General features: G+C 38.7%; 50 protein-coding genes, 1 tRNA gene and 1 riboswitch (1 of these 52 running past the window's edge). Of the genes, 14 read left to right on the top strand and 37 right to left on the bottom strand.

The window, feature by feature from the left end:
* The 5 genes in view from pepV to FF105_RS04705 are tightly spaced (at most 37 nt apart) and all read right to left on the bottom strand, a layout consistent with a single transcriptional unit that may run on beyond the window.
* A protein-coding gene (gene pepV / locus FF105_RS04725; protein WP_290046375.1) for a dipeptidase PepV crosses the window boundary here: on the bottom strand, nt 1-911 show its 5' portion. It extends 535 nt beyond the left edge of the window; only the first 911 of its 1,446 coding nucleotides appear in the window; the start codon lies at nt 909-911; the stop codon falls past the left edge of the window.
* Nucleotides 893-1,720, bottom strand: coding sequence for an energy-coupling factor transporter transmembrane component T family protein (locus tag FF105_RS04720; RefSeq protein WP_010278733.1), 828 nt, complete (start codon nt 1,718-1,720; stop codon nt 893-895). The genes pepV and FF105_RS04720 overlap by 19 nt, the downstream gene beginning before the upstream one ends.
* A 1-nt stretch (nt 1,721) precedes the next feature.
* Nucleotides 1,722-3,398 (bottom strand): ABC transporter ATP-binding protein, encoded by a 1,677-nt coding sequence (locus FF105_RS04715; RefSeq protein ID WP_010278737.1) that lies wholly within the window; start codon nt 3,396-3,398, stop codon nt 1,722-1,724.
* A 37-nt stretch (nt 3,399-3,435) separates the two neighbouring features.
* Nucleotides 3,436-3,999, bottom strand: a complete 564-nt coding sequence (locus FF105_RS04710) for an ECF-type riboflavin transporter substrate-binding protein (protein ID WP_004911153.1) — start codon at nt 3,997-3,999, stop codon at nt 3,436-3,438.
* Between the two features lie 26 nt (nt 4,000-4,025).
* Entirely contained in the window at nt 4,026-4,889 is an 864-nt protein-coding gene (locus FF105_RS04705) for an SAM hydrolase/SAM-dependent halogenase family protein (protein WP_010278740.1), read from the bottom strand.
* A gap of 464 nt (nt 4,890-5,353) precedes the next feature.
* Between FF105_RS04705 and FF105_RS04700 the strand changes: the two genes are divergently transcribed.
* Nucleotides 5,354-8,938 carry a BspA family leucine-rich repeat surface protein gene (locus FF105_RS04700; RefSeq protein ID WP_290046374.1) on the top strand — a complete coding sequence of 1,195 codons (3,585 nt, stop codon included), beginning with the start codon at nt 5,354-5,356 and terminating at the stop codon, nt 8,936-8,938.
* A gap of 273 nt (nt 8,939-9,211) precedes the next feature.
* On the opposite strand, the gene FF105_RS04695 is transcribed toward FF105_RS04700, so the two are convergent.
* From FF105_RS04695 to FF105_RS04650, 10 genes are all read right to left on the bottom strand, one after another.
* The gene (locus FF105_RS04695; RefSeq protein ID WP_228935023.1) at nt 9,212-9,493 is read right to left on the bottom strand and encodes a transposase; all 282 of its coding nucleotides are present in this window, start codon (nt 9,491-9,493) and stop codon (nt 9,212-9,214) included.
* A 389-nt stretch (nt 9,494-9,882) separates the two neighbouring features.
* On the bottom strand, nt 9,883-10,971 hold the full coding sequence (locus tag FF105_RS04690) for a hypothetical protein (protein ID WP_010278751.1): 1,089 nt from the start codon (nt 10,969-10,971) through the stop codon (nt 9,883-9,885).
* A complete protein-coding gene (locus tag FF105_RS04685) occupies nt 10,968-11,363 on the bottom strand; it encodes a hypothetical protein (protein ID WP_010278754.1) in 396 nt (131 codons plus the stop codon). Before FF105_RS04685 ends, FF105_RS04690 begins: the two co-directional genes overlap by 4 nt.
* 239 nt (nt 11,364-11,602) lie before the next feature.
* A complete protein-coding gene (locus FF105_RS04680) occupies nt 11,603-12,472 on the bottom strand; it encodes an Rgg/GadR/MutR family transcriptional regulator (protein WP_010278759.1) in 870 nt (289 codons plus the stop codon).
* 1,301 nt (nt 12,473-13,773) lie between these two features.
* Complete coding sequence (gene recQ, locus FF105_RS04675; RefSeq protein WP_031941008.1) at nt 13,774-15,582, bottom strand: DNA helicase RecQ; 1,809 nt, start codon at nt 15,580-15,582, stop codon at nt 13,774-13,776.
* A 26-nt stretch (nt 15,583-15,608) separates the two neighbouring features.
* Nucleotides 15,609-16,055, bottom strand: a complete 447-nt coding sequence (locus tag FF105_RS04670) for a hypothetical protein (RefSeq protein ID WP_010278767.1) — start codon at nt 16,053-16,055, stop codon at nt 15,609-15,611.
* A gap of 34 nt (nt 16,056-16,089) precedes the next feature.
* Entirely contained in the window at nt 16,090-17,445 is a 1,356-nt protein-coding gene (locus tag FF105_RS04665) for a Na+/H+ antiporter NhaC family protein (protein ID WP_010278771.1), read from the bottom strand.
* Nucleotides 17,446-17,756: 311 nt separating this feature from the next.
* Complete coding sequence (locus tag FF105_RS04660) at nt 17,757-18,899, bottom strand: trans-sulfuration enzyme family protein (protein WP_290046373.1); 1,143 nt, start codon at nt 18,897-18,899, stop codon at nt 17,757-17,759.
* Nucleotides 18,900-19,012: 113 nt separating this feature from the next.
* The gene (locus FF105_RS04655) at nt 19,013-20,227 is read right to left on the bottom strand and encodes an MFS transporter (protein ID WP_010278779.1); all 1,215 of its coding nucleotides are present in this window, start codon (nt 20,225-20,227) and stop codon (nt 19,013-19,015) included.
* A 93-nt stretch (nt 20,228-20,320) separates the two neighbouring features.
* Nucleotides 20,321-20,467, bottom strand: coding sequence for a hypothetical protein (locus tag FF105_RS04650; protein WP_010278782.1), 147 nt, complete (start codon nt 20,465-20,467; stop codon nt 20,321-20,323).
* Between the two features lie 186 nt (nt 20,468-20,653).
* Here FF105_RS04650 and zwf point away from each other — a divergent pair, with 186 nt between their 5' ends.
* The gene (gene zwf / locus FF105_RS04645; protein WP_010278795.1) at nt 20,654-22,114 is read left to right on the top strand and encodes a glucose-6-phosphate dehydrogenase; all 1,461 of its coding nucleotides are present in this window, start codon (nt 20,654-20,656) and stop codon (nt 22,112-22,114) included.
* Between the two features lie 50 nt (nt 22,115-22,164).
* Here the strand turns inward: zwf and FF105_RS04640 are convergent, their stop codons facing one another.
* Nucleotides 22,165-23,094 (bottom strand): D-alanyl-D-alanine carboxypeptidase family protein, encoded by a 930-nt coding sequence (locus tag FF105_RS04640; protein WP_031941009.1) that lies wholly within the window; start codon nt 23,092-23,094, stop codon nt 22,165-22,167.
* A gap of 95 nt (nt 23,095-23,189) precedes the next feature.
* On the opposite strand from FF105_RS04640, the gene FF105_RS04635 reads away from it, so the two are divergent.
* Together FF105_RS04635 and FF105_RS04630 are read left to right on the top strand one after the other, a co-directional pair.
* Nucleotides 23,190-23,627, top strand: coding sequence for a MarR family winged helix-turn-helix transcriptional regulator (locus FF105_RS04635; RefSeq protein WP_010278803.1), 438 nt, complete (start codon nt 23,190-23,192; stop codon nt 23,625-23,627).
* On the top strand, nt 23,624-24,514 hold the full coding sequence (locus FF105_RS04630; protein WP_010278808.1) for a metal ABC transporter solute-binding protein: 891 nt from the start codon (nt 23,624-23,626) through the stop codon (nt 24,512-24,514). Before FF105_RS04635 ends, FF105_RS04630 begins: the two co-directional genes overlap by 4 nt.
* A gap of 36 nt (nt 24,515-24,550) precedes the next feature.
* On the opposite strand, the gene FF105_RS04625 is transcribed toward FF105_RS04630, so the two are convergent.
* Nucleotides 24,551-25,291 carry a helix-turn-helix domain-containing protein gene (locus FF105_RS04625; protein ID WP_228935025.1) on the bottom strand — a complete coding sequence of 247 codons (741 nt, stop codon included), beginning with the start codon at nt 25,289-25,291 and terminating at the stop codon, nt 24,551-24,553.
* 558 nt (nt 25,292-25,849) lie between these two features.
* On the opposite strand from FF105_RS04625, the gene FF105_RS04620 reads away from it, so the two are divergent.
* A complete protein-coding gene (locus FF105_RS04620) occupies nt 25,850-26,053 on the top strand; it encodes a hypothetical protein (protein WP_010278811.1) in 204 nt (67 codons plus the stop codon).
* A gap of 380 nt (nt 26,054-26,433) precedes the next feature.
* Here FF105_RS04620 and FF105_RS04615 read toward each other — a convergent pair whose 3' ends face one another.
* The 5 genes from FF105_RS04615 to FF105_RS04595 all read right to left on the bottom strand — a co-directional run bounded on the left by FF105_RS04615 (nt 26,434) and on the right by FF105_RS04595 (nt 35,383).
* Nucleotides 26,434-30,900 (bottom strand): glycoside hydrolase family 70 protein, encoded by a 4,467-nt coding sequence (locus FF105_RS04615; RefSeq protein ID WP_290046371.1) that lies wholly within the window; start codon nt 30,898-30,900, stop codon nt 26,434-26,436.
* A 406-nt stretch (nt 30,901-31,306) separates the two neighbouring features.
* Nucleotides 31,307-32,470: a DUF2075 domain-containing protein gene (locus tag FF105_RS04610; RefSeq protein WP_010278818.1), complete on the bottom strand. Its 1,164-nt coding sequence runs from the start codon at nt 32,468-32,470 to the stop codon at nt 31,307-31,309.
* Nucleotides 32,471-32,537: 67 nt separating this feature from the next.
* Nucleotides 32,538-33,248, bottom strand: a complete 711-nt coding sequence (gene ubiE / locus FF105_RS04605; protein WP_010278821.1) for a bifunctional demethylmenaquinone methyltransferase/2-methoxy-6-polyprenyl-1,4-benzoquinol methylase UbiE — start codon at nt 33,246-33,248, stop codon at nt 32,538-32,540.
* Entirely contained in the window at nt 33,245-34,690 is a 1,446-nt protein-coding gene (locus FF105_RS04600; protein ID WP_010278825.1) for an o-succinylbenzoate--CoA ligase, read from the bottom strand. The genes ubiE and FF105_RS04600 overlap by 4 nt, the downstream gene beginning before the upstream one ends.
* 48 nt (nt 34,691-34,738) lie before the next feature.
* Nucleotides 34,739-35,383, bottom strand: a complete 645-nt coding sequence (locus tag FF105_RS04595) for a GNAT family N-acetyltransferase (RefSeq protein ID WP_243282485.1) — start codon at nt 35,381-35,383, stop codon at nt 34,739-34,741.
* Between the two features lie 29 nt (nt 35,384-35,412).
* On the opposite strand from FF105_RS04595, the gene FF105_RS04590 reads away from it, so the two are divergent.
* Entirely contained in the window at nt 35,413-36,276 is an 864-nt protein-coding gene (locus tag FF105_RS04590; RefSeq protein ID WP_010278832.1) for an aldo/keto reductase, read from the top strand.
* A 121-nt stretch (nt 36,277-36,397) separates the two neighbouring features.
* Here the strand turns inward: FF105_RS04590 and FF105_RS04585 are convergent, their stop codons facing one another.
* Entirely contained in the window at nt 36,398-37,234 is an 837-nt protein-coding gene (locus FF105_RS04585; RefSeq protein WP_010278836.1) for a membrane protein, read from the bottom strand.
* Entirely contained in the window at nt 37,227-37,562 is a 336-nt protein-coding gene (locus tag FF105_RS04580) for a PadR family transcriptional regulator (RefSeq protein ID WP_290046369.1), read from the bottom strand. The genes FF105_RS04585 and FF105_RS04580 overlap by 8 nt, the downstream gene beginning before the upstream one ends.
* A gap of 326 nt (nt 37,563-37,888) precedes the next feature.
* Between FF105_RS04580 and abc-f the strand changes: the two genes are divergently transcribed.
* Complete coding sequence (gene abc-f, locus FF105_RS04575; protein ID WP_031941011.1) at nt 37,889-39,376, top strand: ribosomal protection-like ABC-F family protein; 1,488 nt, start codon at nt 37,889-37,891, stop codon at nt 39,374-39,376.
* Nucleotides 39,377-39,435: 59 nt separating this feature from the next.
* Here abc-f and FF105_RS04570 read toward each other — a convergent pair whose 3' ends face one another.
* The 5 genes from FF105_RS04570 to FF105_RS04550 are packed head-to-tail and all read right to left on the bottom strand — an operon-like array spanning nt 39,436 to nt 43,242.
* Complete coding sequence (locus FF105_RS04570) at nt 39,436-40,203, bottom strand: ABC transporter permease (protein ID WP_010278846.1); 768 nt, start codon at nt 40,201-40,203, stop codon at nt 39,436-39,438.
* A gap of 3 nt (nt 40,204-40,206) precedes the next feature.
* Nucleotides 40,207-41,112, bottom strand: a complete 906-nt coding sequence (locus FF105_RS04565) for an ABC transporter ATP-binding protein (protein ID WP_010278849.1) — start codon at nt 41,110-41,112, stop codon at nt 40,207-40,209.
* 38 nt (nt 41,113-41,150) lie between these two features.
* Nucleotides 41,151-41,978, bottom strand: a complete 828-nt coding sequence (locus FF105_RS04560) for a hypothetical protein (protein WP_010278853.1) — start codon at nt 41,976-41,978, stop codon at nt 41,151-41,153.
* Nucleotides 41,978-42,880, bottom strand: coding sequence for an ATP-binding cassette domain-containing protein (locus FF105_RS04555; protein WP_147651146.1), 903 nt, complete (start codon nt 42,878-42,880; stop codon nt 41,978-41,980). Before FF105_RS04555 ends, FF105_RS04560 begins: the two co-directional genes overlap by 1 nt.
* Entirely contained in the window at nt 42,877-43,242 is a 366-nt protein-coding gene (locus FF105_RS04550; protein WP_010278859.1) for a GntR family transcriptional regulator, read from the bottom strand. The genes FF105_RS04555 and FF105_RS04550 overlap by 4 nt, the downstream gene beginning before the upstream one ends.
* Nucleotides 43,243-43,429: 187 nt before the next feature.
* Between FF105_RS04550 and FF105_RS04545 the strand changes: the two genes are divergently transcribed.
* The 4 genes from FF105_RS04545 to FF105_RS04530 all read left to right on the top strand — a co-directional run bounded on the left by FF105_RS04545 (nt 43,430) and on the right by FF105_RS04530 (nt 47,587).
* Nucleotides 43,430-43,873 (top strand): CopY/TcrY family copper transport repressor, encoded by a 444-nt coding sequence (locus tag FF105_RS04545; protein WP_010278861.1) that lies wholly within the window; start codon nt 43,430-43,432, stop codon nt 43,871-43,873.
* Nucleotides 43,854-45,923 (top strand): copper-translocating P-type ATPase, encoded by a 2,070-nt coding sequence (locus FF105_RS04540; RefSeq protein ID WP_010278863.1) that lies wholly within the window; start codon nt 43,854-43,856, stop codon nt 45,921-45,923. The genes FF105_RS04545 and FF105_RS04540 overlap by 20 nt, the downstream gene beginning before the upstream one ends.
* A 113-nt stretch (nt 45,924-46,036) precedes the next feature.
* Entirely contained in the window at nt 46,037-46,765 is a 729-nt protein-coding gene (locus FF105_RS04535) for an MIP/aquaporin family protein (protein ID WP_010278865.1), read from the top strand.
* A 102-nt stretch (nt 46,766-46,867) separates the two neighbouring features.
* The gene (locus FF105_RS04530) at nt 46,868-47,587 is read left to right on the top strand and encodes an MIP/aquaporin family protein (protein ID WP_010278869.1); all 720 of its coding nucleotides are present in this window, start codon (nt 46,868-46,870) and stop codon (nt 47,585-47,587) included.
* A 38-nt stretch (nt 47,588-47,625) separates the two neighbouring features.
* Here FF105_RS04530 and FF105_RS04525 read toward each other — a convergent pair whose 3' ends face one another.
* The gene (locus FF105_RS04525; RefSeq protein WP_010278871.1) at nt 47,626-48,522 is read right to left on the bottom strand and encodes an RluA family pseudouridine synthase; all 897 of its coding nucleotides are present in this window, start codon (nt 48,520-48,522) and stop codon (nt 47,626-47,628) included.
* A 66-nt stretch (nt 48,523-48,588) separates the two neighbouring features.
* Nucleotides 48,589-48,677: riboswitch (TPP riboswitch) on the top strand.
* A gap of 68 nt (nt 48,678-48,745) precedes the next feature.
* Between FF105_RS04525 and thiT the strand changes: the two genes are divergently transcribed.
* A complete protein-coding gene (gene thiT, locus FF105_RS04520) occupies nt 48,746-49,300 on the top strand; it encodes an energy-coupled thiamine transporter ThiT (protein ID WP_010278874.1) in 555 nt (184 codons plus the stop codon).
* Between the two features lie 36 nt (nt 49,301-49,336).
* Here thiT and FF105_RS04515 read toward each other — a convergent pair whose 3' ends face one another.
* The 3 genes from FF105_RS04515 to FF105_RS04505 form a co-directional block, all read right to left on the bottom strand.
* On the bottom strand, nt 49,337-49,807 hold the full coding sequence (locus tag FF105_RS04515) for a MerR family transcriptional regulator (protein ID WP_010278877.1): 471 nt from the start codon (nt 49,805-49,807) through the stop codon (nt 49,337-49,339).
* A gap of 84 nt (nt 49,808-49,891) precedes the next feature.
* On the bottom strand, nt 49,892-50,953 hold the full coding sequence (locus FF105_RS04510; protein ID WP_031941012.1) for a glycosyltransferase: 1,062 nt from the start codon (nt 50,951-50,953) through the stop codon (nt 49,892-49,894).
* Nucleotides 50,954-50,972: 19 nt separating this feature from the next.
* Entirely contained in the window at nt 50,973-53,168 is a 2,196-nt protein-coding gene (locus tag FF105_RS04505; protein ID WP_031941013.1) for an LTA synthase family protein, read from the bottom strand.
* Between the two features lie 49 nt (nt 53,169-53,217).
* Here FF105_RS04505 and FF105_RS04500 point away from each other — a divergent pair, with 49 nt between their 5' ends.
* Nucleotides 53,218-53,661 (top strand): GNAT family N-acetyltransferase, encoded by a 444-nt coding sequence (locus FF105_RS04500; RefSeq protein WP_010278888.1) that lies wholly within the window; start codon nt 53,218-53,220, stop codon nt 53,659-53,661.
* A gap of 15 nt (nt 53,662-53,676) precedes the next feature.
* Here the strand turns inward: FF105_RS04500 and FF105_RS04495 are convergent, their stop codons facing one another.
* On the bottom strand, nt 53,677-54,468 hold the full coding sequence (locus FF105_RS04495) for a DUF6681 family protein (protein WP_139968053.1): 792 nt from the start codon (nt 54,466-54,468) through the stop codon (nt 53,677-53,679).
* Nucleotides 54,468-54,857 (bottom strand): hypothetical protein, encoded by a 390-nt coding sequence (locus FF105_RS04490; protein WP_031941014.1) that lies wholly within the window; start codon nt 54,855-54,857, stop codon nt 54,468-54,470. Before FF105_RS04490 ends, FF105_RS04495 begins: the two co-directional genes overlap by 1 nt.
* A gap of 270 nt (nt 54,858-55,127) precedes the next feature.
* Here FF105_RS04490 and FF105_RS04485 point away from each other — a divergent pair, with 270 nt between their 5' ends.
* On the top strand, nt 55,128-55,904 hold the full coding sequence (locus FF105_RS04485; RefSeq protein ID WP_290046367.1) for a TIGR01457 family HAD-type hydrolase: 777 nt from the start codon (nt 55,128-55,130) through the stop codon (nt 55,902-55,904).
* A gap of 42 nt (nt 55,905-55,946) precedes the next feature.
* On the opposite strand, the gene FF105_RS04480 is transcribed toward FF105_RS04485, so the two are convergent.
* Both FF105_RS04480 and FF105_RS04475 read right to left on the bottom strand, forming a co-directional pair.
* Nucleotides 55,947-57,152, bottom strand: coding sequence for an MFS transporter (locus FF105_RS04480; protein WP_010275995.1), 1,206 nt, complete (start codon nt 57,150-57,152; stop codon nt 55,947-55,949).
* Nucleotides 57,153-57,544: 392 nt separating this feature from the next.
* Nucleotides 57,545-57,618 (bottom strand) — tRNA-Ile (locus FF105_RS04475).
* Nucleotides 57,619-57,671: the final 53 nt, after the last annotated feature.

The raw sequence follows: 57,671 nt of genomic DNA, 5'->3' as shown, positions 1-57,671 counted from the left end.
AAACCATAATTAACCAAAAAATGGGCCAAGTACGTACCAGCATTCAATCCAGTTTCTGGATAAGCGCCATGCGCTGATTTTCCGTATAACGTTAGTAAGATATGCCCATCATCATATTGACCAACACCAGAAATTATTGGGGTGTCATTCAAATAACGTTCGTAGGCGCCCAAAAAACCATTGATATCAACATGACTTGGTAGCTCGATATCAGCTGTTGCCATGCCTGGTACGACATTATCACGTTCACCAGCATGAAAGTGATGCAATTGCCATGCGCTAGTGGTGACACCTTGAAATTTGATCGCCAAAGTCAGCACACCCTTTTCACCTGGTACGACTGGAAACGCCCCGTCGGGTGAAAATCCTAATGTCGGCTCCCCCACTTCCGTTAAGTAAGCCTGCATGTCACGCCAATCTGACTCTTCATCACTACCGAAAATCAATCTAATCTTTCGTTTTGGTTGAAATCCCATATCTTTGAGCTGTTTGACTGCATAATAGGCAGCTAATAGGTCGGCTTTCATATCGTGAGAACCACGCCCGTACAATCGATTGCCCTCAATTTTGGGACTAAATGGCAATGTTACCGTCCACGCATCCCCTGCGGGTACAACATCAACATGCGACAATACCCCAACAGTTTCCGACGCGTCTTCCGGACCATAGTCAACAACAACAATCATGTTATCAGCTACTCGATTGAATTTGAACCCGTCACGCTGCGCTATATCACTAATAAATTTAAGTGCCATATCAATGCCTGTGCCAAACGGGCGTTGGATATTAGCTGTTGTTGGATCAAGCACTGATGGAATAGCCAAAAATTGAAGCAAATCAGCCATTAAAGCTGGTTGATATTGTTGGGCATTTTCTTGCCACTGTGATGAAGTTAATTGAATGGATTCCACAAGCGCCCCCCATTTTGAAATACTAACAAAATACCAATCGCGACGATGATTAATGTACCAATTATCATGCCAAAGTCACGACCAGAAAATTTTTGATCTTGGTACCATGTACGTTTATTATAGCGACCAAAGCGTCGCAATTCCATTGCCTGACTAATTGTATCAATGCGATCTAAACTAGAAAAAACTAACGGCAAAATAATTTGCACGGCACCTTTCATACGTTTTGTTAAGGATGCTTTTTTAGAAATTTCATAGCCACGCGCCTGTTGCGCCAAACTAATTGTGTGGTAATCGCTTTGAACATCTGGGATATAGCGAAGCGTCAGGGCAACTGCATAAGACACTTTGTACGGCACCCCAATTTTGTTTAAGCCAGAGGCAAACTCACTTGGATTAGTCGTAAATAACAATACAATTGATAATGGAAATGAAAAAACATACTTTAATAGTAGATTTAATTCATAAAACAACTGCTCTTGTGTGATTGTCCAATAACCACTACCAAATAACACGTGTTTTGAACCATACAATTCTGCACCGTATTGTGGCGCTAAAACTGTAATCATAATTAAATTAAGGACCCCAATAAAAATCACTAATTTCAACAATAAGGCATATTCGCGATATTGAATGTGCGAAATTTTAATCAGTATAAAAGATAAAATAACCAGTGCCACCAGAAAACGCGTATCATAAGAAACCATACCAACTGTTGTCAACGCCAAAAAGCCAACTAGCTTAGCTGTGCCAGTTGTTTGGTTCATCCATGTGTCACGCGCTTTATATCCAAATAACGAATTGTTCATATTACTTCCTTATCGCAGCATTGAGTTTTTCCGGTTGCTTAATCGCCAAACGTTTCGCCAAACGATAGACACTCGTTGTCCGCAAGCTTGCTGCTGTGACCAGTTCTTCGTCAGCCAATAATTCAGCCGGTGTCGTATCTGCCAGTAACTGGCCGTCAACAATGACCAACACACGCTGGACAAAATTTGCCAGCAAATGCATGTCATGCGTGATGATAATTATTGTAGTCTGCTGTTGGGTGTTGATTTTCTGCAAGAAAGTCAATAATTGAACCGTATGCGTCGCATCTTGACCAGCTGTTGGTTCGTCCAAAATTAAAATTTCTGGTTGTAAGACCAAGACAGCAGCAATCGTCAATCGCTTCTTCTGACCAAAACTAAGTGCGGAAATTGGCCAGTGGCGCATGCCATCTAAATCAACTAACTTGAGCATATCACGCACACGTTTTTCAATGGTGTCAGTATCCACTTGGCGTAATATCAAACCACTGGCGACTTCATCATAAACTGTTGATTTCGTAATCATGTGGTTGGGATTTTGCAACACGTAGCCAATGTGGTCGGCGCGTTCTTTAATTGATTGTCTTAAGACAGACTCGCCATGCAATAAAACATCACCACTACTTGGTTGTAAAAATCCTGTTAGTAAATGTGATAACGTCGTTTTACCAGAACCATTTTTACCGACAATGCCGAGAATTTCACCGGTGTGGATTGTCGTTGACAACGCGTTGAACAATTGTTGTCCCGCACTGTAACCAAATGAAACATTTTGGATGATGAGTTGCGGATCGGCAAGTTTAGCTGGTATTACAGATTGACCAATAGCTGCGATTTGGTCGCGATATGGCGTCACATCAATTTGATTCAAATCAGACACATGTGGCAAATTGGTAATCGCCACACCAGCTTGGCGCAATAATTGCACATAAAGCGGCTCATCTAGCCCATTATCCAGTAATACGCCAGCTTGTACGATCTCGTCTGGTGTGCCATTCGCAACAATTTTACCGTCAGACATTACAATCACACGGTCAATATCTGCCCCCAACACTTCTTCAATGCGATGCTCAATAATGACTACCGTCAAATCACGTTCAGCCTGCAATTCAGCAATCATTTTCATAGCAGCATGTCCAGCAGCTGGGTCCAAACTCGCCAAAGGTTCGTCAAATAGTAACAACTTCCCGTCGTCAATTAACACACCAGCCATTGCAGTGCGTTGCTTTTGCCCACCTGATAAATCTTGTGGTGCCAAATTCAGGCGCTCACCTAAACCAAAACGTTGCGCCCACTTTGCAACTTTTTGTTTGATACTGTTCACCGGTTGTGTATCATTTTCCAATGCAAAAGCGATATCTTCAGCCACAGTCATGCCAACAAACTGCGCATCTGCATCCTGTAATACAGTTCCAGCTTGTAACGAAAGTTCAAATAGGGATTGATCCAAAATATTTTTGCCATTTAATAATAATTGACCAGTCACATCTCCCTGATAAGCTTGAGGAATCAAGCCATTAAGCAACCGTAACAATGTGGTTTTACCAGAGCCTGAGGCACCAGCAATCAAAACCTTTTCACCCGGATAAATCTGAAAACTCACGTCATGTAAGGTTGGTTCGGCTTGTGCATTGTATTTAAATGTGACATGTTGAAAATCAATTATCGGTTCCGGCATGATGACTCCTATGTACGCGACAATTGCCGCATGAGAACTATTCGCTACGCAACGAACTCTTTTTGGGACGTGACTTTACATAAGCCACAATTAAGATTGAGCCAATGATTGCCACTGACAAAATATTCACAATTGCTGCCACAATGCCTTGCAAAAAGACCTTGTTAGCTGGCTGCTTATAAATTAAAATATCGCCAATTGGCGCAATCACTACCCATGACACAACGTTGGCAACAATCTGCCAAACGTTGAATTGAATCAGCTTTTTAGCCGTTAAATCCCCACCTTGCAAATCTAAAAAGCGCTTGCTCAAACCAAGCAGTAGACCAAAAACGCCATCTGCCAACACCCATGACCACCAAGGCGCACCATAAGTGGCGTCAGTCAACGTATGCCCGATAATCCCTACTAAAAAGCCAACTACTGGTCCAAATAACCCAGCAATCAAAGCCAACCAACCTTCAGCCACGTTAACATTGGTGTTAGGAACACCTGTTGGAATCGCAATATACTTCATCAAAATAAAGAAAACTGCTGCACCGATTCCAGTTGCGACTACTGCCCGTACAGATAGTCCTGATTTTTTGCGTTGTTCACTCATCGTTTTTCTCCTAATTATTCTGTCATCTATTGTGCTTCTTTGGTAAGTACGACCGCCCAATTTTGACCAGCACCAACGTGATACGTCTGCTCAAAACTACCAGTGTGGACGCCAAAAGCAACTGTATACACCGAGTCAATATAAATCAATGGTTCTCCTGGATTAACATCTGTAAAGGTATGCACATAAGGCAAGACCTCATCAAACAAAACATGATCATGATGCGTTATTTGAACACGCAAAGTATCGCCATATACCAAGTTCAGCTTCTCAAACTCACTGATAGGAATGTTTGACCATAATGATCCGAAGTTAACATCAGTAATATCAATGTTACCAACAAGTTGTGGCTGTCCGTACTGCGTTTCTTGATAACGCCCCGGTGTAATTGGCAAACGAACTAAATCATCTACTGACACACTCTGACGATAATCCTCAAATCGTGTCTGCCCACTAGCTAATTTGGCCCCATTGAAAGCATAAATATCGCGCCCATGGAACGTCGCTGATTTTTCTGATCCCGGCAACCGCTGCGTTGTTTCGTCAATCACACGGGCACTTTCAATCAAGCCGTTAGTTAGTAAATGAGACAAGGTACCATTATCTGGTGTCACAATATAATGCCCTGTTGTTGTCTTAGCAATAATCGATAACCGATTGGACCCCACGCCGGGATCAACTACCGAAACAAATACCGTACCAGCTTGCCAATAGCGAAATGTCTGGAACAGCCGAAAGGATCCTTCAAATATATTAAAAGGCGTGATCCCATGGGTTAAGTCACTAACGACAATGTTATCAGCCACGCCGTAGGCAACGCCACGCATTGAGCTTACCGCACCATCTTGCAGGCCAAAGTCAGTCTGTAAAACGAGATGTCTACTAATCATTATACTTCTTCTTTCTTTTTTTAGTCGTTAAAAATGAAAAGTCCCTGTTAATCCTAAGATTAACAGGGACGTCAAAACGTGGTACCACCCAAATTCAGCACAATGTGCACTCATCACGATAACGGCGTTCAGCCGGACACACAGCTTGCACCATGCGACATCATCCACGTTCATCTTCAATAAATTGCGTCATACCGGCTTTCACTATCCCGACTCGCTATATTGCCACGCCTCATCTACTCTTCGCTTCATTGATTTATTAACTTATCATTATTTTAAGACAAATCTTATTTATTGTCAATAATTTTGTTAGTATCGACACTTTTATAAGTAAAATAACATTATCATGTTGATTATATAGACATATATTTGTCTCAAATTATCACACTTTCTTCAAGAAATTGTCACGTGGTCTTCCACCCCCCTAGTAGAATGAGGGTCTAGGCTACTAATGGAGAAAAATCATGCGTTTGAACAAGCAATTCTACTTACCAATATTAATTACCTTATTAACCGTCACAGGTCCAGTACAGGCCGTGACAGCTGATGACGTCAAAACAGATACAAAGCTACGTCTACCAAATGACGGTCGCTCTGACTTGCAAGAATTGATTCAGCGCGTCGTTACTGGTGATACGGGTGACGGTCAGCCAACAGAGCCGGAACCTGATGAACCCGAGACACCTGAAGTAGCTCAAGCGGAACAGCCAGAAGAAACAGACCCACCAGTTGAACAACCAACGGTGGCGAAAGCGGATAGCAAACCAGCTTCGTCTGCAAAGGCACCACGAGGAATAACGACAAACACGAACGGCACTAGTACTTGGACATTTGATTCGGATACTGGTTTGTTGGTTTTTGGGGCGGGGCAATTAGCACAGAGAATTGATCAGAATTTGGTAGCCGCTGATTTGGTGGCCACTCAAGTCAAGAAAATTCAATTTGAAGCTAATGTCACAGTAGACCCCAATGTGACTTATTTATTCGCTAATCTAGGGCAACTCAGTGAATTTATTGATTTACAAAATTTTGATACGAGTAATGTCACTTCAATGGCTTATTGGTTTTACAATAGTAAAGGCCTGACTAATCCTGATTTTAGTTTGTTGAATACCAGTAATGTGACGAATATGTCTTATATGTTTTATGGTACTCTCGCGACCAGTTTAGACTTGAGTGCGTGGAACGTCGATAAAGTAACAACGTTTGCCTATATGTTTTCTGGCGCGACGGCTTTGACCACTTTGAATTTATCAAGTTGGGGTGCGCATCGAACAGCAACAAATGTCAATATGAGTTATATGCTTGATGCCACGAGTGCTTTAACTAACTTAGTTTTGACAAACTTCAAAACAACGAATGTCATCAATATGTCTGTGATGTTTCGTTCGACTGGTTTGACTAATTTAGATTTAAGTGATTGGGACGTCACTAAAGTAACAAATTTTAGTAATATGTTTACGGGTGTAATGTCCAAGTTGGAAACACTTAATCTATCTGGCTGGGGACTCAATAGGACAGCAACAGACGTCAATATGAGTTACATGTTTTCCAACAATGGTGGTTTGACAAACTTAAATCTAACTAATTTTAAAACTACCAATGTCACTACTATGGCTTATATGTTTCAACTCTCAGCCCTGACTAGCTTAGACCTTAGTGATTGGGATGTTACAAAAGTTACATCATTTAATTACATGTTTCAAAGTGCTACCAAATTAACGACGCTACATTTATCAAATTGGGGTGTTAATCGAACAGCAAGAAATGTCAGTATGGACTATATGTTTGACGCTACTAGTGCTCTCACAAGTTTAACACTCGCAAATTTTAAAACCACTAACGTCATTAGTATGAACTATATGTTTCGTGGTATCGTCTTAACCAACTTGGCACTTAGTGATTGGGACGTCACACAGGTCACAATGTTTTCTCATATGTTTACGAATGCATCAAAGTTAACAGACTTGGATCTATCAAATTGGGGTGCTAATCGTACCGCATCGACTGTTGGCATGTCTTACATGTTTTCTGGTACATCTGCCTTGACCAACTTAACACTAACGAATTTTCAAACAACCAATGTCACTAATATGTCATACATGTTCCAATATACTGGCTTAACTGAATTGGATTTACACACTTGGAACGTCGCCAAAGTCACAACGTTTGCTAACATGTTCCAAAAGGCAAAGATCACGGCTTTGAACTTATCAAGTTGGCGAAATAATGATTCATCTGTCACTACAAGTATGGCCTACATGTTTGATGGTACCAGTACGTTAACCACTTTAAACCTAAGCAATTTTAAGACTGCTAGCGTCACTAATATGTCTTACACATTTCGAGCAACTGGATTAACTGAATTAGATTTAAGCAACTGGGATGTCAATAAAGTTACATCTTTTACTTATATGTTTTATGGGGCAGATAAATTAATAACTTTAGATGTATCTAATTGGGGTGATAATCGATCAGCTGCTTCGGTTGTAATGGATTATATGTTTGCCTACACCAGTGCGTTAACCAGTTTAAACCTGACCAACTTTAAAACTGATAATGTGACGACCATGGCTTATATGTTTAGTGCAACTGCTTTGACGACGCTTGATCTTCACAGTTGGAATGTTGATACAGTGCTGACGTTTCAAGGAATGTTCCTAAGTGCCAAATTTACCACCTTGGATCTATCTAATTGGGGTGAGAACCGTAGTGCTAATAACGTTATTATGAGCAGTATGTTTCAAAACACGCCCAATCTTAAAAACTTGACGTTGACAAACTTCAAAACAACCAACGTTATCAATATGACGCAAATGTTTTATGTCACCAGCTTAGAAAAACTTGATTTACACAATTGGGACGTCAATCAAGTCACGTCGTTTCAGGTTATGTTTTATGATGCTTCACAACTAACTGATTTGGACTTGTCAGGCTGGGGATCCGAAAGAAGTGCAACCGATGTCAAAATGAACGGCATGTTCAATAGGACTTCTAAACTAAATAATCTGACTTTAGTAGATTTTAAAACAACTAACGTCATTGATATGGCAGAAATGTTTTCAAACACTCACTTAACGGATCTGAATATCAATAAATGGGACGTCAGCCAAGTCACTACGTTTAGGCACATGTTTTATAATGCTGGTCAATTGACAAATCTGAATCTTTCAGGTTGGGGACAGGAGAGAAATGCTACAAATGTATCCATGGAAAGTATGTTTCAAAATACTGCAAGTTTAAAATCAGTAAATTTTGCTAATTTTAATACAAGCAATGTGTCAACTATGAAAAACATGTTTGCATACAGTGGTGTAGTAACTTTGGATTTAAGTAGTTGGCAAACAAACTCATTGCAATCTTGTGAAACGATGTTTAGTAACACTAACCACCTTTGGAAAATAACACTGGGTAAAAATACTATGTTCCTCGCTGACCCTTCATTCCGCGTAGCACCAGCCACCAAAACTATTTTTAGTGATAACGGACAAAACTACAAAACAACTGCCGCAAGCTGGCAGGAAGTGGGATCCGGAACTGTTCACAATCCTAAGGGGACACTTGTATCAACTACTGATATGTGGAATAGTGAAGCCACTCGTCCTGTCACCTACGTCTGGGCGCAAGCACCGACAATTGATGCTGCGTCAAACATTGTTTTTGGTACACTAAATGCGAGCGACTTTGGTGGCGGAAAGTTACCGATAGCAACTAATATGTCAACAGGAAAGCTTGATCTCATCAACTTAGAAGCAGCTATCACCTATGACATCACAGTTGCGCAAACTAGCGACTGGGAGGCAAATGGCACAACTGACAAGATAACGCGTCATGATCTCAAACTCATGTATGGCGATGATGAGTTATCGGATCATGCAACCACTTTTTGGCAAGGTCAATCAGAAAACAGCCAGAAAAGTGTTAGTTTGAACCACAATCCTGATAAAAGTTTCCGTCTTTCACTCAATCCAGCAACGATCATTAAGTCCTCATTATTGGATAAACAACTGCAATCAACGCTTACTTGGTCATTCAATGACACGCCATGATACAACCTTAGTGACGTTACTACCGTTTGTTTTTCTCGGTTCGTTGAGCCACTAAGGCTTTTAATTTTTTGTACGCGTTGCCTACCACAATAAGATCGCCACTTTCATCTTGAGTTGATAATTCTCTTGCCTTAAGTCAGCGAGTTCTTGTTGTTCTGGTGTGAGTGGATGAATGCGTTTGCGTCCCATAGTCGGTTGTCTGCCTTTCGGTTTAGGTTTTAACCCATTGCCGTACCTACTTAGTAACCGAATTTGCGGTAGGTGCTCAACCAATTAGCGACTGTTTGTACTAGGGAAGAGCACAAAATGACGTGACACCTCAGAATATGAGTGTCTTGAAAGATAATCATTAATGACCTGCATTTTGAATTCAGGCGTATAGGTTTTGTAGCTTGCCGAACCAATGGAACCTGTAATTTGATGCTTGTTACACCATTCGCGGATTATGTGATCACTACCGATGCCATATTTTGGGATTAATTCAGTGGAACTCTTAGCACCCGAGATCCATGTTTTAACAATCATGATTTTTAATTCATTTGAATATTTAGACATAAAAAACCAATAACTTTCTGAACAGATTTTTATTCTGTCCAAGTTATCGGGTTCACTTCAGTCGGGACGCTTTTTCTGTAATTGTCATTTGTAAATTTCTTTGTTAGAAATTTGTCTACCTCTCACACTACTCACAGCATACCTTTTCTAACTTGTGAAATTTGTCCTCCATGAGACCTTTATGAGACAGTGTTTGATTGACAAGTGACAAATAAAAAGAGCTGGTGTTCCTACGCACTAGCCCACCTCTTTACCAGATAATTTGTCTTGAATAAGGTATATTTCATTGCTACTCATAATATCCGGCATAATCTCGACATAGTCCACGAGTGGCAACAATTCATTTAGATTCTTAGAATGAATCGCTGGTCTATAACTAAATCCAATTTTCATAACTTTTCCTTTTGACTTTTAATAACTAATATAATCATTGACACCATATTTACTAATAATAAATAAATCCCAATGTTTGGTACTATAATGCTCAAAATAGCCAACACAAATAAAACAGTGTTACTATTCACTGATAAAAGTTGAATTAAACTTTTAAGGTCAAAGATAGTATTTTTCTTAAAAAATTGGCTTCTGAGATGAACACTTATGCTTAAACTAGTTGGTACAATAAAAGCTAAACAAAATGTTTGAACAATTGCACTCTGATTTATAAAGCCAATAATCATAATGAGCGATTGAACAACAAATAAAATCAAAATAATCACAGTTGGTACCTTAATTAGCCAACGCATTAATATCAAAGTTAAAACACCAGGTAGTACGAAAGCTATAACCGTTAAATGAACATACTGATGTTGTAAACTCACTGCTACAATCGGAACCCATACTGAGGTATTAGCAGTCAAAATTCCTAGTACAAAAACCGTAAATATATCCTCAATTTTGCCAATCGAAATAGTAAGTGATTTATGGCTATCAACCTTAGAAAATCTATTTACTAGAATCAAAGACACGGCAAAAACAATCATAATCAGGATAATCAAAGACGGAATAAATTGAGCGTTTAAAATACCGCCAATACCAAAACCAATTAGTGTAGCAAATGTTTTTAAGTTAGCTAATTTCATGAAGCCAATTTCAAATTGACTCTGTTGTATAATAATACTTTTTGAAATATCCAATACTAGTAAAGAGGTTGACAATGTTACTATGGCATAACTGAAACATTTTATGAATATGCTATTAGGAAAACATAAAAACAAAATCAAGCCAAACTCACCTAAATAAATATAGTCCTGTAGCTTTAGTCCAACTAACATCTTTTTTTTTCGATTTGTATCTATAAAAATAAAAATTGCTACTAAAGATTCAATTCCCAAAATCAATAATTTTAGCTGATTTGAAAAATAGGACAATATCATCATTGTAAAGGCTGAATACATAGTGCTATCTATTAAAATAAGCATGAGGTAGTAGCCAGATAATAAACGAATTTCATTTTTTTGGAAGCGACCAATTTTCATAAATCATTACTCCAAATATAATTAATATTAAACTGTTGATAAATCTGTTCGTCCGTTACTTTGCCTTTTATTTTGTATTGCGTTATTTGAGCCCCTCGCCTAATAAACAAAACAGATGTTGCATTAGAAGATGATATGATGCCATGCTTATCTGGTAATTCATGTTGTGCTGCATAGGCTAAAACACTTTGGTAATAAATCGAACCTTTCAGTACCTTTAAAGTGTCTCGAAAAAAAAACATATCATATTGTGCATTCCGTTTAAAAAAAATTTCAAATAGAGAAGCCCATTGGATATCTATTAACCCCGTTAATTCTGGTATCATATCAAGCATTGTAAATTTAAATTTGTTTTCTGTTTTCCAAACTTCCTGTGTGTAATTTTGTAACATTAAAGTGACCTCCTTGCGAGCATTAAAAAAACGAAACAATTGTTTCGAATTTTCTAGAAGTGTTCAAATTTTATTCAAAATCATAGCAAGTATCTAACTTACGCGATGACTCAACCTTCAAAACAGCAACTTCCTCAAACTTAATTTCTTGTGACATAATCAAATGCCTCCTTAATTTTTAATATTATCAGTATAATCCTAACAAAACTAAGCTAATTAAATGTTGAATATATTCAACATTACTTTTTATGATGCACTTGTATAAATTGATCTAATTGGTCTTGATGGTAAGCAGCCATTCGAACGAAACCAATTTCTCTGAGTAAAGCTATTTGTTGTTGAACAACGTGTATACCACGACTTCTTTCTCTTGAATCCATAATATACAACATTCCTAATAATAATTTTCTTTTAATAGTTAAGTAAGCTTCACCATCTGGAATATCAAACTTTAATAACACTTGATACCAGTGGTTGCCAAACTTCAAGTCATTATTGTCAATAGCCAGTACAATTCGATTTTCTAATGACTTAATGATGGCAACCTGTATTGCTTTGTCCAAATCATTGTATTTTGTCACAATGATAGACAAATAATAATCAATTATATTTATCGGCAATATATGTATGACACGGCTAAACAATTGATATTCATAACAACGCCATTCACCAACATCAAACAAGTAATTTACAATGTACTGCACATTAGCAGGGCTAACAGATGGATTTTGATTGATATTTATCAGCGATGAAATAAGTATAAAATTCACTTTATAAATTTTATTATGCGTTTGTTGCCAATGAATTTTCTGCGATAGTTGCATTTCTTTAAGAGATTCAAAATTACGACTGTGAAACAATGTCCCCACCCTGGTTAAAAACATTTCCAAATTATTTTCATTCTGCGTAATTTCCTCTGAAAATTCTGACAAAGTTAAACCAATATTATGTAAAATCTGAATCAATTTAGTTAAAGAAATGTCAGTTTGTCCATTTTCAAATTTTGAAATGAAGGATCTATCTACTGCTTTTCCAGCCGCCTCTGTAATCGTGAGCCCTCGATTCTTTCTAATTTCTTGAAAAATTTCTCCAACATATCGTTTTGTCATGTACTTATTCCCTCCGTTCATTTTAATTTTAAAAAGAACTGCTGACGCTTATTTTACTTTAAATTATCACATAAATCTCTGATGTGAACGTTAATTAGTTTAATATTTTATCTAAGTACCCAATTTTCAGAAATTAACATCATACATTTAGCAATGTGCTAATATTTTATTCAGCTGTTCGGTTTAATTAGTAACCAAGAAAATAGTCCGAATTATTTACTTATGAACAACGCTATCGCTAAAAAACCTAGATCTGCTAGGTTTTTTACAGTGTTTTAAGATTTAACGTCGTGAAAGGTGGTGAATATTCTTAACACAATTAATTAATGAAGTACAACTTTTCAACGCTGCATTATGGCAAATTTTTGTTGCCATAACGTTAATTTAGTTGCAAAAGTATTTCGACGAACGTCAATACTACACATACCTCGCCCTGACAGGTTGGGATGTTTGTGTAAAATAAAAGCTCGTCGCCTGCCAGCGATGAGCTCGAAAAAATTGGAATTCCCAAACTTATTAGTTAATGTAACTGTAGTACATCGTAATAGCCACGCTTTGCGCGACTATTAGCCTTTGTGATATAACAAAGCTTTTACGTACCTAAGATAATTATTAATTTAACCTATTACCATCAACCACCCCTCCCTAATTTGCAAACCTTTAGCACAAATAAATACTTATTGCACAAAAAGTTAACAGAGAAAAACCAGATGAGGGAGTTCATCTGGTTTAAGAGATATTCAGAGAGAATATGAAATTAATTTGGGAGAGTATGGTCATATACCTGACCACACCTATACTATAATCCTATTAGATTAAATCAAAATCAAATTGTATCAATTATTGATTGAATCTAGTCCAATTCATGCCAACAATTTTTTCAATATGAGCGTGACTTGATAGAAATTATTAACGCCAAAAAAATAAAAAAACAAATGACAATCTTTCTGATCGTCATTTGTTTTTTAGTCTCCTCAATTCACCAAAAAGACTTCAACAAAATGGCTCGGATGCAACTGAAAATATGCATCACTTAGCCTATTTTGATTTGATCATCACCTAGAAGGCATTGGTGCAAAATTTAGTCGCAGTGAACTTTATTATTTCGTTTTACATTTTTTCGTTGAAAATATGGCCCTCAACGCGACCAACGCCAACCTAAATTATAGCAATCTCACACCAACAATGAATGCTTTGATTCTTAAACAACTTCTAACTATCGTCAACTCACCAATGAGTTTTTTAGTTAATTGTATTTTGTTCAACGATTGGGATCCACATCACCCAGCTCTCACAACATTTTAACTAACAACATAATCATTAATCACAGCGGCAAAATCATCATGGTAAATATCAAACTTTTTTTCACCAACACCAGAAATGGCCAAAAATGCTTCGTTTGTTTGTGGCCGATTTTGAGCCATGGCCATGAGTGTTTTATCGGAGAAAATTAAGAACGGTGGAATGCCGGCCTCACGCGCCAATGCTAAGCGCTTTTCTTTCAACTGAGCGAACAAGCGATTATCATCATCTGACAATTTCAAGCCCTCTTGCGTCGCTGATTGACGAAGAATGCGAACCTTTTCCAATCGTTTGGTAACATTTCCCTGACCTTTAAGGACATCGGCGCCCAGTTTAGTGACCTTTAACACCGGATATTCTGCTCCTTCAAAACGCAAGTAGCCGTCAGCCGTCAAATAATCAATAAACTGAGTTAAATCTTTCAAAGTGCGCTCTTTCATCAAACCAAATGTGGGTAAGTCACGCAAATACTCGTACTTTTTCACACTTGCATCATTAGAACCTTTCAACACTTTGGCAACCATTGTTTTGCCAAAGCGCTGATTCATGCGCATAACGTTAGCTAAGACCTTTTGTGCATCTACCGTCACATCAACTAATTCTCGCTCATCTAAACAGTTCGAACACCGACCACAGTCTTGTGTTACTGTCTCACCAAAATATTGCAACAAATAGCGTGGAAGACACGTTTGGGTATTCGCATACGCATTCATTTCACGAATTTTATCGTATTCATTTTGCTTGTAGGCTTCGGAACCTTCTGATTTTTGCACGAAAAACTCTTGCAGATGGATATCCTGAGGTGCATACAGCAAAATTGCTTCAGCTGGCAAGCCGTCACGACCGGCGCGGCCAATTTCTTGGTAGTATGCTTCAATATTGCCCGGTACTGAATAATGAATGACGTAGCGCACATTCGGCTTGTTAATGCCCATACCAAAAGCATTCGTTGCCACAATGACTGGGCTTTCGTCATAGAGAAAAGCTTCCTGTTGCTTTTGTCTTTCCTTTTCTGACAAGCCCGCATGATAACGAGCAGCATGAATCCCAATTTTATTCAGATAGGCTGTCAACTCGTCGACTTGTTTGCGTGTTGCCGCATAAATAATCCCAGTCTGGTCAGCGTTTTCACGCAGATATTTAGCAATATAATCACGTTTATCTTGGTTTCGGACTATTTTCAACGCCAAATTATCCCGCGCAAATCCAGTAAGTACAGTGTCATCGTCACTAACGCCCAAAAGCTCTTGTAAATTTTCACGGACACGTTCAGTCGCTGTGGCCGTCAAACCAAGAATTGCTGGATTACCGGGAATTTCGGACAATAAAGGCAAGATGTTGAGGTAACTTGGTCTAAAGTCGTGTCCCCATTGCGACAAAACGTGCGCTTCATCAATGGCAATTAAGTCCACCGGTAACTGTTGCACAAAGCTAAAAAAGCTTTTTACTTCAAGGCGTTCAGGCGCAACATACAACATTTTATAAACACCATGACGTAGATCCGACATGCGTTGGGCTTGTTCCTGACCATCGACTGTTGAGTTCAAAAAAGTTGCTGGGATCCCTAATGTATTTAAACCGTCAACTTGATCCTTCATTAAGGAAATGAGTGGTGAAATTACTAACGTCAATCCTTCAAACATCATGGCTGGCAGCTGATAGGTGATGGATTTACCACCACCGGTTGGCATGATGGCCAAGGCGTGCTTGTGCGCTAATACCTTGTTAATGACTGACAATTGTCCCGTTCTGAACTGGTCATATCCAAAAGTTTCTTTTAAAATTGTTTCCGGCGTTTGATTCTGCATACTTTCCATTATAGCATGTGCTACCATCACTGATTTTTACTGGGATTAAGCTGGAATTTGATTGGTGAAACACGCCTAAATAGCCAATTCATCACAGCCAGCACAGCAGAAATCACAACCAACCACCAGAATGTTTGTGCTTGAAAATCAATCACTTGTAGAACGATAAAGCCAATCGTAAACCAACCAAAATAAGCGGCCATCAGATTACCACCAATTCGTAACACAATATCAATCAACGTTTCTTGTCCATCTTGCGCAAATTTGTGGTGCAGCCAATCAAAAAAAAGCATAATGAAGACAAAACTAATGAGATCCATGGCCACAAACTTGGCAATTGTTGGATAATCTTGTGCCCGCACAAAGTGGCTGTGATGGGCAATGTTAATCCCATAGGTCATCATAATATCTGACCCGACAATGAATAACAACCAACTAATTGGCTTAGTGCGCACCATATCTCGAATTAACATTTTATACCCCCATCAAACAGTTACCGCAATTATATCATTTTTCAAGTTGCTTCAAACCAATTCCTGTCACAGCCGAAAGCAATGACATAACGGGTGAAAATAGCGCAAAGAACGTGAATGGCGCAAAAGCAAGCACTGATACACCAAGTGTTTGCGCTGCAAAAGCGCCGGCAACGCCCCACGGCACCAAATAATTCATTACAGTACCACTATCTTCAATCGTACGACCTAACGCTAGCGCTGATAAGCCAACACGCTTAAAACTATCTTTGAATAATTGCCCCGGCAAAATGGTTGCGAGATACTGCTCACCAACTAAAAAGTTCGCCGCAATCCCTGTTAACAATGTCGCCACAATCATCGCACGTTGTGTTTTTAAATAGACAACCACTGGTGCCATGACACGCGACAAAATTCCTAAGCCACTGAGCAAACCACCAAAAGCCAAGGCAAGCATTATCATCATCACTGTTGGCATCATAGCAGACATGCCACCACGATTCATCAAAGCCATCAAAGTAGCGTTATGGCTACTTGTTTTGAAGCCATTAATCAATAAATCAGCCCAAGCCGTCAAACTATGTTGCGTTACAAAAGCGATACTTGAAATCAAAATATTGATCATCAAAGCCGGAATCGCCGGTATTTTTCGCCAGGCTGTGATGACTAACAAGCCAAGCGGTACAATAGCCCACCAAGTAGGCGCTAGTAGTGGTAATAAACGGCTAATTTTAGCGGTCGCATCCCCACTTGTTTGATGCCCAAATCCCAATATAATAGTCATCACAAGTGACAAAATCAACGCAGGTAAGGTTGTCCACATCAAGTTTTTAATATGTGCAAACAGATCTGTTTCAGAAATCGCGCTAGCTAGATTAGTAGAATCTGATAGGGGCGAACTTTTATCACCAAAAATTGCCCCAGATAATACTGTTCCAGCAATTAAAGCGGGATCAAATCCCATCAACGTTCCCACACCCATTAGTGCAACCCCAACCGTCGATAATGTCGTAAAAGCACTACCAATCAAGGTACCAACAATTGCTGTTGATAATAAAGCTGTGGGCAAAAATAGTTGTGGACTGAGTAATTTAAAGCCAACCCAAATCATCGTTGGAATCACACCAGTTGCTAACCACAGTGCAATTAACGAGCCGATCAATAAGAACAAAAATAACGGTGCAATACCAGATGACACACCGCTTAACAATGCTTTTTGACTGGCTTGCCAGCTCACGCCAAAACACCGTGCAACAACAATAATGAGCCCAATTACCAACATTAACGGCGCAATCGGAGATAATCCGAATCCAATCACACCCACTGCTAAAATTGCGACCGCCACAAGCAGCAGCGTCACAGAAATTTTAGTCTTCAATTTTGTAACCATAGTATTCTCTCCATTTTATGTCAAATAAAAAACGTCCCTGCCGTCACAATGACAAAGGGACGAATTGACATTTCATTAAGAATCCGTGGTACCACCCAGCTTATGCGTCATAAAACGCATCACTTTGGCATTTGTTAACATGGTGCTGCCACGCTTAAATGGATAGCTGTACTTCAGATTATGACACCTGTGCAGTTTTCACCAACCACTGCTTCTCTTCACGCCGAGTGTCGTCTTACTTATTTGTGCTAATTTCAAGTAAATCTAGTGTAACTGATTCAATTACTTTTTTCAAGTGGTACTTTTAAAGTTCAAAGCTGTGCCAAACCTTGTTGAAAATCCGCAATTAGATCTTGGCTGTCTTCGATACCAACTGAAATGCGGATCAGTTCATCAGTGATGCCGTGTTCATGACGTATGTCAGCCGGAATAGACGCATGTGTCGTCACCGCAGGCACTTCTACCAAGCTTTCTACACCGCCAAGACTTTCAGCCAATGTAAAAATTTTGAGACTTTCCACAAATTTTTTGACATCTAATCCTGCCTGTAATTCGACTGAAATCATCCCACCAAAACCACCATGCATTTGTTTTTGCGCAATCGCATATTGCGCCGATGACGCGTCACCCGGATAATAGATTTTGGCCACTTGAGATTGCGTCTGCAACCAGTTGAACAAAGCTTGCGCATTATCATTGTGTGCTCGCATACGCAGGGCAAATGTTTTGAGACTACGCAAGACTAAATAACTATCTGACGCACCCAAAGTTGCCCCAATTGACATTTGTAAATGTTTGATTTCAGCTGAATGTCGATCGTCATTTGTCACTACAAAGCCACTCAAGACGTCCGAATGACCACCGATATATTTGGTCCCAGAATGCACGACAAAGTCTGCACCAAGGTCAAGGGGTACTTGATTATAGGGCGTCGCAAATGTGTTATCGACTGCCAAAGTGGCCTGATGATTATGAGCAATTAATGACAACGCTTGGATATCGGCTAACTTCAACAAAGGATTCGTGGGTGTTTCCAAAAAAATCATCTTCGTATTCGCTGTAAACGCGCTAGTGACTGCTGGTAAATCAGCCATGTCAACCTGATCATACGTAATACCTAAGCGCGCTAATATCGAATTAACTAACCGAAAAGTACCACCATAGACATCATCAGCCAATAAGATATGATCGCCTGCTGACAAGGTGCTCATTACTGCATGAATCGCACTCATACCAGATGAAAAAGCAAAACCAGCAGTGCCATGTTCCAAACTAGCAATTAATTCTTCCAAAGAGGCGCGCGTTGGGTTTTCTGACCGTGTGTATTCCCACTTCGCGCCACCTCCTAATTCTGTCTGCTTGAACGTTGTCGTTTGATAAATAGGCATATTAACAGCACCTGTTTGTGGATCAACTTGATGCCCGCCATGAATTACCTGCGTTCTAATATTCATATTTTTGCTCCTTATTACAATGAATTATCAGTTATTATTGTACCTTGTTCTACCAATTATATGCCAACGTACGCTTATCAAAAAAAGCAGATTGCATTGCTACAATCTGCCTTTTAAGATGTTTTAACATGTTTGCTCTTGAAAATAGTCCAAGCTAGACTTGCTGTGATGAGCAACATCATCACAAACACAGACAAAAACATCATATTCATCAAACCACGATCCATCATAATACCGGAATAAATAGGACCAATCACACGACCTGAGCTAATCATCATTGAGACAAAGCCTTGTGCCTGCCCAGCAACTTCTTTTGGTGTAATCTTAGCAACCCATGCCGGAACTTGCGGACTTTGTAGCATTTCACCAATCGTCAACAGTTCAAACACTAGCACAATCTGCCAAAACTCTTTGACAAACATCAAAAAGAAAAAGCTCGAAGCAAAAATCAGACTACCAAGAATAACCGAAATTTGGTAAGGATGCTTATTAGCCCAACCGGACACCACTTTTTGCAACAAAATAATCGTAATGCCGTTAATCATCCATAAGTCTGCATAATTCCGTGTTGGCATACCCAATGCTTTCATGTGTGGTGCCATCACCGTTTCCCACAACATATAGGAAAGATAAGTAATAAATAATAAGGCACCAATCCCCACTAATAAGGGCGTCAAACGAAAAGTCGGGCGTACTTGGTTCGTCTCTACGGTAGCAGTTGCCGAATCCACAATCACTGTTTCCCCGCGCACATGAGTAATCGGTACGTTGAACTTAGTCGCAATAATCAACATTAGGAAAAAATATAACACAGATGAGATAATCATCAACAGACTAAAACCATAATCAAACAGATAGCCCACAGCCAATGTTCCCAAAACCACACCAATATTGAGCACGATATACATATTATTGAAAACAATCCGTGTTTTTTCACCCGGAACAGTGGTAGCAAAGGAATTAACTAGCGTTTGCTCAACACCCATGCCAAAATTAGCCAACCAAATTAAGCCCGCAAACGCTGGCCAATCATGCCACACAATCAAACTAGATACCGCAATTAAAATGATGAAGCTAGTTATCAACAAAGCTTCATAAGGTCGCCAGTGATCAAATAATTTACCACCGACAAACGAGCCAATCATGCTGATAATTGAGCCAATCATCAAAACAATGCCTGCGGTCGTAAATGTCTGGTGCAATGCGCCGGTCATATACAGCGTTGTCACTGGCCAAATCATTGAGTTGCCAGTATTTGATAGTAATGTTCCAAAAAGCAGCCACTTCTCATTAAGTGGCCGCGGTCTATCAGTTAAGTCAATTTGCATAAATTCTCCGAATATTGAGTGCTTTTACAATATCCAATTGTACCATGAAAAGTTGCTATCAGTACACGCAGTACCTACTGGTTAGACAATTTATTAGCGCCGTGAGTCGCGCCCGTTAGCCATCAGTTTAATAACCACATAAATCATGCCAGCGACAATTAAGCCGGCAAATGCCCAACCAATACCCACAGTAAATGTCACAATCAAATAGGCAGCTAATCCTATCCAAAACCATTTCATTTGTTGTACTCCTCATTTGCTTTTTTATTATTGTGTAACGAACAGGTGATAAGGTCAAGTGCAAAATTTCACGACAGATATCCAATTTTAGATGATAAACGTTTAAAAAACGCTGAAAACGGTTACTTTTTCCGCTATTTTGCGCTATAATGAAAAGTGAATTTAACTAAAAATAAGGGGTACATCATGGTTTCAGAAATCAAGACGTTAGTAACTTTCTTTGGTGGCACTGGTGACTTGGCCAAGCGTAAGCTTTACCCATCAGTTTTCAATCTTTATAAAAAAGGCTACTTGCAAAAGCATTTTGCCATTGTTGGAACGGCCCGTCAAGCCCTCAATGATGACGAATTCAAACAATTGGTTCGTGATTCAATTAAAGATTTCACTGACGATCAAGCACAAGCTGAGGCGTTCATCGAACATTTCTCATACCGTGCACACGACGTAACAGATGCTGCTTCATACGCTGTTTTAAAAGAGGCGATTGAAGAAGCTGCCGACAAATTTGATATCGATGGCAACCGCATTTTCTATATGTCAGTTGCGCCACGTTTCTTTGGTACAATTGCCAAATATCTTAAGTCAGAAGGCCTACTAGCTGACACTGGTTACAACCGTTTGATGATTGAAAAGCCTTTCGGTACATCATATGACACAGCTGCCGAACTCCAAAATGACTTGGAAAACGCATTTGATGATAACCAACTATTCCGTATTGACCACTACCTTGGTAAGGAAATGGTTCAAAACATTGCTGCCCTTCGCTTTGGTAACCCAATTTTCGATGCTGCTTGGAACAAGGATTACATCAAGAACGTTCAAGTAACATTGTCAGAAGTCTTGGGTGTCGAAGAACGTGCCGGCTACTATGACACAGCCGGTGCATTGCTTGACATGATTCAAAACCACACCATGCAAATTGTTGGTTGGTTAGCCATGGAAAAACCAGAATCATTCACTGACAAAGACATTCGTGCCGCTAAAAACGCAGCCTTTAATGCTTTGAAGATCTATGATGAAGCAGAAGTTAACAAATACTTTGTTCGTGCACAATATGGTGCCGGTGATTCAGCTGACTTCAAGCCATACCTTGAAGAATTAGACGTACCTGCTGATTCTAAAAACAATACCTTCATCGCCGGCGAATTGCAATTTGATTTGCCACGTTGGGAGGGTGTCCCATTCTATGTCCGTTCAGGTAAGCGCTTAGCTGCTAAACAGACACGGGTTGATATCGTCTTTAAGGCTGGCACGTTTAACTTTGGTTCAGAACAAGAAGCACAAGAAGCTGTCTTGTCAATTATCATTGATCCAAAGGGTGCTATCGAATTGAAGTTGAACGCCAAGTCAGTTGAAGATGCTTTCAACACACGTACAATTGACTTAGGTTGGACTGTATCTGACGAAGATAAGAAGAACACGCCAGAACCATACGAACGTATGATTCACGACACTATGAATGGTGATGGCTCTAACTTCGCTGACTGGAATGGCGTTTCAATCGCTTGGAAGTTCGTTGATGCTATTTCAGCCGTTTATACCGCAGATAAAGCACCACTTGAAACTTACAAGTCGGGCTCAATGGGTCCTGAAGCATCCGATAAATTATTGGCTGCCAATGGTGATGCTTGGGTGTTTAAAGGTTAATTAAAGCCCCAAAAAAACGATCGATTGTGATCGTTTTTTTATTGCCCAATTTACACAGTTTCATCAAGAATCCGTTTTGTTTCACGAAAAACAGCCGCTAAGTTTTTGTACTGATCCGCATGCAGCACAACAGTAACAAAGTGATGCTTTTTGTACGTAAAGAACCCAACAAATGACACACCAGATTTAACAGAAACACCTAATTTACCACCCGTGACCTGATATTTTGTCTGACTAAAATAGTTATTCATTAGTGAAAAATTTGACGCTTGAGTTGTGCCATTGAAAGTACTCGTTGTTTGACTCAATATTGCTATTATTTTTGGCTGATGCTTCAAAATTTGCTCGCTCATTTTGGCAACATCAATTGCAGACATCATGTTTTCAGCATTATTTGGTGCGTTGACTTTGTCATCTTCCATTTCATCATTACGTATGCCCGCAGCGTTATACCATTTTGCTGTTTTAATATCCCATTGCTTGACGGTTGCTGTCATTAACTTTGCAAAACGTGCCTGTGAACCGCTTATTTCATCTCCTAAGGCAATCGCGGCATCATTAGCAGATAATTGCAAGGCTGCATTGAGTAAATCACCAGTCCGATAAGTGGTTCCAGCGTCCAACGGAACAGCTTCTAATTCAGGTTCTTCACCAATTTTAACTGTATTAGCAGATGGTTCAATCATGTCTGTCATTGCTAATTTCTCCAACGTTAAATACCCAGTCATTAACTTGCTAATCGAGGCAATTGCTAATGGTCGCGTACCGTTTTTAGTCCCTACTAATTGGCCAGTATCACGATTTAAGACAACTGCTGCTGAAGCTGTTGTTGTCAATTTTTTGACCTTCAGTTGTTTCATTTTTTTAATTTGTAATGTTCTTTTGGGTTCATCATGATGTGTTTGATTGACCACATTAGTGATCCAAAAAACACCCATTATGCCCACCATGGCCACGATTATTAAGCCTACTTTTTTCATAAGTCTAATTGTACTCAAAAACTGATGATTGACAATCTTTAGTCGGACAAGATATACTTAACTAGTTAATTAACCGGTTAAGTATTGGAGAATATATGTCTGAAACAAATGAAATCATGACGGCACTTAATCATTTCGTACAAGAATATGCTAGTCACTCAGAAGTCATTACAAGTACAGCGGGGCAAAATATCAACGCGACACAAGCTCATTTGCTCATGTTATTACGCACTCAGTCACTGACTAACACACAACTTGCCACAGCGGTTGAATTATCACGTCCGGCCATCACAAAAGCCATCAAAAATCTCATCGCTCATCACTATGTCATTGCGACAATCAATGAAACAGATAAGCGTAGCACTTTTTATTCATTAACACCGAGTGGTGAACAATTAGCATTGCGCCATGAGTCTGCCCATCAATCCATGTTAGATCACCTCAATACAATTATGACCAATTTCACCCCTAAGCAACAAAAGACCATTACGAAATTTTTGAAACAACTTAACCAGATTGGAGACAACCAATGAAAAAAGTTATCGCCTTATTGGCTACCATCATGATTATTGTTATGGGCTTCGCCCTTATTAAAGGACAACACCCATCCTCAAAAAACAGCACGCATCATCAAATAACAATTGTCGCATCTACTGATTTCTATGCCGAATTAGCGCAAGCAGTTGTCGGATCGCATGGTAAAGCCACCGCTATTATTAAAAATCAAAACATTTCACCCGAGGATTACGAGCCAACAACAGCAGTCGCAAAACAAGTCAGTCAAGCGGATATTGCTTTGGCAAATGGACTGGGTTACGACACATGGCTTAATAAATTAGCTAAGGCTTCTGACCAAGCAAAGCTCATTCGTGTTGGTGAAACTGTTTTAAAGCAAAAAACTGGCAGTAATCCTCATCTCTGGAATAATCCAGAAACCATGATTAAAACAGCACAGTATCTCGCAAAACAACTCGGCAAAGAAGATCCAGCCCACAAAGCTGATTTTCAAAAAAATGCCAAAAAATATATTGCCAGCTTAAAGCCAATTCAATCATTAATCACCCAAATCTCACAAGACTCTAACGGTCAATCAGTTGCGCAAACAGAACCTGTTTTTGAGTACATGCTAAAAGCACTGGGCTATCACGTCATGGATTCAGATTTTTCTGAAGCAATTGAAGCGGGTAATGATCCTTCCCCCACAACATTAGCGTCACTTAGATCAGCTATTGAGAATCACCAAATCGCTTTTATTGTTAACAACAAACAAACCTCCAGCACGATCGTCAGTAACATCATTAGTCTAGCTAAAACACATGGCATACCAGTTGTAAACGTCACTGAAACACTCCCTAATGGCGAAAATTACGTGTCATGGCAGTTATCTGAACTGCAACATATTGCCAAAATTACGAAATAAAATTCAGCAACGTTAAAAGCAGCAGTTGCTGTTTTTTTATAACCATTGGTTAATATTATTTCCGGTTAAGCGTCTCATACGACTCTGGAATGCTTTCAACGGCTCTGGATTGGGTTGACTGAGCCAAACAGATATAAAGGCTGTTAAAACTTCAATTAAATACTCTAATGCCAATCCTTCTTGCTCGTCCACTTGATGATGTGCTAACAAAATTCGTTTATACTTTGATTTAATAAATGCCAGCCAAATCCCTTTAATGTATGGTCGCGTGTATAAAACGTGCAATGGCACTCGCTTAGCATAAAGTAAAGGGGCCATATTATTGATAAAAATAGTAATCAAGTCATGGTGTGAGGCAACTTGTGCTTCAATTTCAATTTTGATATTGCGATCAACTTCGTTGAAAAATTCATAGATTAATTCATCCGAATTAGCAAAATAAAGCGCCACATGTTCGGGTTCCAATGCAGCAACTTGTGCAACCTTGTTGATAGTTGGTTTCTTGTCATACGAGGCAATCATACTTTCTAAAAAGGCATTTAAAATTCTCTCTCTTGCTGTATGTTGCGTTTGCTGGGTCACTGGGTCCAAAAAAAAATCGAAAGGTAGTTGATATTTATCGATAATCGTAAACATCATTTCTGCCGTCGGTTCACTTAGGTTTCTTTCCCACTTTGACACTAGCTGATAAGAAACAAATATTGTCTTTGCTAGATCTATTTGGGTCAATTTTTTTGTTTTTCTCAATAACTTGATGCGTTCTCCAATAATCAACATTGTTCTCCCAATACTCTAATTACCTTTGTGCCAATTAACGGCATAATTATCAATCACACTAATAAACGGCAACTATTTTATTCCTTAAATGATATCATTTTATTAATATAAATTCTTGCATAAAACGTACCTATTTATCGGACAAAACCTAATAAATAGTTGATTCAGCGCTTTTGAGATTCCAATATAGTTTGTCATAACGGATAATCGCTTAATTAAAATCGTTATTTTAGAACATTAATTATCGTTTCATGACATATATAGTTGAATTATGATATTAGTAGCTATACAATTAAATTGTAAGCGCTTCCTATGATTTTTAAAAACATGAAAAACTAGCGCAACAGTGTAGGATAAACATTATGAACACTAAAAAAATTGACTATGTTAACATCCTTTTCTTTATAGTAACGGCGGTAATACCTTTTGTTTTCTTATTGGGCAGTATGAAATAACTCATTGGGACAAATTCATGCTTGTTGACAACAGGTCACGGCAATATCCACGGTTCCGTTTCACCCAATTAACATCATTTTACTCAGAAGGGAGGTGTTATTTATGTGGCAATTAATTGTTGGTCTGTTACTGCTGTCGGCCGCCGTTTGGCAAGGTTTTGCCTCACGCAAAGCGTTTATAACCTATCGCACATACGCTGCAAAAACAGATAGTCCTTTTAGAGTGTTTGGATACTTGTACGGTTTCTTTTTCACAGCATTGTTAGCTGTGTTTGGTATTGTAGAAATTCTAACTTTTTTGGGCTAAAAAGACGACTTAATTTCACCAAAAAGGGTCAAAACAAAAAAACAACTTACCCAGCAACAATATTCCTCAAGCCAAGTGCCTGAGCAAATATTATTAATTTTCAAACTAGCCAGAATACACAACTATTTTCATAATGGTACTAACCAATTTTCACTAAGTAAGTCGTTCCTAGATTGAAAGAAATCCATTCCTGCCATCGTCACTGACGGCGTCAACAAATCTGAATGTTATTAGGATCTCCTCCTAATCTCTACCTAAATTATAGCATGTCTCTTCTATATTTGCAAGCGCTTACATATATTTGATTGACAAAAGGTAACAGCACATTCCTACTGTTACCTTTAATGTTTAGTTAAGTCAGCTACAGTGATTCAGTCACCTTATCGGTCAACCAGTGAGAGATTACCATCTTGATCAGCATAGTACCATGTTTTACCTTGATCGACTGTGACAAAATTATTTTTAACCAAATTGCCTGAATCTGCGTCGTAATAATGCTGTTTATCACCATCAGCAATAATTTGGCCCTTTACTTGGCGACCATCTGTCCTAAAGTATTGCGTTTCACCGTTGATAATTTGTTGACCTGTTACAAGAACACCTGTTGCGTCGGCGTAATACCAACTATCATTGTAACTGATATATCGATTTGTGACTAAATCACCATTACCACCTTGATAATAATATTGTTGCCCATCATTTGAGATGATTTGGTCTTTGATTTGTATCCCATTATCATCAAAATACAGCTTGTGACCATTAACCTCTTGCGCACCTACCACAAGATTACCATCTTGATCGGCATAATACCAAGTTTTACCTTGATCCGGTGTCAAAAAGTCATTTTTGATAAGATTTCCAGTGTTTGCATCGTAATAACTTTTCTGATTACCAGTCACAACAATTTGACCTTTAATTTGTTGCCCATTGCTGGCAAAATATTGAACGTTACCATTAATACTTTGAACACCAGTCACTAACTCGCCCTTGGTGTTGGCATAGTACCAGCTGTTGTTGTAACTGACATATTGATTCGTTGCCAAATTACCATTCCCAGCTTGATAATAGCGTTGCACACCGCCAAGAGTAATGATGGCACCTTTTGTTTGAACACCATTCACATCAAAATATTGCGCATGTCCATCAACTGTATAAGTACCAGTTACCATTTCCCCATCACCATCAAAGTAATAACTATTACCTTCTGTGTCGGTCACGTAACTATCCTGAACCTGTGCCCCATTAGTCGCATAGTAATTGACGGTCCCATCCGCTGTTTGTAAAAAGGATCCCCGCAACTCTACACCATTTGGCAAAAACATATAGTTTTTACCATTGATTGTCTTACTACCAACTGTCATCAGACCATTTTTATTGAAATAATAGTAATTGCCAGAAACATCATCTTTGACGAATTGATTTTTAGCCTGAATACCACTCTTAGAGTAATATACAATACCCTTACTTGTTTGTTCAAAGCCTGTCATTGTGGGTTTTCCAGTCAGCTGATTAGGCAAAAAGTCATCATCTGTACTGTTCGAAATCACTTTAAAGTAATTCTGCGTACCACCATCAGATAGCACATATCCAAAACCACGTCCTTGAATATTTGAACCATTAAAGTATTTTGCCGACCACTCTTTAATCTTAGTTGAATCATCAATTGGCAGTCCTGTCGAAACCTGAATTGTTTTGAATAAACTTGGATATTTAGACTTAATAATTGCTAAGAACTCACCACCATATTTACTTTGATATTCGCCACCACCAACTGTGTGAGATACATACAATACATTGGCTGCATTTGAATTGGCTGACTGATTACCAAGACTATCGGTGCGTGATACAGACACCAGTTCTGTTTGAGGCAAATTATAAATCTGGTCTGGCACAAAGTCAGCCATTGCTTGTATGCCATTAGCATGCAATGCTTTAATCGCATCACGCAATTGCTGATCGGTTCCATACTTCGTTGGCGTTTCAAATCCCAAATCGTAACGATCAGTGAAGGCATAACCATTTTGAATAATGGAATCCAAAAAGCTTGTATCGGTGCTCGAGCGATATTGCGGTGCCATTTGGAAACTCGTGACACCCCAAGATTTGAACAGATTAACATTAGCAGCTATTTTGACATTTGCAAATTCACTTTCTGACTGAGGTGTTGATTGAAAGTTTGAAAAGCCTTCATAAATTAGGTTGGAATCTAAGGCAGCATTTGAATGAAGCGTATTGCCATCATTAGAAGTCGATTCACTAGCAGCAGTACGTACATCTTGATCATCCGTAGCATCTTTAGGCGCCCAAACTGATAAGAAGCCAGATACTTGAACATTACTATAGCCATGAATTTCAGAAGCAGTGAAAATCAAGTCCCCATTACTGTCTGTTGTTTTAAAAATATCGGTATTATTTGCAATACCGTTGTCGGTTGTCTCAAGTATCTCACGATAAACTTGATTTGCATGTGCAATGCCCATATGGAGCACGACGGTTTCACCAGACGCCAACGAAAGGTTGGGATTATTAGAAACAATAACACCTATACCTGAGTTAATACTGGTTAAATCATCTGATGTCGCATTAGCGTCAGCCAAATTTTTGCCATAACGCACACTTGTTAAAATATCATGTTGATCAACCGCCATTGACTGTCCACCTGCAACATATTTAACGCGAGACTGCAATAAATTAACGATAGCATCATAATAGGGTGTTTGCGTGCCCATATACTCACCATCATCTGTATATAAATCACCATAATACACACGTGGAATCGTATCTTTATTGGTCAAAAGCATGGCATAAGCACTTGGCATATTGTATTGGGTATATTGTTTATCCACCCGATTCATATCAGCGTTATACACGGCAAATGCCTCTTCTAATTGCGCTTGAGTTGGCGCAAGACTATTCACCACATCAGGATGTAAATCTTTAATTATTGTAGCAATTACCGTTTGAACTTCACTGTCATGTGCACGAACAAATGAGTAATTTGGCGTCGCAACATTTTCGGTTGAATCGTTGGCACGATTAATCATAAAGTATTCTAGGAAGCGTCGCATGTCAGCACGATTACCAACTTGTTTTGTCAATGAAAAGAGTAATTGTTGCTGCGTATACGTGTCCATTGTCAATTGATTACTACCCGTTTTTGACATGTATTCCGCATCATTAGCAGACCAATCTTCCAAAATCGATAAATGTTGGTTAGCATTTGTGTCAGATAAACTGGTGCCGTAAGCTAATTTAAAGTAATCAGAAGCGATCTGCAACAAATCAGCGTCCACGTTATCAACAGCATCAACTCTAATACCATCGAAATTAGCCGTTGGATCATTAGCTGTAATTGAACCAAAATTCATTAAATAGTACAACCAGTTAAGTTGTTCAGCTTGAACTACTGGATTGGAATTATCAACATCATTTGCTAATAATAATTCAAACCCACCTTTAGATTTATCAGTGTCATAACGCGTTGTACCAGATTGATTAGTCGGAGTTCGATTAAGCAAACGAAAATTCGAATTAGCATCAGGCGTCAATGGACTATTGACATACGTTAATGCACCACCTTGTAAGTGATCATTGCTTGGTGATTCACTCACCTCGTTCCACTGTGGTTGTGTATTAATAAACTGAGTCATCAACGCTTTTAACCAGTCGGTTGATTTTTCTTGGCTAATTCGCATCTCAATATTTTTTTGAACAGCTCTCACAGCGTCATTCATAATGGCAAGATCACTAGCGGTTGTAAATGGTGCGTTAATCGAGAGCAAACCATTTGCAGCCATCATGTTGAGATAATTGACCTCGGTCACAATATCCGGTTGCCAAGTGATTAAAATGGGACGTTTATCCTCAGCAGTAGATGGCCGCCATGACTCACCATTTTCCAATATTTCTTTAGGTCTGTACCAACTTTCTGCCGTCAGATAGCCATTGATATTATCAAAGCTGGCGGCTGTATTATCATAGGCAGCATTATGAACTGTGTAATCCGAGTTGTCGATTGTAACGCCAGTTTTAATGGTTGAGGCATCAGTATTATCTGCTTCACCAGTTGTGCTATTGAAGAAAGTTACGACACCATTTAATACTGCTGTGTAACCCTTCATTAATTTACCAGTGCTGTCAAAATAATAGGTCTTGCCATTAATTTGTTGCACTCCGGATACCGCATTACCGTTGGAATCAAAGTAATATTTATCTCCGTTGGCTGCCGTTAAATAATCTCCTTTGACTTGGACACCATTAAGACTAAATCCCTTAAGGGTATCTCCAATTTTGTGTAGCCCAACCAGTGCAACGCCACTGTCGTCATCAAAATAATAGGTATTACCATTAATTGTTTTGTATGCGCCTGTCAAAACTGTGCCATCAGGATTAACGTATCTGATCTGATTATTTGTTGTCAATAATCCTGTCTCAATCGCTGCATCACTATTTTGTGGTGTTTCTACGTCATTATTAGTTTGAGCTGTTGTTTCCTGAGCTTCTGTTGATTGGCTATTCGTTGTATCGCCTGTTTCAACTTTTGTTTCAACTTTTGGCGTGGTGTCTTTTGACTCATCATTTTGATCTGTTGGCGTCTGAATATTGGTGTTATCAGCTTGAGTATCATCCAAATTTGGATTAACTGTCGTCGCTACAGACGCATCAATACTAGTGTCCTGATCTGTTACTACATTCTGCGTCGTTGTTGCAACCGATGGATCATTTACATTTTGATCAGCACTTACACTGGCTTGATTCACCATCAAAAAAGCAGTAGTCAACCCAGCTACCACCCAACTTTTTTTTGCCTTATAAAGCTTCTTTCTTGCCACGGATTTCTCTCTCATAATACTCATTCTCCATAATTTTTTAACCACGTTTTCATTTAACGTTATTTGTAAATTGTATCACAATTTTTGGCAAACGTTTGTCAGAAAAATGTAAAAATTAATTTCTTTATGGCTTGATTACTTTAAAACAAGACATCCGCCAAACCCTTATTTAGCAGCATTTTAGATTTTATTTTGATAATGATGTCAGAAGCGGTCACAATATCATCGAAAAAAAATAACGATATAACTTGTTAATATCGTTGTTATATTCACAATATTTATTCAATTTTTAGAACTAACTTCAGGCTTTTTTTATGAGTCATTTTACACCAAAAATGAGTGATATTAAAAATCGCTGATGATATTAATTCATCAGCGATTTTTGTGTCGTTCTTAAAAATTTGTGTTACGTCAAATGTCATTAGTCACGATACAATTCTAACAGTCGTTGCCGTAGAGAATCATCATAAGCCGTTAGGTATAAACCATATTTACCACGTTTCATCAAAACATTTAAAACGTTGGCAATGAAAGCTTTAAATTCGGCTTTTGTAAACTGTTTATCCTGACGTTTCTTAAATATTTCCTTGTGTGAGTATTTCTCTGGCAAAATAGTCATGCTGTCTGTTTTTGCATCATAGCCAAACGATGGTCCAATAATCATCCCCACAAAATTCAAATCAAAACCCTGCAAGGTATATATTGTTCCAACTTGCTTAATAGAGTATTCACGTTTAGCCCAGTGTGTGCGTTGTGGATCCCATTCATCCCAAGGCAGTGAAAAGCTATCCATTTCAACGTTATGACGGCCATCAATCCTTGGAAATCCTGACGTTGCAACAACTCGGCTTAACCCGACTGACTTATTTTTTTGGACAATATTGTCGTAAAGTTCCCCAGCTTTATCAAAAACTTTGAACTCGAAGTCACTATCATTTGGGAACGGATATAATGGTTTTTCAGCCGTTAGATCGTCCATCCATTTTACTTGTGACTCACTGGCAATCATGCGGTACTGAAAATTCATATCAAACAACTTATGTGGCCGATTGCCGATTGTTTTGTATAAAAAGTCTTTTGACCAATACATTTTTGATTGAAAAACTTGTGCAAAATCATAAACAACTACCACAATTTTAGCTAAATCCATTAAATCAGTTAGTTGATTGTTGCCGTTATAATGCATATATGGTTCGGGCTTGGACAATAATAAATGCGCTTCATCCACAAAAATGACATCATATCGCCAATGGTTTTTTTGAGCATGGTTAATTAGTGGCGTCGGGCGCGTAATATCTCGCTCTCGCATACCCGGAATACTTTCCGCAATGTCTTTATAGGCTTTGAAGAGTTCAGGGTGATTAACCACCAAGGCTGTTTTATAACGTTTATCAGTCATGTATTTAGTGACAAGATCCATCAGTACAACAGACTTGCCCGTACCAGCTGCCCCCTGAATAATCGCAACAGCGTGGTTGTTATTTGCGACACTAGTGCCGATATAATCATTGATATCGCCAATGACACGTTCTTGATCTTGTGACAATTGATCAACAAAAAATTGTTTTTTGAGTTGTTCGTTCATTTCAGCCATGGTTTATTTCTCACTTTCAACACCATCGTTGTTAAATCATTATCCGGCACAAATGCAGTCATTTTGTAGCATAATGCACGGCCGCAGCACCCAAATTAAATCTAGAAATAACAACTTTTTGAAACTTTAATCGCAGCATTACTTGACCCAATGTCATATAATCCATAAAGTTTTCAGTCGTTTCATCTAAATATTTATAAGCCGAGTATTTACCATTTGCAAAATATTTCCCCAGCAATGGCATCACTTGTCCAAAATATAAGCGCCAAAAGGGCTTAACAATAGGATTATCTGGTTGAGATGTTTCAAGAACGACGAGTTGTCCACCCGGCTTAAGCACCCTATACATCTCGCGTAACCCTTGAATTGGATCAGGCAAGTTTCTAAGACCAAAGCCAATAGTCACAATATCAAAATGATTATCTTCAAATGGCAGTGACATAGCATCGCCTTGCACTAGTGTGATTTTATCTGCATAGTCACTCAAGTCGACTTTATGTTGCCCAACTGTGAGCATTTCCCGACTAAAATCCAACCCCGTTATTTTTGCTGTGGGGTCGCTTTTTTCTGCCAAGGCAATTGCCCAATCAGCCGTTCCAGTTGCTAAATCAATAATTTCAGCACCTTTTGGAAAAACCATTTTTTTCATAACTTTTTGTCGCCAATTTTTATGCGTTCCCAAACTAATAATATTGTTCATTTTGTCATATTCTGGCGCAATGGTATTAAACAGGGATTGTACATCAGTATTTTTAGGTGATAGGGTCATGTTAGCTCCTTCAATCGTGTGATTTCTGCTATGAATTTGATGCGCTGCGTCTTACCACTGGCAGTTCGATGCCAGTCGTTTGCAAAATAAAACCGTTTGGGTACTTTGTAATGTGCTAGTTTTTCGCGTCCGTAGGCTTTTAAGTTGGCTAAGGATAGTTCGCTACCCGCCACAATGGCCACTGGCACTCGCCCCCACTGTTCATCAGGAACACCAACCACCACAATGTTGTCAATCTCTGACAACTTTAAATAAACTGATTCTATTTCATCTGGAAAAATATTTTCGCCACCAGAACTGATCATATCACCTTCACGACCCTGCACAAACAAGAATCCATCATCATCTAGATAACCAAAATCTTCAGTGTTAAACCACCCGTCATGGCACTTTTCTGCTAATTTATTTGGCTGATTAAGGTAACCAGTTGTCAACGTTGGTGACTTAATCCAAATATTACCCATTCTAACTGGCACGCCAAGATGATCAGCAATTTTCAAGCTCACTGGAAATAATGGTTTACCGACCGATCCTAATTTTTCATCGGCGTATTCAGCGTCTAAAGCAATCACTTGCGAGGCAGTCTCAGTCATGCCATAAGACTGAATGATTGGAATATGATGGGCCTGTGCTCGCTTTAATGTTGCGCGATCCGTGGGACCGCCACCTAACAGCATCGTACGAAATCCACTATTATAAGACACATTTTCCGGCAAATCGTTTAGTAGTTGTTTAAGCATCACAGGCACTACCGACATAGTCGTAATATGACTATTAACGAGTAGCTCATTCGCTTGATGCGCATTAAATTTTGGTAACAGCACCACGCGCATGCCATAAATCAGACCCCGCATTAAAATTGAAAAACCACTAATATGAAAAATAGGCACCGCTGTTAACCAAGCGTCATCAGCAGTCAACCCCAAATTTAGAGCACTGCCCATAGCTGAAAAAAAGTGATTATTGAAGGTTTGCATCACACCTTTTGGTTTACCAGTAGTACCAGAAGTATACATAATACTGGTAACAGCATCATCAGGAAAATTTTCAACCAAATCTAGTCGTGATGATCTGCCAGTGGATAAGGCATTAAACGTTAATTGTTTATCCACATTTAGCTGATGCTGATAGTCTTCGTCTGTGATTAAAAGCGAAATATCAGCATCTGTCAATTGATAGTTAATTTCATCAACTGACAAACGGCGATTAATAAAAACAATCGTTTTGCCAAGTTGCTGTACTGCCATAATCGTCAAATAACTCGCAATTGTGTTCGTGACAATTAAGGCAATCCTTGGTTTTGTTCCCGCCACTACCGTCAATCGCTCAGCAATTTTTTTTGTTCGATCAGCAACTTCTTGAAAGGTCAGTTGCTGCCCTTTTTCCTGCACAGCAACGCGATTAGGCGTGAGTTGTGCACGTTTTATCAACCAGTTTTCCATTTTTCTATCATACCGCAGAATGCACTAAAAAAAAATAGACGTCATCGTCTATTGCATTGTAGTCGTTAGCCCTAAGATATCAATGGCTTTTAAATAATCTGCCACTGTAATTTGCTCACTGGTTCTTAGCAAATGAAAAGTCCCACCCATATTTTGAGCGACAAATCCTGAATCCAAGACACCATTTCTTTGATAAAAATGATAACGTTGCGACCGTTGTTGTTCATTGTCTGCATCAGTACCAATAATTTCAGATTCCAAAATAATGCCACCCGTATACTGTTGTTTCAAAAATGATAGCATTTGACTGCCAATTCCTTTACCGCGAATAGTTGCATCGACGGCGAAATATAGAATAAATGCCTTATCATCTGCCAATGTCACTAAAAATAAGATACCAGCAACACGATCATCACTTTTAAACGTTAACATTTTAATCTGGTTATTGTCATTCACCTTTTGCTTTAAGGATTTGAACGGCAAACGTTCATGGGCTGGAAAAGCGTTTAAATAAATGTTTTGCCAATTTGTTTCATCAGTGATATTGAAGTTTGTTAATGTCATATCGTTATCCTTTTGATAAAATTCATGCGTTATCTCTATTTTATCATAGTTATAATAACCAGTCGCTTGCGCGAACATTTGTTCCGTGTTCATGTTATAATGACTGTACCAGGCAAATGATTTTTTCATTCGCCAAATAAAAAAATAGAGGTACTCTTATGACTTCTCAAAATGATACATACACACTTGCAAATGGTACTAAAATTCCTGTTATTGGATTTGGTACGTGGCAAAGCGCTGACGGAGATGTTGCTTATCAAGCTGTTCGTTGGGCATTAGAAGCTGGCTATCGTCATATTGATACTGCAGCAGCTTATGGAAATGAAGAATCTGTTGGTCGCGCTATCAAAGATTCTGGCATTAACCGTGAAGACCTATTTGTCACAACTAAGCTTTGGAATGACGCACATTCATTTGAAGCAGCTCAAAAAGCTTTAGATATCTCCCTACAAAAGTTAGGGCTAGACTACGTCGATCTTTATCTGATTCACTGGCCAAATCCTGCAGCAATCAAAGCTCAGGGTCAAAACGCTTGGGAAAAGGCCAACACCGAGACGTGGCGCGCCTTTGAAGCCGCTTACGAAGCTGGAAAAGCCAAAGCAATCGGTGTTTCTAATTTTCAAATTCATCATCTCGAGAGTTTGGCAAAAACGCAAAAAATTGCACCAATGGTTAATCAAAACTTTTTGAACCCTTCTGACACACAGGACGAACTTGTCGCTTATGACAAAGCACATGACATTGTCAGTGAAGCCTATTCACCACTGGGCACTGGACGTTTAGTGGATTTGCCACAAGTTGCGACAATTGCGGAAAAATATCACAAATCCGTCCCACAAGTACTCATTCGATGGTCTCTGGAAAAGGGATTTTTGCCACTGCCAAAATCAACGCATGAAAACTACATTAAGGCTAATTTAGACGTTTTTGATTTTGCCTTAACCAATGATGAAGTGTCCGAACTTGATTCGCTTGCTGGCGTCGGTGGCACACATACCAATGCTGACACGGCTAATTTTTAGTCCTAAATGTCATCACTGACTGCTATCACCGTTTAATAGTCCGCTGAATATTCAGCGGATTTTTTTGTCATTAAATTTGAGATTTGAAATGCTTGACTACTTTAATTGTGTAAGATAATCATTAATCACTCTGTTTTTTATGCACGATGTGACTGACAACATAAAATGACACCAAAGCAACCATGATAATAATCGCGTAACTATTTTTACCAAACTGGCTCCTAAAAACTGTGTCTTGCACATTCGGTATTCTAATAATCAATGACAGTATGCCAAATACCAAGGCTGCAAACAGCATTGGAAAGTTAAATTTTCGATCATTTGAACGTAACCACCAAACGATGAAGCCCGCCATAATCAACACAGACACCATAACACCAGTAAGACCATTTAGTGAAAAGGTCAAGGGCGTTTTAACAAAGAAAAGAATCAAATACACAGGTGCCAGTATGGCGCTCGCTAAAACAAAATAAGTCACATATCTGACCACTTTGTTTGACATAAAACGGTTAATTACATAGATTGACCGCGCTACTTGCTTCAAAATTAACATGCTTGCTAGGCAAGTATAGATGCCTGCGAAAATCATATTCCCCAAATCAATCTTCGCATTAGGATTTGCCAGCACTGGCAATAAAGTCATAATTGCAAAACTAAACAGCCCCGTCATGGCTAGCTTAACTGTATCAGTAATACTATTAGGAATCGATTTTAAAATATCATCCGCTACCATTTTCGGCGACTTACCAAAATACTTGTTCGCATCAATGTTTTCTCGTTGTGCATCAAGAATATCTTCTAAAATTTCAAGTAATATATTTTCCACAACAGTTTCTTTTTTGGTAATACTGCCAAGTCTCATGTATATCAAAAAATCACTATAAAACACCTCATTTTTTAGATTGAGTTTTTTTCGCAAACTATTGTTCTTTTCAATCAATTTTTGACTACTATTCATTTTCTTCCCCCAAAATGCTATTCATACTGCGACTAATGCCCAGCCACTCACGGCTAAAAACTTGTTTTTCTGCTTTGCCGGCTTCGGTTATGTAATAATATTTTCTCGTTCTCAAACCATCAGAAGCTTGAATTTGGTATTTAATCAAGCCTTTTGTTGTCATATTGGTGAGCAACGGATAAATCGTGCCTTTAGGCACATTCCCTAGACCATATTCCGACATTTTTTTCATGATGCCATAACCATAATTTGGTTCTTTATCAAGTAGAATGAGCAAAAAGCCTTGTAAAATACCTTTTCTAAGTTGACTAGCTATATTTTCTGACAAGTCACTAATTCTCCATTCTACTTATGGTTTGTTAAGCATACCATATAACATTTGACAATTCAAACAACAAAATAATGACTCTGTCGGTTTTAGACTTGATATTATGAATATTCAATGATAAAATTAAAATAATTTATGAAAAGTTGAGGGACTTACTGTTGAACAAATAAGCTATTTAACGAAAATGACGGAAACACTTGTTAGCGGTGTAGACAAGTGTGCTGATTTTCGAGATTTGGTTTAATCGTTCATAGGGTGGGTCTTTTTAGTTGCCATCAAATTTACCATCTCGACAATCAATGAATAAATTTTTGATGAGGTGATTTATGATGGATATTGAGATAAAACATTTGTATTTTGGATTTGATCAACAGGGTACGCAACTTTTTTCAGATATCAATTTGAGGCTATCTACCCAATGGAAGTTGGGTTTGATTGGTCGTAATGGGCGTGGTAAAACAACGCTTTTACGACTACTGATGGGAGATTATCAATATGCTGGCGACATTAGTCAAAACAGCAAATTTACGTATTTTCCCCAGACAATTCAAGACTCACAGCAGATAACTTATAATATTTTGCAGGCACTATCAAACTTCGATTTTTGGAAAATATCACGTGAACTCACCTTGTTAGGATTAACAGATGATATTCTCTGGCGCAAATTTTCGAGCTTATCTGGTGGTGAACAAACCAAAGTTTTACTATCACTTTTATTTGTCGACGATACCAGTTTTCCATTAATTGACGAACCGACTAATCATTTAGACCAAGCATCACGACAACAAGTTGTTCACTACTTAAAGGAAAAGAAACAAGGTTTCATTGTAGTCAGCCATGACCGCAACTTCATTGACGAAATTGTTGACCATACCTTATCAATTGAAAAACACAAAGTTTTGTTGCAAAAGGGTAACTTTCAAGTATATGATGACCAAAAAAAGCAAACAGACGCCTATGAAAAAGAGCAAAATGATCAGTTAAAAAAAGAAATTAAACATATCAAACAGGTATCAAAAACTGTTGCCACATGGGCTCTCCAACGTGAAAATGAAACGAATGATTCTGCTTCACGCCGTCTCGCCAAGAAACAAGCAAAACGATCTAAAGCAATTGCTAAACGTTCTGAAAGCAAAGTCGAAGCAAAATCAGCGCTTTTAAAAAATATTGAATCAGTATCACCACTAACGTTAAATTTCACGCCAACAACTCACCAACAGTTACTCAAAGTAAAAAATCTACAATTAAACTATGACAAACCACTATTTGAACCAATTTCGTTTGAACTTAATCTCGGTGAAAGATTAGCTATTCAGGGTAACAATGGTGCCGGTAAATCATCTCTTGTACAATACTTACAAGATAATTTTGCTGGTACTGCAACTGGGAAAATGCAACACCCCCAAAGCCTAACCATCAGCTATCTCAGACAAAATTATGATGATAATCATGGCACACTAGCTGAGTTTGCCTTGGCAAATCATTTATCCTATGAAGATTTACTCAATAATCTTTTCAAACTTGGCCTTGAACGTCACGTTTTTCAAAATCGAATCGAACACATGAGTATGGGACAACAAAAGCGCATTGAATTAGCTAAGTCCCTTATGACGCCAGCCGAATTGTATATTTGGGATGAACCTTTAAATTATCTTGATGTTTTCAATCAAGAGCAAATTGCTAACATTATCAATCAAATACAACCAACGATGATAATTATCGAACATGATGCTAATTTTTTGGCAACAACGTCGACAAAAACCCTTCATTTACAAACGCCCGCATCAAAAAAGCCTAACATTTTAGACGACTAATATTGTCTAAAATGTTAGGCTTTTTAAAAAGTGAGAGCATGTTTGTTTCACGTGAAACATTACACACTACGCTTTTTGAAAATCAGATATGCAATACCATACATCAGTGCAATGTAGATTAAATAAGCTACAATTAACCCATTTTGTGATATGTGCATCGCTTGTTTCATTAGTTGAGGTGATAGTTGTCCGATATTAGACATACCTAAATAAATATTAAATGGATTCCATTTAAAAATGGCCGCTAGGTCAATCAACTTTACCGAAATAACACCGATTAGTGGTGTTGCCACAATCATCACAACACCTAATCCAATTGCTGCTCCAGAACTTTTAACTAAATTCGTAATCATCAACACTAACGCAGCCACAAATATCATTTGAATAGCTGTATCAAGCATGCCAATCCCCATAGTTTGCCAACTATTACCTGTATACCCAAGAGATTTACTGAAATCATACTTTGGTATAAACAAAGCAACCGCTAAGACAGTCCCAATAAATGCTGTGACAAACAAACCAATATAGACACTCAAGTTCAGCAACAGTTTACTTACAAAGACACTGCCGCGACTAAAGCGACGTGATAACAATGGTCGAATAGTGCCAAAACCAAATTCTTGGGATACTGATAAAGCAGTAATAATAATACCGGCCATTTGTACGTACAGTAGTGCTTGTCCCAAATTAATTACTGATGCTGGCGTTCTTTGTGATTTAAAAATACCAATAATAGCTATCGGAAAAATAAAACTCAAAATTAACCAAATATATAATTTATTTTGCTTAAAAGCTTTATAATACTCTTGTTTCATCAATGTTAACACGACTTATTCCCCCTTATCGTCTGCTGCCAGCATATCCAACAACGACTTTTCCAAATTCCCAGTGATGGTATTAAGTGTTAAAATTTTAAGATTAGCTTGATTAATCGCTGAAATAACTTCTTGCAAACTTTCCGCCCCAGTAATTTGCAGGTGCCCATCATCAATACTTGCCTGCCAATTATGCTCTTGAACAACTAGCAATGCTGCCTCATTGTCATTAGTATCAACTGTCCAGCGCACTTTATCGTGGCTAAAGAAATTAGACATCGTGTCTTTTTCGATAATTTTGCCATGATTAATAATCACAACATCATCAACCAATTTTTGTAATTCATCTAACAGATGACTTGATATCAAGAATGCTGTGCCCTCATCAGCCAAAGAGCGAATTAATTCACGCAAATCATGAACTGATTGTGGATCTAATCCGTTCATTGGTTCATCTAAAATGACCAGTTTTGGATTTCTAATCAGCGCAATTGCAATACCAAGACGTTGCTTCATCCCCAATGAAAAGTTTTTGGCCTTTCGTTTTCCAAAGTTATCGCCATCGATTTGTGTTTTATGCATGAGCATTTTAAAGTCTGCAGGCGATTTTGTATCCATTGCATACAACTTCAAATGTTCTAAGGCTGTCAAATTAGGATAAATTGATGGATACTCAATCAAATTACCAATTTTATCCAATGCTTGATGATTACTAAACGTCACAGGTTGTCCATCAAACGAAATTGTACCTGATGAATAACTCATCAATCCAGTAATCGCACGCATTGTCGTCGATTTTCCAGCACCGTTGGGCCCAATTAGTCCAACGATATGGCCAGCCTCAACCTCAAAACTAACTTGATCCATTGCGGCACGTGCCCCATATTTTTTGCTAACGTTTTTTACTTCTAATAATGCCATTATTTCCCCTCTATATTTATGCAACTAATTTGAATGTATTATCTTTCCCAAGATAACTTAGGTTTAAAAACAAAAATGAACGTGGTGATGCTTAAAATTGCTGGAAACAACAGTTTATCTAGCATACCACCACCGGCATTAAGCTGTAATACCAACATTGATAGAAAAACAAATATCACAACCGGCCATTTAAGATAGGTTAATCGTACCGGTTCATCTTCAGTATCAACACCAACATGCTCAACCAAGTAATAACTAATTGTCAATGCCACTAATGAAATACCGATAATAGCCAGTACCGATGTCATCAAATCGTTAATAAAATACTGTCTTGATAACATTTGATCCGCAGACGTGTGGGTGATAGCTTCAAACACGACGATAAGATAGATACTTCCTGCAACTTTTTGCCAGATAGGACCTATAACTAAGCTGACACCAAGAACTAGGCTAGCAAACAGTAAACTAAACGTACCATTGATAATATTACTTCTTAACGCATGCGTCCAATCGCTAGGTTGCATGGTAATCGTTAAAAGCAAATCAATCATAGCTGCAAATGCAATTGGTGCGATTATCAGCCAAAATATTTTACTCAACAATATTTGTCGACGTGACATATTTTGTGTGACTAACCAAGCATCAAGATGCCGTGTTTTATCATTATAAAAGGAAAGTAGTGCCGCAAATTGCAAAATAATCATTAATTGACTGCTAAGCTCACTTGCATTATCGCCACCAGAAGCTGTACCAGAATCAATAAAGTTTGTACCAATAATAATTGCCGACACTGCAATGCCCAAAAAAGCAATTAATATCAACTGAGGTGCTTTCATTTTGCCATAAATTTTTATCGCACGTAACATTACTCACCCTCCAATTCTTTTTGCCAAGCATGGGCTTCACTTGCAAAGCTAGCACGGAAAATGTCTTCACTACCAATAGGCAATTCTTCAATAAACTTAAAATCTGATCCGGCTAGTTTGATCCCAATGCTCTCATCGAAATCACTAAAGACAACCGTTACGATATGACCAACGTGAGCAATAATCGTGCCATTGTCACGCAAAAACGCCAACATTTCATCATTGTCATAGGCTACTTGATATTTTTTGATGTTGTTATTGTTTTCAATAGCAAACGTCATATTAATGCTACCGTCTTTCAATAATAAGATACGATCAACTAATGTATCAAGCTCTATTAAGTTATGCGAAGCAATCAAAACCGTCGTGTTATTTTTGTTCACACGATCGATAATCAATTGCTTAACTTGGTCTCTTATTAAAACATCTAACCCATCCAACGGCTCATCTAACAAAACATAGCGAGCGCGACTGGCAAAACCTACAATGATTGTAAATAGTGCACGCATGCCCTTAGAATAAGTTTGTACGCGTTTTTTACTATTCAGATTAAATTGCTTAATGCGCTCATCATACCAATCAGAATCAAAATCTTTGTAGGACAACGACAAAATTGATTTAATTTTGTTTGGTGTATAATGTGCCAACCAATTTTCTGGCATATCAACATAGAATAACTGATCATGCACGCTAATCGTCCGCACATAGTCTTGATCATCAAGCCCAATTCGTCCAAAATCAGCTTTCATTTCACCAACAATTGTTCGAAAAAGTGTTGTTTTTCCGGCACCATTACGACCAACAAGACCAACAATTTCACCTTCATTTAATTCAAAGCAAACATTTTTTAAGACTTGCTGATGCTGTATTTTTTTTGAAATATTTTCCAAAATCAATGTCATTGTTTCTCTCCGTACAATTCATCAATCCAGCTGTGAAGCTGATTCGGGCTAATTGAAACCCGTTTGGCTTCAATTGTTACTTCTGTTAGCTTGTTTTTGAGCTGTTCAACAAGTTCATTATCCGCATTTTCCCCATTTCTGCGAATAAAAGTCCCTTTTCCAGTTACAGTCTCGATTACGTTTTGCGCTTCAAGTGCTTTATATGCCTTGGCTACCGTGTTTGGATTTAATCCCTCAATTAATGCCATTTCACGGACCGATGGTAATTTTTCACCAATCACTAATACGCCGGCAGCAACTTGCGCTTTGATTCGCCACATTAACTGCTCGTATAGTGGTTGATTTCTTTGTATTTGCGCCATTTGTGAGCTCCCGATTAAGATTTGGTGCTTTAAGTAACCACACCACTGTCATGTTTGACTGAGTTTCATTCCCCATGTCCCCAAATGTACTACGTGTACTATGTTACACGGTACACTTAAATCTGTCAATTACTTTTTATCATCATACCGACTTGTTTTTTTAAGTTTACAGTTGTAAACTATAGATATGAACACAACAATATCAACAAGTGAATGGCAAATTATGCGTGTCATTTGGACGTTAGGAGAAGCAACTAGCAACCAAATTATCCGTATTTTGTGCGCGGAAACAGATTGGCAACCATCAACCGTTAAAACTTTGATTACACGTCTAATCAAAAAGGGCATTATTAGCCACAATGGCGCTGCCAGAGACCGTATATATACTGCAACCATTACGGAAAAAGTAGCAATGGTTGACACCTTATCTACAACATTGCACGAAATGTGTGCGATGTGCGTTGGTGATGCACTAGTCAATGCCTTAGCCGATACGCCATTATCTCAAACAGACATTAGCCACTTACAAGCTTTGCTGGCAAAAAAATCAAAAACTGCTCCGCCAACAATAGCTTGTAACTGCATACCAAAAGGTTGGGAGGCCTGCCACGATGACAGAGAAAAAAAATAATCACACAATGTCACAAATGACACATGAACACCACATGGATCATGACCACAATATGTCAATGATGGCCGATTCTGAGATAGATATGTCAGCCATGCCAATGCATCATCACGGTGCGGACATGGGTATGGCAGGCATGGACATGAATGATATGAAAAGACGTTTCTGGATATCATTAATTTTAATGATTCCGATTCTCTTTATCTCGCCATTTATGGGCGTCAATCTACCATTTACCGTTGTGTTCCCAGGCAATGCTTGGGTCTCTGCCTTATTGGCCGCCATGTTGTACGTTATTGGCTCACAACCATTCTGGGTAGGTGCGCGTCAAGAGTTACAAGCTAAAAAGCCAGCAATGATGAGTCTCATCACAATGGGCTTAAATGTCACATTTTGGTATTCTATTTATGCTTTGATTGCCACACAAGTCTTTCATCATCACGTAATGGATTTCTTTTGGGAATTTGCAACGCTTACCGTAATCATGCTACTGGGTCATCGGATTGAGATGTCAGCAACAATGAAAGCAGGTGATGCCACCGCTAAACTGCGAGAGCTTCTACCCCAGATTGCTCACGTTAAGCATGGCGATCATATAATGGATATGCCAATTACCACCCTTAAATCAAATATGGTGGTGCGCGTTTTGGCAGGAGAATCTTTTCCAGCTGATGGTATCGTAATAAATGGCAATAGTCAGGTCGATGAATCACTAATGACAGGTGAAAGCCAGCTCATTGATAAATCAACCGAGGCTACTGTATATGGCGGTACTATAAATGGTAATGGTACGCTAGAAGTTAAACTCACCACGGTAGGTGCACAATCATTTATTGGTCAATTACAACAGACTTTGCTCACATCACAAGATAAAAAATCACAAGTCGAAACACTCGCTGATCGTGTCGCATCGTGGTTGTTCTGGGTAGCGCTTGTTTTCGCACTTGGTGCCCTGATTATTTGGACGCCATTACGAGGATTTGGCTTTGCAACAAATATTGCTGTGACGGTCCTCGTGATTGCATGCCCACACGCACTTGGGCTGGCGGTTCCTTTAGTCATTAGCCGTACAAAAGCAATTGCTGCGGCGCAAGGCATCCTTATCAAAAATCGCAAAGCATTGTCGTCAGCTAATCAACTCCAATACGCGTTGATGGACAAAACCGGTACATTAACAACCGGACAATTCACTGTGCAACAACTTGTAGCCTATCAAGATGATCAATCTCATGTTTTGGCAATTATGAGTGCACTCGATCAACAATCAACACATCCGCTGGCGCAATCAATTATTAGCTATGCGCAATCTCAAGGCGCACCAACACTGTCAGCACAACACGTCGAAAACATAGCCGGATATGGCGTTTCCGGTATGATCGAGGACAATCACTACCTATTGGTGTCCGCACGATATTTAACTGAACATCATATTGACTTTGAACCACTAAACACAGACGGTTCTGTTTCATATTTGCTTAACCATGATAAGGTGATAGCTGCCATTGCACAAGGTGATAGTGTTAAAGAATCAGCACGCCAATTTATTGATGATTTACATGCGCAACATATTATTCCAGTTCTTGTCACAGGTGATAACGAAAAATCGGCAAAACGTGTTGCCCATGAATTAGGTATTGAAGCCATTCATGCTGGTGTGTCTCCTCAAGAAAAGATTGCCCTAGTTGCTGAATACCAAAAGCGTGGCGCTGTCATGATGATTGGAGATGGTATTAATGATGCACCAGCACTAGCGCACGCTGATTTAAGTGTCGCCATTGGCGCTGGTACCCAAGTTGCCCAAGCCTCCGCTGATACTGTTCTCATTACTAATCATCTGCCAAAAATCATCGAATTCATTCGTTTGGCAAAACATGGCAATACAAAGCAAGTCCAAAACTTGTGGTGGGGTGCAGGATACAATATTATTACCATTCCGTTAGCCGCCGGTGCTTTATCTTTCATTGGTCTCATGCTCAACCCCATGATTGGTGCTATTGTTATGTCTTTTTCAACCATTGTCGTTGCCTTAAATGCGCTGACACTTAAAGGGTAAAATATTAACTATTTAATCAAATATTAAAAATTACTATTTCTTTAATAACCACTTAATATAAACGTGTAGAATAGTAAGTGTTGATAATTTTATACCCATAAGGAGAATCTTACATGCGTAAGTATATCGCAGAATTTCTAGGCACATTCATGTTGGTTGGGATTGGAACAGGTAGTATCGTCTATTCTGCAGCTTCCACACAATCACCATTGACAGTTGCACTAGCTTTTGGCCTTGCTTTAGCAATTGCCATTTACACATTTGGTCCAATTTCTGGCGGCCACTTTAATCCAGCTGTTTCGTTGTCAATGGCTATCCAAAAAAGACTCTCATGGGTTGATTTTGGTGGTTACATCGTAGCTCAATTCCTCGGTGCCATTGTTGCTTCAGCAGCTGTTTATGGCGGTGTTGCCGCTTACTTGAAGTCTTCAACTGTTTCCACAGCATTATCTGGACAAACAATGACCGTCAGCCAATTCGTTTCTTATGTTGGTTTGGGTCAAGCAAACTATGCCACTGGTGAACGTCTTAACGCTTTTGCGTTTGAGTTCGTCTTGACATTCTTGTTCGTACTTGTAATCTCAATTGTTACAAAGTTGACTAATGTTCCAGCCCCATTGGTTATTGGTCTTTTCTTAGCCGTTTTGATTATTGTAGCCTTACCAATTACTGGCGGATCATTCAACCCGGCCCGTTCATTGTCACCAGCAATTTTTGTCGGTGGTAAAGCACTTAAACATCTGCTAGTCTATATTCCAGCACAGCTAATCGCTGGTGCTTTGGCAGCATTTGCCGCTAACTACTTCAACAAAACCAGTGATGAAAAAGCCGTAAAAGCCTAAATTTTATAAAGATTGACTAACATTGTCAATCTTTTTTTGTTTCTAGAAATAAACGTGTATAATGGAATTTATTGGTAATATTACACACAAGGAGAATTTTTCATGCGTAAGTATATCGCAGAATTTCTAGGAACATTTATGTTAGTGTTCTTTGGAACTGGTAGTGTTGTTTATTCAGCTATTACGACACAATCACCTATCACAATTGGTTTGTCATTTGGTTTGGCATTGGCCGTTGCCATTTATGCTTTTGGTCACATTTCTGGTGGGCACTTTAACCCAGCTGTATCACTGTCAATGGCGATTCAAAAGCGTTTATCATGGGTCGAATTTGTCGGCTATGTATTAGCACAACTGATTGGTGCTATTGTCGCTTCTGGTGCTGTCTATCTTGGCGTTACAGCTTATCTTAAGTCAACATCCGTTACAACTGCTTTATCAGGTCAATCAATGACAGTCAAACAATTCGTTACTTTGGCTGGTCTTGGTCAAACAAACTTTGCTGATGGACAAGGCTGGTACGCTTTCGCCTTTGAATTGATTTTGACTTTCTTGTTTGTTTTGGTCATTTCAATTGTCACTAAATTGGCTAATGTGCCTGCCCCATTGATTATCGGTTTGTGGTTAGCTGTTCTAATCATTGTCGCATTACCTATTACAGGTGGTGCTTTCAACCCTGCCCGCGCATTGGGTCCAGCAATCTTTGTTCAAGGTAAAGCACTTGGTCACGTTTGGGTTTACTTAGTGGCTGATCTACTCGGTGGTGCTTTGGCAGCATTTGCCGCTAACTTCTTCAATAAGGGTATTACAAAAGAAGCATAATGTTTTTACTAAAAAGAAGCTCATCACGAGCTTCTTTTTTATTGTCGCAATTGCCGTGGAAAGTCATGAGGCAATGGACCTGTAATCGTTTTAACGCCACCATCAAAGGGTAAAGGTAGTTCAATGGTAGCTGAATGCAGCATCAATCTTGTCATATGACGCCCACCATATAGGTCATCCCCAATTATTGGATGGCCTATACTAGCCAAATGAACTCTAATTTGGTGCATTCGGCCAGTATCCAAACGAATTCGTAATAGTGAGTTTTGATAAACTGTATGTACATTAGTCCAATGCGTTACAGCAAATTGTGCTTCGGCGCCATTGACAGCACGTTTCCTGTCGTCTTTTGCATCAATGCCAATTGGTGTTTTAATTATTCCCTGTTTTGTCGGCATCACACCACTCACCCATGCCAAATAAGTCCGCGTAATTACCTTAGCTGATAATAGCTGGTCAAGTATTGGCACTACTAAAGGCGTTTTTGCAATAATAACGGCGCCGGATGTAGCCCGATCAATTCGATGTACCATATAAGGCGACGCTTCTACATGACGCCTTTGAAAATCACCGGCAACGTAATTCAGCAAAGTATCATCTTCTGTGGGTGAATGCGGATGCATTTTCATCCCCGCTGGTTTATCAATCACCACAAGATAATCATTCTCAAATAAAGTTGTTACCTGCTGATTATACTTTGGTCGATAATTAGAACTACTCGTTCTAAAGTCGTCCTGATCAAACATCATTACTAAGACATCGTTAGTGGCCAAATAGTAACTAGTCGGGACCGTTCTGCCATTCACAGTGAAATGACGCTTAATTCTGAGAGCACCACGAATACGCTTTGGAATGAGCCATTTGGTCCATAAGGCTTTGACTGATTGCCCTGCGTTATGCGGTGATATAATAAATTGATATTGCCATGTTGTCATATGATAAGTGCCCACACCTTTAGTTGATTAGCCCCTAATTTGACTTTATTGTCATTTTAGTTATACTTAGATTATCTGGGGTGCCCTATGGCTGAGATATACCCACTGAACCTGCTCATGATAATGCATGCGAAGGGAGATATCACATTGTTTAGCTCATTAATGGCGCAACCTGTAAATTCTCTTGACGGTTGCGCTTTTATTTTTTGGAGATATGAAGTCTATGCAAAATTCTCGTTCCCGCGTCATCGCTGAAGTGGCTATATTTGCCGCCTTGGCTGTTGTTTTTGATTGTTTGACCCTATTTAAAATGCCACAAGGTGGCGCTGTAACCTTGTCACTGGTCCCAATATTATTTGTTGCGTACCGTCACGGTGTAAAAGCCGGTATGATTACTGGATTAATTGTTGGTATAGTGACTTTTATTTTAAATCCGTACTATTTAAATCCATTACAAGTATTTTTTGACTATTTCTTTGCCTATACGCTAGTTGGTCTCGGCGGATTGTTCGAAAACCAATTAAAATATGCACTCCGTCGAGATGCAACAAGGCAAGCAATGATACTCATATCAATTGGTGCCCTATTAGGTGGTATTGGTCGCTTTTTTGGTTCCTTTTTGGCTGGTGGTTTCTTTTACGGTGCCTTTGCCCCCAAAGGGCAAAATCCGTGGCTTTACTCACTAATATACAACGCAGCTTATGTTATCCCACAAATCCTGTTGACGATCGTTGTACTGATTATTTTGCTTCGCGTTCAACCAAAAATGTTCAAATAAAAAGCCAGCCATTATAACAATTCTGAAGGGAAGCTGTTATAATAACTGGCTTTTTCTCGTGATTGGAAACTCGCGTTTATCAACAACCCGATACTTTACTTTGCCAGATTCCAGATAGACGTACAACAATTGTGTCTCAGCGTCATCAAAATAACCCAAATTCACAACAACACGACCCTCATATTCTTCAATGCCTTGAAAGGCTTTTTTCATAATATGATGAATAATCATGGCACTTTCAAGTTGTTCATTAGCCTTATCAACAGCGTCATGAAGACTGTCACCATCATCTAAGTTTTGTTTGATTATTGCAACCTTAATAAACGCTCGAAAGCCATATAACCGAGATTCTTGTTCATCTTCTCGATCGATCGCTTGAACATATCCTTGCTTTTCCCAATAACGAAGTTGCCGTGTCGAAATATTTGTCATACGTGCTAACTCGCCAATACGGAATTGTAAATGATCAAGAGACGGCTTTTTAAAATTTTCTTTGTCAAAATTCATGTCTGTGCCTCTAGAAATAGTGTTTTTTGTCAACTAAGTTGCTAAACACCCCTAATATCTATTTAAATATAGCACATTCCTTTGTTAAAACAAAGCCTGCCACTGTTCTAAAATTGGGCCCATTTCAAAATCTTCTACTCGTTGTAATGAAATATCAGCGTAGTATCGTCGCTCTTTTTGAGTACTTAATAGTGGTTGAATAGCTGCTAACAAACCATCAACATCGCCATTCTCGACTAAAATACCGTATTTACCGCCGTCTAGTACCTCCGCAGAACCGGTATTTTTCATTGCGACAATTGGTAACCCAAAGCTCATCGCTTCAGCCAAAACCAATGGCAATCCTTCCCAACGAGACGTCTGTATGAAAATACTAGCATCACGGTAATGTTGTCGTAATGCCTCATCTTTTAGCCCACCACGATAAATAATTTTATCGTGCGCCGCATATTTTTCAATCAAGGTTTGAAAAGTTGCCATGTCTTCTGGTAGCCCATTACCTGCAATTGCCAGGCGCCAATCGTTTGGTAATTTTGAAGCCAATTTCACAGCAAAATCGATGCCTTTATGCTGAATCGCAATTCGAGCTGTAAAGGCAATGATATGCTGCGACAAATCAGCACGACCATTTGGTGTGATAGTCAACGGATTCCATATTTTGACGGCGTGCTTATTGTAGGATTTAAAGCCGGCCAAATCGTAGTCTGTTAACACAACAACAGTATCAAGTGCCCGCAAACCTGCTTCAAATTCAGTCTGCATATCAGCATAGTACTGGCTTTTGTAGGTCGTCACATTATTATGCATCCAACCAATTAACTGTGTATCAGGTAATTGTGGTTTCATAACGGCAGCAAAACTAGACAACAACCCACCTGCTAAAATAACTACATCGAATTCCCGTGCAAGATTAATAAAATCTTGAATTTGTTCAGCATATTTAATATAAGGCTCTGCATCGTTGGCTAAAGTTAACGGCCTCTTTGCTATGCGTAGCTCCGCTGATAGGGCATAAAAGGGTGGTAAATCAGAAAAGCTGTAATACACAACGTTGTGTTGTTGTGCTAAGGCGTTACCCACGACGGTTGTGGCACGCTTCATGCCCCCAAGACCAATGTTTTCAAGGGCAATGAGAATTTTGGTCATATTTTTACTCCAAACATCATTAATTTCCACTCCAATCATCTGCGTTTCGTGGTAACAATCTCGTGGTATCTGTCGCTTTATCGCGCGACTCTGGTGCGTCAGTAATGTAATCACTTAACGTTGATTGATTGCCATTTTTAGACAGTAAGCTTGTAGATTTTGTCCCTAATTCTTGGTTAATTTTTTTCAATCGTTTGACCGTACTATCTTTACTATAATCATATTTAGACGGATCAACTGCCTTAAAATCTTTTGGCGTATAAAAACGTAGTAAATTCTTTTGATTCAAATTATCTGACATATTCAATTTTTTGTTCACATAACTTTGAATCTTGTTGACTTTAGCCTGCAACTTTTTATCAGGATATTCAATCAATTGATTCGTTTTCGTATTCCAAATGCGTCCTGACAAACTGGCATATTCAGGTGTTATCCAGTCTTTATTGCGGAAAGCAACAATTTGAACGTGTTGCTTGCTTAATAAGTCTTGTCCAAATTGAATATAACGCTTAGTACTAATACCAAGTAAATGCTCCAAGGTAGGTGCGACATCAATTTCACCACCATAAGTATGATCAATATAACCATTTGTCATGCCAGGTATATGAACAATCAATGGCACCCGTTGCAAATTAGCATTGTCTAAATCATTCCAATTACTCTCATTTTTGCCAAGCACCGACGCCAAATAAGGCGCGTCAGTATTAGAAATACCATAATGATCACCATACAAGACAACAGCGGTATTGTCATATAATCCTGATTTTTTGAGATAATTAAAGAATTCCTTCACAGATTGATCAAGGTAATGGTTCGTGATGAAATAATTATCTACTAGTGTTGAGCCTGTATTTGAAGTCTGGAAATTAGGATCTTGATCCTGTGCATCTAGTGTGTAGGGGGTGTGGTTCGTCACTGTCAAATATTTAGCATAAAACGGCTGTTGCAAACGTTCTAGATAAGGAATAGAGTTTTGAAATAATAATTTATCTTTCAGGCCCCACGATGTCGCTTTTTTACCAGTAACATCAAAATAATCACCGGAAATCCAATTTTGGTAACCCATATGTTTATAAACGGTGCTGCGATTCCAGAAAGTCCCTAAATTGCCATGAAATACTGCGCTTGAATAACCAGCACGTTGATTCAAAATAGCAGGCATTGCTTGAAAAGTCTGATCATCTCCTAATTTAGAAAACAGTGAGCCTTGTGATAATCCAAAAGTAGAAGTCTCTAGCATATTTTCTGCGTCAGATGTCTTACCTTGTCCAACTTCATTAAAGAAATTATCAAATGAAACACTCGACTTACTATGATATAAGCTGTTCAAAAAAGGTGTTACTTCTTGACCATTAATTTTCAAATCAAGTGACATTTGTTGGAAACTTTCCAAATGAATCACAATGACATTCTTGCCTTTAGCTTTGCCATAAAATTCTGGATTAATCGCCGCGTAATTCTTCTTAATATATTTTTGAACAGCTGTCAATTCAGATGGCGTTGCACTTTTACGAACCTGACTAGTCTGGTATGTGTTAATCGCATCATAAATCGTGAATGGCCCAATACCCAAATATTTCACCATATATTCACGATCAAACTGACGTGTTAATAACTGTGGTCGATCAACATCTGCAAAAAACATATTTGCCACCAATACAAAAACACCAATGGTAAAAAGTTTAAATGGTTGCCAACGTTTTAATGGTCGCTGATCGAATTTAATTTTTCGAATAATCATCAAGCCAATTAAAATGACTAAATCAATCCAAAATAAAAAATCATGTATACCAAAAGAAATGGCGCCTGCTGCTTTACCACCTTGGTTAACCGTATTGTACCCCAACATGGTATTAATGGACATGAAATCTGAAAATTCTCGAAAATAGATAACATTCAAATACAACAATGTTGTCATCGCTGTATCAATGAGTAATAGCGCTCCATAATAAATTTGTTTGGGCTTGATGAATAAGGCCAAACTAAACAAAATCATGGTAAACCCAATTGGATTCAATAGCATGAGAATTACTTGTAATGGATCAGAAACGTGTAGCCAATCAAAATCAGCACCGTACGCCAAAATAGCTTTCAACGTAAATAAGACAACCAACCATGTAAAAAAACCAAGTCGTGTATTCAGTTGTGCTAGCCAATTTTTTGGCGCCAGCGTCTGGTGCCAAAATTTTTTTAAAAAATTTTTCATAAGTTTCATTATACCAATTTATATGGTCACTCGCTCTAAATATTGCTATACTTGTATCATGACAATAGAAATAAAACATCAAAAAGGGATTGGTCCAATACAAGCTGACGCCCTCATAATTAGAAAAACCGTTTTTGTCATCGAACAAGGCGTTGCTATTGCTGACGAGATGGATGATCCGTCGGCTGAAGAAGAAGCGATTCATATCGTAGCATATGTTGATGGTAAACTCGCAGCAACTGCTCGTGTTTTACCAGAGTCAGCAACGACTTGGCATGTTCAACGTGTAGCCACGCTTTATCCTGCGCGTGGCAAAGGTCTTGGTAGCAAATTGTTTGCCTATATTGAACAACTGGCCCCTGAATACGGTATCAAAACATTAGTATTAGGCGCACAAGTTCAAGCACGCGGTTTCTACGATCATCTAGGATTTTCAGCTTTTGGCGAAGCGTTTATCGACGCTGGTATTCAACATATTCACATGAAAAAAGCGCTGTCATAGGCGCTTTTTTTTGTGTTAAGAACGCCTCATATAAGCAATTTCAACTTTAATTTGATAAGGCTGCTGATCGTCAATGAGTTCACTTCTCGTAGCAACATGACTTAATCCGCCAGTCAGAACTACCGAAGCAACAGCCAAACGATAATGTGACAATGCTTGATCCGTTGGTGTCAGACCCACGCGAGATACAATCCCAAGTTCACGAGCCTGCAACTGATTGATGCCACCAAATATTGTCAACGTGCCACCAGTTTCTTGCATATCAAAATAAGGCAATATTGTCCCTGGATGATTGGCGTTAATCACTCCTTTTTGCGCAATAATTTGTCGCTGCGCCTGTTCACCCAAGTGACCATAGTCTTGTGCGATTAAATTTAAATCATTCATTTCATGAGCAACGATGTCAATGTTGGTTCTTTGCTGTAAATTACTGTCAATAACACCGTTCATAACGTCTTGACGTTCATATAGCCCGTTTGCTGGAATAATCACATTCGCTACGGATTGTGTCGTTTCTTCATGGGGTTGTCCGACAATTTGTTCTATTTTAGGCGAAATATCCCATTTCGTTGTTTTTTTTGTAAAAAAATACAACACATTTAAAATAACAAAATACAGTAAAACTAAAAATATTGCTACTAGTAAACTACCCCTTAGAACACGACCGTTTTCAAAAAAACGATATGCCAGATATAGTAGGTACCATACGCCAATGGCGCCTACTGCTGTGTAAATACGGCCTTTTACTTTAGAATTGGTAGTAAAATAACCAAGATAATGATTGACTAAGTCAAGCAATGTAAACATTATTGGCTGTCCTCCGAACTACTGGTAGACGTCGCATTAGAACTCGAACTTTGGCTCGATGATGAACTTGGAGCCGATGAAGATGTTGTTGTTGTACTAGATGATGGTGATGAAGTTGAAGACGAAGAAGGTGTAACGGATGATGACGTGTCACTACTCTCAGATGATGAGGTATCACTAGATGATTTATCGCGACTGGTCGTCGTTGTAGTTTTGCTTGTATCCATTGATGACGAAGACGTTGTACTAACCGCCCGTGATGATGCTCGCCCACCTTCTGTTGTACCTGTTGCAACGTTAACAGCCAAATTGGCCGCACTAATAGCAACAATCAGCGACACAATTGCTGATGGTGTCAAAAAAGGTGGTGTTCTATATTTTTTTGCCATAAGCTCCCCTCTATGCTGACGTGATTAACACCTAATAATAGGTCATATATCATTAACAGTATAATTACATTTTACCCGCTTTCCATCAAATAAACATAAAATAAATCCATAATTAAAACGAAAACCCGCAATCTCTTGCGGGCGGACGATATTTAGGAGATTTTATTTTAGGGAGATTGAGATTGGAGAGAAGTCCGTTGATTCGTTGTTTGATATCAACAACTGTTGATGTGTATAATATAGTCATTCAATGTTAAATGGAGATTAAACATGTCAAAATACAAAGCGTATTTTATTGATCTTGACGGTACAATATATCAAGGATCTAAAAAATTTGCATCGGGCAAACGATTTATTGATCGCTTAAAAGCCGCCAATATTCCTTACTTATTTGTCACAAATAATTCAACCAAAAGTCCGGCTGATGTTGCTGCCAACTTAACGATCAATCATCAGATTGACACAACTACTGACCAAATTTATACTAGTGCCATGGCCACTGCCGATTATTTGAAAGCGTTAGAAACCCCACAACAAACACGCGTTTTGGTAGTTGGCGAGATCGGCCTTGAAGAAGCACTTTTAGACGCCGGATTTAGTTTGGTGCAAGACGACAATGCGGACTTTGTGGTGGCAGCATTAGATCGAACATTTACATACGATAAGTTGATGTATGCAACTTTAGCTATCCAACATGGCGCTAAATTTATTGCTACCAATCGTGATACTAATTTACCAAATGAGCGCGGTATGCTTCCTGGAGCTGGCGCGATCGTAGCAGCCATTGAAACTGCTACTCAGGTAATGCCAACTGTCATCGCAAAACCTGAAACACCAATTATGACAGGTGCGTTGCAGAAACTACGAGTTGCCAAAGAAGATGTTGTTATGGTTGGTGATAACTATAATACAGATATTCTCGCGGGTATCAATACTGGTATCGACACGCTCTTAGTTTATTCAGGCTTATCAACGCACGAACAAATTAACCAAGTTGCAATCAAACCAACCCATGAAATCGAAAATCTAGACGATTGGCTTGTTTAATTGAAAATAAAAAATCACATCAAGATTATGATGTGATTTTTTTTAAGCTAATTCGCGTTTAGTAACTTTCTGGGCCACTTTTTTTGTTTTATTTGGGTGATAGAATAATAAGTAAAGAATTGCCGAGACAATCGGAATAACCGCTGATACCAAGTACAACTCACGGAATGAAAGTGCATTATGCAGAGCACCTAATACGTATGGACCAACACCCAGTCCCAAATCCAAACCAATAAAGTAAGTGGAAAGAGCTATACCAATTCGATGGCTAGTGACAAGTTTAAGTGTGACCGCCTGTCCATTTGACATAAATGTACCATAGCCTAACCCGATAAATGCACCAGACAGTAATAATACAAAGCCATTGTTCGCAAACGCTAAGATTACTAATCCAACCGCCAAAAACAAATAACTAGGGTACATGACGTAGTTTTCACCAAAACGGTCAAAAATTCTACCAGACATAGGACGCGTCAAGGTGACGATACCAGCATATACTACGAAGAAAAACGAGCTGATAGCCACTAAATGTAATGTCTCTGCATAAGAAGCTAAGAATGACAAAACTGATGAATAAGACAATCCCATTAAAAAGCCAATGGCAGCAATTAACAAAACTTTAAATTCAATAAAACTAGAAATTTTCCAAGATTTTAATTCAGCCAGATGTGCAGCGGACAAAGTAACATTATTAATCTTAACTGCAAACAACGCAACCATTGATACGCCAATTAATACTGTTGACAGAATGACGATAAATTGAAAACTTGTTGCGTTCAGTAGCAACAACCCGATGAAAGGTCCAATAGCCGCTGCCAGACTTGTACTCAAACCATAATAGTTTATCCCTTCGCCTTTGCGTTTTTCTGGGATAAACTCTGTAACAATCGCATTCAGTGCCGTTGAAGTCATACCGTAAGCAAAACCATTAAGCAATCGAACACCATCTAGAACACCTATCGTAGGAACAGCCAAATAAGCAACTGTTGTGATTAAATAGAGAATAGCGCCCCATCTGGCCACCCGCTTGCGTCCAATTAATTCGAGCTCTTTACCCATAATTAAACGCGCAATCAGTGTACCAATAATATATATTCCTGATGCAAGACCAGCTTGCCCAAAGGACGCATGCAATTGATCATGTGCTACCACAGCAATGATGACCATCATGAGATAATACACCAAATAGACAATAAAGTTGATGATCGTAATCGTTAAAAAGCCTTTGTTAAATAATTTTTCTTCCATTTTTCCAATCTCATTATACCTCAACACCTAACGACAAAAAAATGTCACTAAGTGGGCACAAAAATCGGACCGGATATTATATCATTCATGTCGCGCGAAACCTCGTTATTTTAACACCGCGCGCGTTTGCATGAAAATAATGTAAGCGTTAAGCCGTTGATTTAAGATTACCACGATTTCACAAAGTATGCAAAGTTTTTTTTATTTTCTTATTATATTGTCAAATAAGTTGACAATACAGTCTTTGATAATAAGGAAAAATAAAGATAGTTTGTGAAATTAATATTTTAAGTCACGATTTCTGAAAATAAATGAAAAAATTACATTGTGAATCATCAACAAAAAAAGTAGTGAATGTTATGCTCACATAACATTCACTACCCTCTCATTAGTGGGCCATCCAGGACTCGAACCTGGGACCTCTGCGTTATCAACACAGCGCTCTAACCAACTGAGCTAATGGCCCATATTTTGATGCTCTAACATCAAGCGAATGACGGGAATCGAACCCGCATAGCC

The organism is Leuconostoc sp. UCMA20149, assembly GCF_030400235.1.
GTDB lineage: Bacteria > Bacillota > Bacilli > Lactobacillales > Lactobacillaceae > Leuconostoc > Leuconostoc pseudomesenteroides.
Note: the sequence above shows the minus strand (reverse complement) of the source record. Positions and strands in the feature narration are given on the sequence as shown.

Excerpts from the sequence above, each read along its gene's own strand:
- FF105_RS04660 (WP_290046373.1), bottom strand. The coding sequence starts at position 18,899 with ATGAATATTAGAACGCAGGTAATTCATGGCGGGCATCAAGTTGATCCA.
- FF105_RS04670 (WP_010278767.1), bottom strand. The coding sequence starts at position 16,055 with ATGTTAATTCGAGATATGGTGCGCACTAAGCCAATTAGTTGGTTGTTA.
- FF105_RS04585 (WP_010278836.1), bottom strand. The coding sequence starts at position 37,234 with ATGAATAGTAGTCAAAAATTGATTGAAAAGAACAATAGTTTGCGAAAA.
- FF105_RS04480 (WP_010275995.1), bottom strand. The coding sequence starts at position 57,152 with ATGGAAGAAAAATTATTTAACAAAGGCTTTTTAACGATTACGATCATC.
- FF105_RS04530 (WP_010278869.1), top strand. The coding sequence starts at position 46,868 with ATGCGTAAGTATATCGCAGAATTTCTAGGAACATTTATGTTAGTGTTC.
- FF105_RS04540 (WP_010278863.1), top strand. The coding sequence starts at position 43,854 with ATGACAGAGAAAAAAAATAATCACACAATGTCACAAATGACACATGAA.
- FF105_RS04485 (WP_290046367.1), top strand. The coding sequence starts at position 55,128 with ATGTCAAAATACAAAGCGTATTTTATTGATCTTGACGGTACAATATAT.
- FF105_RS04620 (WP_010278811.1), top strand. The coding sequence starts at position 25,850 with ATGTGGCAATTAATTGTTGGTCTGTTACTGCTGTCGGCCGCCGTTTGG.
- FF105_RS04600 (WP_010278825.1), bottom strand. The coding sequence starts at position 34,690 with ATGGAAAACTGGTTGATAAAACGTGCACAACTCACGCCTAATCGCGTT.
- FF105_RS04555 (WP_147651146.1), bottom strand. The coding sequence starts at position 42,880 with ATGACATTGATTTTGGAAAATATTTCAAAAAAAATACAGCATCAGCAA.
- FF105_RS04710 (WP_004911153.1), bottom strand. The coding sequence starts at position 3,999 with ATGAGTGAACAACGCAAAAAATCAGGACTATCTGTACGGGCAGTAGTC.
- FF105_RS04535 (WP_010278865.1), top strand. The coding sequence starts at position 46,037 with ATGCGTAAGTATATCGCAGAATTTCTAGGCACATTCATGTTGGTTGGG.
- FF105_RS04565 (WP_010278849.1), bottom strand. The coding sequence starts at position 41,112 with ATGGCATTATTAGAAGTAAAAAACGTTAGCAAAAAATATGGGGCACGT.
- FF105_RS04595 (WP_243282485.1), bottom strand. The coding sequence starts at position 35,383 with ATGAAAAAATCATTTGCCTGGTACAGTCATTATAACATGAACACGGAA.
- abc-f (WP_031941011.1), top strand. The coding sequence starts at position 37,889 with ATGATGGATATTGAGATAAAACATTTGTATTTTGGATTTGATCAACAG.
- FF105_RS04560 (WP_010278853.1), bottom strand. The coding sequence starts at position 41,978 with ATGTTACGTGCGATAAAAATTTATGGCAAAATGAAAGCACCTCAGTTG.
- FF105_RS04510 (WP_031941012.1), bottom strand. The coding sequence starts at position 50,953 with ATGACCAAAATTCTCATTGCCCTTGAAAACATTGGTCTTGGGGGCATG.
- FF105_RS04665 (WP_010278771.1), bottom strand. The coding sequence starts at position 17,445 with ATGGTTACAAAATTGAAGACTAAAATTTCTGTGACGCTGCTGCTTGTG.
- thiT (WP_010278874.1), top strand. The coding sequence starts at position 48,746 with ATGCAAAATTCTCGTTCCCGCGTCATCGCTGAAGTGGCTATATTTGCC.
- FF105_RS04525 (WP_010278871.1), bottom strand. The coding sequence starts at position 48,522 with ATGACAACATGGCAATATCAATTTATTATATCACCGCATAACGCAGGG.
- FF105_RS04720 (WP_010278733.1), bottom strand. The coding sequence starts at position 1,720 with ATGAACAATTCGTTATTTGGATATAAAGCGCGTGACACATGGATGAAC.
- FF105_RS04500 (WP_010278888.1), top strand. The coding sequence starts at position 53,218 with ATGACAATAGAAATAAAACATCAAAAAGGGATTGGTCCAATACAAGCT.
- FF105_RS04650 (WP_010278782.1), bottom strand. The coding sequence starts at position 20,467 with ATGAAATGGTTTTGGATAGGATTAGCTGCCTATTTGATTGTGACATTT.
- FF105_RS04550 (WP_010278859.1), bottom strand. The coding sequence starts at position 43,242 with ATGGCGCAAATACAAAGAAATCAACCACTATACGAGCAGTTAATGTGG.
- FF105_RS04495 (WP_139968053.1), bottom strand. The coding sequence starts at position 54,468 with ATGTTTACATTGCTTGACTTAGTCAATCATTATCTTGGTTATTTTACT.
- ubiE (WP_010278821.1), bottom strand. The coding sequence starts at position 33,248 with ATGACCCTATCACCTAAAAATACTGATGTACAATCCCTGTTTAATACC.
- FF105_RS04505 (WP_031941013.1), bottom strand. The coding sequence starts at position 53,168 with ATGAAACTTATGAAAAATTTTTTAAAAAAATTTTGGCACCAGACGCTG.
- FF105_RS04705 (WP_010278740.1), bottom strand. The coding sequence starts at position 4,889 with ATGATTAGTAGACATCTCGTTTTACAGACTGACTTTGGCCTGCAAGAT.
- FF105_RS04715 (WP_010278737.1), bottom strand. The coding sequence starts at position 3,398 with ATGCCGGAACCGATAATTGATTTTCAACATGTCACATTTAAATACAAT.
- FF105_RS04625 (WP_228935025.1), bottom strand. The coding sequence starts at position 25,291 with ATGTTGATTATTGGAGAACGCATCAAGTTATTGAGAAAAACAAAAAAA.
- FF105_RS04635 (WP_010278803.1), top strand. The coding sequence starts at position 23,190 with ATGTCTGAAACAAATGAAATCATGACGGCACTTAATCATTTCGTACAA.
- FF105_RS04690 (WP_010278751.1), bottom strand. The coding sequence starts at position 10,971 with ATGAAAATTGGTCGCTTCCAAAAAAATGAAATTCGTTTATTATCTGGC.
- FF105_RS04490 (WP_031941014.1), bottom strand. The coding sequence starts at position 54,857 with ATGGCAAAAAAATATAGAACACCACCTTTTTTGACACCATCAGCAATT.
- FF105_RS04700 (WP_290046374.1), top strand. The coding sequence starts at position 5,354 with ATGCGTTTGAACAAGCAATTCTACTTACCAATATTAATTACCTTATTA.
- FF105_RS04655 (WP_010278779.1), bottom strand. The coding sequence starts at position 20,227 with ATGCAAATTGACTTAACTGATAGACCGCGGCCACTTAATGAGAAGTGG.
- FF105_RS04695 (WP_228935023.1), bottom strand. The coding sequence starts at position 9,493 with ATGTCTAAATATTCAAATGAATTAAAAATCATGATTGTTAAAACATGG.
- zwf (WP_010278795.1), top strand. The coding sequence starts at position 20,654 with ATGGTTTCAGAAATCAAGACGTTAGTAACTTTCTTTGGTGGCACTGGT.
- FF105_RS04685 (WP_010278754.1), bottom strand. The coding sequence starts at position 11,363 with ATGTTACAAAATTACACACAGGAAGTTTGGAAAACAGAAAACAAATTT.
- recQ (WP_031941008.1), bottom strand. The coding sequence starts at position 15,582 with ATGCAGAATCAAACGCCGGAAACAATTTTAAAAGAAACTTTTGGATAT.
- FF105_RS04545 (WP_010278861.1), top strand. The coding sequence starts at position 43,430 with ATGAACACAACAATATCAACAAGTGAATGGCAAATTATGCGTGTCATT.
- FF105_RS04640 (WP_031941009.1), bottom strand. The coding sequence starts at position 23,094 with ATGAAAAAAGTAGGCTTAATAATCGTGGCCATGGTGGGCATAATGGGT.
- FF105_RS04515 (WP_010278877.1), bottom strand. The coding sequence starts at position 49,807 with ATGAATTTTGACAAAGAAAATTTTAAAAAGCCGTCTCTTGATCATTTA.
- FF105_RS04680 (WP_010278759.1), bottom strand. The coding sequence starts at position 12,472 with ATGACAAAACGATATGTTGGAGAAATTTTTCAAGAAATTAGAAAGAAT.
- FF105_RS04615 (WP_290046371.1), bottom strand. The coding sequence starts at position 30,900 with ATGAGAGAGAAATCCGTGGCAAGAAAGAAGCTTTATAAGGCAAAAAAA.
- FF105_RS04590 (WP_010278832.1), top strand. The coding sequence starts at position 35,413 with ATGACTTCTCAAAATGATACATACACACTTGCAAATGGTACTAAAATT.
- FF105_RS04630 (WP_010278808.1), top strand. The coding sequence starts at position 23,624 with ATGAAAAAAGTTATCGCCTTATTGGCTACCATCATGATTATTGTTATG.
- FF105_RS04610 (WP_010278818.1), bottom strand. The coding sequence starts at position 32,470 with ATGAACGAACAACTCAAAAAACAATTTTTTGTTGATCAATTGTCACAA.